The 57,479-nt window shown below is 55.8% G+C and carries 62 protein-coding genes, 1 tRNA gene and 1 other annotated feature (1 of these 64 running past the window's edge); of the genes, 57 read left to right on the top strand and 6 right to left on the bottom strand.

All coding sequences use genetic code 11. The features are described from left to right. Positions 1-266, bottom strand: the 5' end (the start) of a protein-coding gene (locus ABD796_RS13735; RefSeq protein WP_344908673.1) for an FAD-binding oxidoreductase. It extends 1,159 nt beyond the left edge of the window; only the first 266 of its 1,425 coding nucleotides appear in the window; its start codon is at positions 264-266; the stop codon falls past the left edge of the window. A 124-nt stretch (positions 267-390) separates the two neighbouring features. Here ABD796_RS13735 and ABD796_RS13730 point away from each other — a divergent pair, with 124 nt between their 5' ends. After that, positions 391-1,140: a FadR/GntR family transcriptional regulator gene (locus ABD796_RS13730; protein WP_344908672.1), complete on the top strand. Its 750-nt coding sequence runs from the start codon at positions 391-393 to the stop codon at positions 1,138-1,140. Positions 1,141-1,359: 219 nt separating this feature from the next. Here the strand turns inward: ABD796_RS13730 and murA are convergent, their stop codons facing one another. Beyond that, entirely contained in the window at positions 1,360-2,664 is a 1,305-nt protein-coding gene (gene murA, locus ABD796_RS13725) for a UDP-N-acetylglucosamine 1-carboxyvinyltransferase (RefSeq protein ID WP_344908671.1), read from the bottom strand. Positions 2,665-2,895: 231 nt separating this feature from the next. Between murA and ABD796_RS13720 the strand changes: the two genes are divergently transcribed. The 10 genes from ABD796_RS13720 (at position 2,896) to ABD796_RS13675 (ending at position 12,728) form a co-directional block, all read left to right on the top strand. Beyond that, entirely contained in the window at positions 2,896-4,074 is a 1,179-nt protein-coding gene (locus ABD796_RS13720; protein ID WP_344908670.1) for a D-alanyl-D-alanine carboxypeptidase family protein, read from the top strand. 30 nt (positions 4,075-4,104) lie between these two features. Next, positions 4,105-4,704, top strand: coding sequence for a nucleoside recognition domain-containing protein (locus ABD796_RS13715; RefSeq protein WP_344908954.1), 600 nt, complete (start codon positions 4,105-4,107; stop codon positions 4,702-4,704). A 6-nt stretch (positions 4,705-4,710) separates the two neighbouring features. Next, positions 4,711-5,253, top strand: coding sequence for a spore maturation protein (locus ABD796_RS13710; RefSeq protein WP_344908669.1), 543 nt, complete (start codon positions 4,711-4,713; stop codon positions 5,251-5,253). Positions 5,254-5,450: 197 nt separating this feature from the next. Continuing rightward, positions 5,451-5,792: a peptidoglycan recognition protein family protein gene (locus ABD796_RS13705; protein WP_344908668.1), complete on the top strand. Its 342-nt coding sequence runs from the start codon at positions 5,451-5,453 to the stop codon at positions 5,790-5,792. A gap of 18 nt (positions 5,793-5,810) precedes the next feature. After that, a complete protein-coding gene (locus tag ABD796_RS13700) occupies positions 5,811-6,560 on the top strand; it encodes a pseudouridine synthase (RefSeq protein WP_344908667.1) in 750 nt (249 codons plus the stop codon). Between the two features lie 74 nt (positions 6,561-6,634). Then, the gene (gene resA, locus ABD796_RS13695; protein ID WP_344908666.1) at positions 6,635-7,159 is read left to right on the top strand and encodes a thiol-disulfide oxidoreductase ResA; all 525 of its coding nucleotides are present in this window, start codon (positions 6,635-6,637) and stop codon (positions 7,157-7,159) included. 45 nt (positions 7,160-7,204) lie between these two features. Further along, positions 7,205-8,884 carry a cytochrome c biogenesis protein ResB gene (gene resB, locus ABD796_RS13690; RefSeq protein WP_344908665.1) on the top strand — a complete coding sequence of 560 codons (1,680 nt, stop codon included), beginning with the start codon at positions 7,205-7,207 and terminating at the stop codon, positions 8,882-8,884. Beyond that, positions 8,881-10,140, top strand: a complete 1,260-nt coding sequence (gene ccsA / locus ABD796_RS13685; RefSeq protein ID WP_344908664.1) for a cytochrome c biogenesis protein CcsA — start codon at positions 8,881-8,883, stop codon at positions 10,138-10,140. The genes resB and ccsA overlap by 4 nt, the downstream gene beginning before the upstream one ends. Positions 10,141-10,183: 43 nt before the next feature. Then, complete coding sequence (locus ABD796_RS13680) at positions 10,184-10,903, top strand: response regulator transcription factor (protein WP_344908663.1); 720 nt, start codon at positions 10,184-10,186, stop codon at positions 10,901-10,903. Position 10,904: 1 nt separating this feature from the next. Then, positions 10,905-12,728: an ATP-binding protein gene (locus tag ABD796_RS13675; RefSeq protein WP_344908662.1), complete on the top strand. Its 1,824-nt coding sequence runs from the start codon at positions 10,905-10,907 to the stop codon at positions 12,726-12,728. A 288-nt stretch (positions 12,729-13,016) separates the two neighbouring features. On the opposite strand, the gene serA is transcribed toward ABD796_RS13675, so the two are convergent. Continuing rightward, positions 13,017-14,612 (bottom strand): phosphoglycerate dehydrogenase, encoded by a 1,596-nt coding sequence (gene serA, locus ABD796_RS13670; RefSeq protein WP_344908661.1) that lies wholly within the window; start codon positions 14,610-14,612, stop codon positions 13,017-13,019. An 87-nt stretch (positions 14,613-14,699) separates the two neighbouring features. Beyond that, positions 14,700-14,942: a binding site (T-box leader), on the bottom strand. 203 nt (positions 14,943-15,145) lie between these two features. After that, positions 15,146-16,072 (bottom strand): hypothetical protein, encoded by a 927-nt coding sequence (locus ABD796_RS13665; RefSeq protein WP_344908660.1) that lies wholly within the window; start codon positions 16,070-16,072, stop codon positions 15,146-15,148. 83 nt (positions 16,073-16,155) lie between these two features. On the opposite strand from ABD796_RS13665, the gene ABD796_RS13660 reads away from it, so the two are divergent. From ABD796_RS13660 to ABD796_RS13535, 26 genes are all read left to right on the top strand, one after another. Next, the gene (locus ABD796_RS13660; protein ID WP_344908659.1) at positions 16,156-16,764 is read left to right on the top strand and encodes a CPBP family intramembrane glutamic endopeptidase; all 609 of its coding nucleotides are present in this window, start codon (positions 16,156-16,158) and stop codon (positions 16,762-16,764) included. Then, a complete protein-coding gene (locus tag ABD796_RS13655) occupies positions 16,751-16,945 on the top strand; it encodes a hypothetical protein (protein WP_344908658.1) in 195 nt (64 codons plus the stop codon). Before ABD796_RS13660 ends, ABD796_RS13655 begins: the two co-directional genes overlap by 14 nt. A gap of 23 nt (positions 16,946-16,968) precedes the next feature. Further along, positions 16,969-18,327, top strand: coding sequence for a dipeptidase (locus ABD796_RS13650; protein WP_344908657.1), 1,359 nt, complete (start codon positions 16,969-16,971; stop codon positions 18,325-18,327). Between the two features lie 117 nt (positions 18,328-18,444). After that, on the top strand, positions 18,445-18,744 hold the full coding sequence (locus ABD796_RS13645) for a hypothetical protein (protein WP_344908656.1): 300 nt from the start codon (positions 18,445-18,447) through the stop codon (positions 18,742-18,744). Between the two features lie 234 nt (positions 18,745-18,978). After that, complete coding sequence (locus ABD796_RS13640) at positions 18,979-19,581, top strand: genetic competence negative regulator (protein ID WP_344908655.1); 603 nt, start codon at positions 18,979-18,981, stop codon at positions 19,579-19,581. 116 nt (positions 19,582-19,697) lie between these two features. After that, positions 19,698-20,393 (top strand): glutamic-type intramembrane protease PrsW, encoded by a 696-nt coding sequence (gene prsW / locus ABD796_RS13635; protein ID WP_344908654.1) that lies wholly within the window; start codon positions 19,698-19,700, stop codon positions 20,391-20,393. Between the two features lie 54 nt (positions 20,394-20,447). Next, on the top strand, positions 20,448-20,603 hold the full coding sequence (locus ABD796_RS13630; protein ID WP_344908971.1) for a hypothetical protein: 156 nt from the start codon (positions 20,448-20,450) through the stop codon (positions 20,601-20,603). A 150-nt stretch (positions 20,604-20,753) separates the two neighbouring features. Further along, positions 20,754-22,106: a germination protein YpeB gene (ypeB, locus tag ABD796_RS13625; RefSeq protein WP_344908653.1), complete on the top strand. Its 1,353-nt coding sequence runs from the start codon at positions 20,754-20,756 to the stop codon at positions 22,104-22,106. 182 nt (positions 22,107-22,288) lie between these two features. Further along, the gene (locus ABD796_RS13620; RefSeq protein ID WP_344908652.1) at positions 22,289-22,942 is read left to right on the top strand and encodes a flagellar brake protein; all 654 of its coding nucleotides are present in this window, start codon (positions 22,289-22,291) and stop codon (positions 22,940-22,942) included. An 86-nt stretch (positions 22,943-23,028) separates the two neighbouring features. After that, positions 23,029-23,286, top strand: a complete 258-nt coding sequence (locus ABD796_RS13615) for a hypothetical protein (protein WP_344908651.1) — start codon at positions 23,029-23,031, stop codon at positions 23,284-23,286. Positions 23,287-23,420: 134 nt separating this feature from the next. Next, positions 23,421-24,104 (top strand): (d)CMP kinase, encoded by a 684-nt coding sequence (gene cmk / locus ABD796_RS13610; protein WP_344908650.1) that lies wholly within the window; start codon positions 23,421-23,423, stop codon positions 24,102-24,104. Position 24,105: 1 nt separating this feature from the next. Then, positions 24,106-24,681, top strand: coding sequence for a lysophospholipid acyltransferase family protein (locus tag ABD796_RS13605; protein WP_344908649.1), 576 nt, complete (start codon positions 24,106-24,108; stop codon positions 24,679-24,681). 122 nt (positions 24,682-24,803) lie between these two features. Next, a complete protein-coding gene (gene rpsA, locus ABD796_RS13600) occupies positions 24,804-26,048 on the top strand; it encodes a 30S ribosomal protein S1 (RefSeq protein WP_344908648.1) in 1,245 nt (414 codons plus the stop codon). 116 nt (positions 26,049-26,164) lie between these two features. Continuing rightward, positions 26,165-26,794 (top strand): hypothetical protein, encoded by a 630-nt coding sequence (locus tag ABD796_RS13595; protein WP_344908647.1) that lies wholly within the window; start codon positions 26,165-26,167, stop codon positions 26,792-26,794. Further along, positions 26,791-27,702 carry a YIEGIA family protein gene (locus tag ABD796_RS13590; RefSeq protein ID WP_344908646.1) on the top strand — a complete coding sequence of 304 codons (912 nt, stop codon included), beginning with the start codon at positions 26,791-26,793 and terminating at the stop codon, positions 27,700-27,702. Before ABD796_RS13595 ends, ABD796_RS13590 begins: the two co-directional genes overlap by 4 nt. Positions 27,703-27,705: 3 nt before the next feature. After that, positions 27,706-27,888 (top strand): capping complex subunit for YIEGIA, encoded by a 183-nt coding sequence (locus ABD796_RS13585; RefSeq protein ID WP_344908645.1) that lies wholly within the window; start codon positions 27,706-27,708, stop codon positions 27,886-27,888. Between the two features lie 178 nt (positions 27,889-28,066). Next, positions 28,067-29,389 carry a ribosome biogenesis GTPase Der gene (der, locus tag ABD796_RS13580; RefSeq protein WP_344908644.1) on the top strand — a complete coding sequence of 441 codons (1,323 nt, stop codon included), beginning with the start codon at positions 28,067-28,069 and terminating at the stop codon, positions 29,387-29,389. 12 nt (positions 29,390-29,401) lie between these two features. Then, positions 29,402-30,034, top strand: a complete 633-nt coding sequence (plsY, locus tag ABD796_RS13575; protein WP_344908643.1) for a glycerol-3-phosphate 1-O-acyltransferase PlsY — start codon at positions 29,402-29,404, stop codon at positions 30,032-30,034. Beyond that, on the top strand, positions 30,031-31,077 hold the full coding sequence (locus tag ABD796_RS13570; protein WP_344908642.1) for an NAD(P)H-dependent glycerol-3-phosphate dehydrogenase: 1,047 nt from the start codon (positions 30,031-30,033) through the stop codon (positions 31,075-31,077). The genes plsY and ABD796_RS13570 overlap by 4 nt, the downstream gene beginning before the upstream one ends. Before the next feature lie 74 nt (positions 31,078-31,151). After that, complete coding sequence (locus tag ABD796_RS13565; protein WP_344908641.1) at positions 31,152-31,430, top strand: stage VI sporulation protein F; 279 nt, start codon at positions 31,152-31,154, stop codon at positions 31,428-31,430. Positions 31,431-31,590: 160 nt separating this feature from the next. Beyond that, positions 31,591-32,817 (top strand): fibronectin type III domain-containing protein, encoded by a 1,227-nt coding sequence (locus ABD796_RS13560; RefSeq protein WP_344908640.1) that lies wholly within the window; start codon positions 31,591-31,593, stop codon positions 32,815-32,817. A 166-nt stretch (positions 32,818-32,983) separates the two neighbouring features. Then, positions 32,984-33,154, top strand: coding sequence for a DUF2768 family protein (locus ABD796_RS13555; RefSeq protein WP_344908953.1), 171 nt, complete (start codon positions 32,984-32,986; stop codon positions 33,152-33,154). 21 nt (positions 33,155-33,175) lie between these two features. Then, entirely contained in the window at positions 33,176-33,466 is a 291-nt protein-coding gene (locus tag ABD796_RS13550; RefSeq protein WP_344908639.1) for a 2Fe-2S iron-sulfur cluster-binding protein, read from the top strand. Beyond that, the gene (locus tag ABD796_RS13545; RefSeq protein ID WP_344908638.1) at positions 33,432-34,088 is read left to right on the top strand and encodes a nucleotidyltransferase family protein; all 657 of its coding nucleotides are present in this window, start codon (positions 33,432-33,434) and stop codon (positions 34,086-34,088) included. The genes ABD796_RS13550 and ABD796_RS13545 overlap by 35 nt, the downstream gene beginning before the upstream one ends. After that, the gene (locus ABD796_RS13540; RefSeq protein WP_344908637.1) at positions 34,078-34,422 is read left to right on the top strand and encodes a 2Fe-2S iron-sulfur cluster-binding protein; all 345 of its coding nucleotides are present in this window, start codon (positions 34,078-34,080) and stop codon (positions 34,420-34,422) included. Before ABD796_RS13545 ends, ABD796_RS13540 begins: the two co-directional genes overlap by 11 nt. 50 nt (positions 34,423-34,472) lie before the next feature. Then, on the top strand, positions 34,473-35,279 hold the full coding sequence (locus tag ABD796_RS13535) for a DUF3939 domain-containing protein (protein ID WP_344908636.1): 807 nt from the start codon (positions 34,473-34,475) through the stop codon (positions 35,277-35,279). Between the two features lie 11 nt (positions 35,280-35,290). On the opposite strand, the gene ABD796_RS13530 is transcribed toward ABD796_RS13535, so the two are convergent. Then, complete coding sequence (locus ABD796_RS13530; RefSeq protein ID WP_344908635.1) at positions 35,291-36,199, bottom strand: helix-turn-helix domain-containing protein; 909 nt, start codon at positions 36,197-36,199, stop codon at positions 35,291-35,293. Between the two features lie 266 nt (positions 36,200-36,465). Here ABD796_RS13530 and ABD796_RS13525 point away from each other — a divergent pair, with 266 nt between their 5' ends. The 3 genes from ABD796_RS13525 to ABD796_RS13515 all read left to right on the top strand — a co-directional run bounded on the left by ABD796_RS13525 (position 36,466) and on the right by ABD796_RS13515 (position 40,044). Then, positions 36,466-37,755: an ABC transporter substrate-binding protein gene (locus ABD796_RS13525; RefSeq protein ID WP_344908634.1), complete on the top strand. Its 1,290-nt coding sequence runs from the start codon at positions 36,466-36,468 to the stop codon at positions 37,753-37,755. 369 nt (positions 37,756-38,124) lie between these two features. Continuing rightward, positions 38,125-39,603: a stage IV sporulation protein A gene (gene spoIVA / locus ABD796_RS13520; protein ID WP_344908633.1), complete on the top strand. Its 1,479-nt coding sequence runs from the start codon at positions 38,125-38,127 to the stop codon at positions 39,601-39,603. Positions 39,604-39,768: 165 nt separating this feature from the next. Further along, the gene (locus tag ABD796_RS13515; protein ID WP_120747332.1) at positions 39,769-40,044 is read left to right on the top strand and encodes an HU family DNA-binding protein; all 276 of its coding nucleotides are present in this window, start codon (positions 39,769-39,771) and stop codon (positions 40,042-40,044) included. A gap of 137 nt (positions 40,045-40,181) precedes the next feature. On the opposite strand, the gene ABD796_RS13510 is transcribed toward ABD796_RS13515, so the two are convergent. Continuing rightward, on the bottom strand, positions 40,182-41,417 hold the full coding sequence (locus ABD796_RS13510; RefSeq protein ID WP_344908632.1) for an ROK family transcriptional regulator: 1,236 nt from the start codon (positions 41,415-41,417) through the stop codon (positions 40,182-40,184). A gap of 227 nt (positions 41,418-41,644) precedes the next feature. On the opposite strand from ABD796_RS13510, the gene galT reads away from it, so the two are divergent. The 17 genes from galT to ABD796_RS13425 all read left to right on the top strand — a co-directional run. Further along, complete coding sequence (gene galT, locus ABD796_RS13505; RefSeq protein ID WP_344908631.1) at positions 41,645-42,628, top strand: galactose-1-phosphate uridylyltransferase; 984 nt, start codon at positions 41,645-41,647, stop codon at positions 42,626-42,628. Continuing rightward, complete coding sequence (locus ABD796_RS13500) at positions 42,625-43,821, top strand: galactokinase (RefSeq protein ID WP_344908630.1); 1,197 nt, start codon at positions 42,625-42,627, stop codon at positions 43,819-43,821. The genes galT and ABD796_RS13500 overlap by 4 nt, the downstream gene beginning before the upstream one ends. 110 nt (positions 43,822-43,931) lie before the next feature. After that, positions 43,932-44,921 (top strand): UDP-glucose 4-epimerase GalE, encoded by a 990-nt coding sequence (galE, locus tag ABD796_RS13495; RefSeq protein WP_344908629.1) that lies wholly within the window; start codon positions 43,932-43,934, stop codon positions 44,919-44,921. Positions 44,922-45,085: 164 nt separating this feature from the next. Continuing rightward, positions 45,086-48,439, top strand: coding sequence for an S-layer homology domain-containing protein (locus ABD796_RS13490; RefSeq protein ID WP_344908628.1), 3,354 nt, complete (start codon positions 45,086-45,088; stop codon positions 48,437-48,439). Between the two features lie 250 nt (positions 48,440-48,689). Beyond that, positions 48,690-48,763: transfer RNA gene (locus ABD796_RS13485), tRNA-Pro, on the top strand. A gap of 459 nt (positions 48,764-49,222) precedes the next feature. Further along, on the top strand, positions 49,223-49,765 hold the full coding sequence (locus tag ABD796_RS13480) for a hypothetical protein (protein WP_344908627.1): 543 nt from the start codon (positions 49,223-49,225) through the stop codon (positions 49,763-49,765). Between the two features lie 37 nt (positions 49,766-49,802). Next, a complete protein-coding gene (locus tag ABD796_RS13475; protein ID WP_344908626.1) occupies positions 49,803-50,261 on the top strand; it encodes a GNAT family N-acetyltransferase in 459 nt (152 codons plus the stop codon). Between the two features lie 111 nt (positions 50,262-50,372). Beyond that, positions 50,373-50,612 (top strand): trp RNA-binding attenuation protein MtrB, encoded by a 240-nt coding sequence (mtrB, locus tag ABD796_RS13470; protein WP_344908625.1) that lies wholly within the window; start codon positions 50,373-50,375, stop codon positions 50,610-50,612. A 148-nt stretch (positions 50,613-50,760) separates the two neighbouring features. After that, positions 50,761-51,297 (top strand): hypothetical protein, encoded by a 537-nt coding sequence (locus tag ABD796_RS13465; RefSeq protein ID WP_344908624.1) that lies wholly within the window; start codon positions 50,761-50,763, stop codon positions 51,295-51,297. 164 nt (positions 51,298-51,461) lie between these two features. Then, complete coding sequence (locus tag ABD796_RS13460) at positions 51,462-52,325, top strand: heptaprenyl diphosphate synthase component 1 (RefSeq protein ID WP_344908623.1); 864 nt, start codon at positions 51,462-51,464, stop codon at positions 52,323-52,325. Positions 52,326-52,348: 23 nt separating this feature from the next. Next, positions 52,349-53,086, top strand: coding sequence for a demethylmenaquinone methyltransferase (locus ABD796_RS13455; protein ID WP_344908952.1), 738 nt, complete (start codon positions 52,349-52,351; stop codon positions 53,084-53,086). Continuing rightward, on the top strand, positions 53,076-53,951 hold the full coding sequence (locus ABD796_RS13450; protein WP_344908622.1) for a UbiA-like polyprenyltransferase: 876 nt from the start codon (positions 53,076-53,078) through the stop codon (positions 53,949-53,951). Before ABD796_RS13455 ends, ABD796_RS13450 begins: the two co-directional genes overlap by 11 nt. Continuing rightward, positions 53,945-54,553: a UbiX family flavin prenyltransferase gene (locus ABD796_RS13445; protein WP_344908621.1), complete on the top strand. Its 609-nt coding sequence runs from the start codon at positions 53,945-53,947 to the stop codon at positions 54,551-54,553. Before ABD796_RS13450 ends, ABD796_RS13445 begins: the two co-directional genes overlap by 7 nt. After that, on the top strand, positions 54,553-55,407 hold the full coding sequence (locus ABD796_RS13440) for a menaquinone biosynthetic enzyme MqnA/MqnD family protein (RefSeq protein ID WP_344908620.1): 855 nt from the start codon (positions 54,553-54,555) through the stop codon (positions 55,405-55,407). Before ABD796_RS13445 ends, ABD796_RS13440 begins: the two co-directional genes overlap by 1 nt. A 4-nt stretch (positions 55,408-55,411) precedes the next feature. Beyond that, positions 55,412-56,386 carry a heptaprenyl diphosphate synthase component II gene (gene hepT / locus ABD796_RS13435; RefSeq protein ID WP_344908619.1) on the top strand — a complete coding sequence of 325 codons (975 nt, stop codon included), beginning with the start codon at positions 55,412-55,414 and terminating at the stop codon, positions 56,384-56,386. A gap of 76 nt (positions 56,387-56,462) precedes the next feature. Further along, positions 56,463-56,906, top strand: coding sequence for a nucleoside-diphosphate kinase (gene ndk, locus ABD796_RS13430; RefSeq protein WP_344908618.1), 444 nt, complete (start codon positions 56,463-56,465; stop codon positions 56,904-56,906). Between the two features lie 174 nt (positions 56,907-57,080). Beyond that, on the top strand, positions 57,081-57,479 hold a 399-nt coding region (locus ABD796_RS13425; protein ID WP_344908617.1), incomplete at its 3' end, for a CheR family methyltransferase.

Genomic DNA, 57,479 nt, shown 5'->3' with positions numbered 1-57,479 from the left:
ATGACGAGACCGCCCTCGAGCGGAACCGTGCCGCCGCACAGATTGCTGCCGGCGCCGCGCCCGATGATCGGGATGCGGTGCTCGTTGGCTACCTTCAGAATGTCCGATACGTGCTGCGTCGTGGACGGAAAAATAACGCCGTCTGGCAGCGCTTGCTGCATCGGAGTGGCGTCATACGAATAGCTGACCAAAGCTTCCATGTCGTCCTTAAACCAAGATTCGCCGACGATGGCGATCAGCTTGGAGCGAATTGAAGGTTCCAGCATGCTCAGTCCTCCCAAAAAGTTGAAAATTAATCAGGTCATCAGATGACTTTTCTCTCATTATAGCTTACTATAGAATGGATGTACATCCTAAATCCCCACCTGAAAGTGAGGATCGATTTTATCCATGGCGTTCAATCAGGTCAAGCCTTTAAAAGGATATGAGCTTGTAATGGAGCAGCTGAAGGCGAGCATCCTGTCCGGCGCTTTCGTCCCCGGCGAAAAGCTGGCTTCCGTCGTCGACCTCGCGACGACCTTCGGGGTCGGACGTTCGACGATACGCGAAGCGTTGAGCGCGCTCAAGGCGATCGGGCTGGTTGAAATCCGGCAGGGCGGGGGCACCTATGTGAGCGCCGAGCTGCCGAACGAGCCGTCGGACGGTTCCTCGCTGTTTGCCCGGGCGCAGTCGATCCGCGAGCTGCTCGAGGTGCGCAAAATATTGGAAACCGGCTGTGCGTCGTTGGCGGCCAGAAACCGGACGGAAGCCGATTTGCAGGGGATCCGGGAAGAATTGCTGCACATGGAAACGTATTTGCACGACGAGGCCAAAGGCGAAGAGGCCGACGTACGGTTTCATCTGAAGCTGGCGGGGGCGACGCATAATTCGCTGCTGATCTCGATGATGGAGTCGTTATCCGAGCGGCTGCACGACAGCATGCGCGAATCGCGTAAGCTGTGGTTTTACGGTGAGCGGGCGGAGGCGCGGCGGCTGCTTGGGGAGCATTCCGATATATTCGAGGCGATTCGCGGTCAACGTGAGGAGCAAGCATTCGAAGCGATGCAGGCGCACCTTGGCAAAGTGGAAGCCGTGCTGCATAAGGCGATAGCTGAAGCGGACCTGGAGGAACGCTTTGACCCGGCGAAGGGCGGGGAATAGGTCCGGTGCGTTGGAGGCTGTATACGGAACGGCCGTTTGCCGGTATTGCGCGGTGTAGATGATGTCGGCCTTATTCCGCGTACCGGTCGGTCTATAGGGCAAGGCACCGCCGGGGGTCTGGGTTGATCAAGACGTTCGCATACAAAAAAGAGCTTTTTCCAATCGGAAAAGGCTCTTTTTTGTCCGCTGAATGAAACCGATCGCGCCAAACATTCCGTTCTATAGCCCGGCCCGCCCGATCCGCAGCTTCTCTTCGGCATGCGCGGCGTCCACTTGTTCGAGAGCAATCGTCACGCCGAGCGAGCGGAAGGCCGTAATCGCGTCCTCATAACCGCGCTCGATATGCTCGATGCCGGTAATGCATGTCGTGCCCTCCGCAGCGAGACCCGCCAGCAGGAGGCAAGTGCCTGCGCGGATGTCCGACGCATGCACCCAACTGCCGGTAAGCGGCAGGCCGCCGCGGATGAACGCCGAATTGCCGCGCACCTCGATATCCGCCCCCATTCGGCGCAGCTGGGCCACGTGCTGGAACCGCTTCGGGTATACCTTCTCGGTAATGATGCTTTTGCCGAGCGCTCCGGTCAGGAGCGCGGTCAGCGGCTGCTGCAGATCGGTGGCAAACCCGGGATACATCGCGGTGCGCACGCGAGTAGCTTTCAATTTGCCGGTGGAGCTTGCCGTAATGCTTTGTTCCTGAACATCGAAGTGCAAGCCGATCTCGGTCAGCTTGGCGATGCACGATCCGAGGTGATCGGGAATGACGTCGGTTACGGTAACCGATCCGCCTGCTATTCCTGCGGACATCAGGAAGGCTCCGGCGATCAACCGGTCGGGGATAACCGTATGCTGTCCGCCCCGAAGCGAATTTACGCCCTCGATGCGGATGGTATCGGTTCCGGCTCCGGTTATTTTCGCTCCGAATTCGTTCAGCATGATCGCCGTATCGACGACCTCGGGATCTTTGGCCGCTCCGCGCAGTACGGTGCGCCCGTCCGCCAATACGGCGGCGAGCATGCAGTTGATCGTGGCGCCCGACGTAATCGTATCGAAGTAAATATCCGCTCCGGTCAGCCGCTTCGCCTCGACGGTGTAGTGATCCTCATGAAAGGTGAAAGTCGCTCCCATCGCCTTCAAGCCCTTCACATGCTGATCGATCGGCCGGGAAACGAAGTTGTCCCCGCCGGGAAAGCCGATGTCGACTTTGCCGAACTTGGCCAGCAGCGCGCCTATAAAATAGTAGGAGGCCCGGTACGAGGAAGCTTTCTCCTTATCGATCGCGGCGCTGTGAATCGAGCCCGGATCGAGCGTAATGTCGCCGTTCGGATGACGCGTCGTCGCCATGCCGATATCGTCGGCTATATCGCAAATCACGCGAATGTCGTAAATGTCGGGAATGCCGGACAGCGTCACGGGGTGATCGCATAAGCAGCTGGCTGCCATCAGGGAAAGCGAGCTGTTCTTGGAGCCTTGTATTTGGACGGAGCCGTTCAGTGGTCCGGCACGTTCCAGACGTATGATGTTCAACACAGTTTCCCACTTTCCGGTAAAGTCTTCACCTTTACTATTTATTCATGTTTGCCCCGGAAAGTCAATAAGGACAAGGAACCGGAGCCACTATTTTTCGCGAGACGCTTTTTGGGCTTCTTCCATAAGTTGAGTAAAGGCGATGGACAAATCGGTTCATATCGTCATCGGTCAAGCATATACTTGTACCAATCGGGCGCTTGGCGCCAAGATCGGGGTGATATGCGGAAGATGAAGGGGTATCGCAAATTCGCGCTGCGAATCGCCGGAGCGTCGCTTATACTGCTGCTTGTGTGGCCCTGGGCCGCATTTGCCGCGCCTCCCGGCGTACAGACCAATGCCGAGAGCGCGGCGTTGATCGACGTTGCTTCCGGGCGGCTGATCGTGTCCAAGGACGGAGACAAGCAAATGCGCATTGCCAGCCTGACCAAAATCATGACCGCCATTACGGCCATCGAGCACGGCAGGCTGTCCGACCAGGTCAAGGTCAGCTCCAAAGCGGCGGGCAAGGAAGGCTCTTCGATTTATTTGAAGGCCGGAGAAGAAATGAGTCTGGAAAATATGCTGTACGGGCTTATGCTGCGTTCGGGCAATGATGCGGCGACGGCCATCGCCGAGCATGTCGGGGGTTCGCTGGAAGGGTTCGTCTATTTAATGAACGAGAAGGCCGGCCAGATCGGCATGTCCCGCTCGCAATTTAAAAATCCAAGCGGTCTCGACGAGGAAGGGCATTATTCCACCGCCAACGATATGGCCCGGTTGACCGCTTACGCCATGCGCAATCCGGTTTTTCGCGATATCGTCAAAACGAAGATGAAATCGGCTCCCAACCCGAACGAAACATGGGATTACCAGTGGATGAACAAGAACAAGATGCTGACCTTATATGAAGGCGCGGACGGGGTGAAAACCGGCTACACGAAGCTGGCCAAGCGATGCCTGGTGTCGTCGGCTACCCGCAACGGTCAGCAGCTGGCGGTCGTTACGCTCAACGATCCCGACGACTGGCTCGATCACCGCAAGCTGCTCGATTACGGCTTCAACTACTATCCGTTGGAACGTCTGGTGGAGAAAGGTGACCGGATCGAAAATATGCCCGTCGTCATCGGCCGTCCGTTCGCTTATCCGCTTGCCGACGGAGAGCGCGGGGCGATCCGCAAGGACGCGCTGCTGCTTGATCCCGCCTCCGATTCGTACCGGTTCGGCGAACGGGGCACGCTGACGTTCTCCATCGGGGATCGGCGGATCGGTTCGGTGCCGTTGTATGCGGAGAACAGTCCGCAGCTTTCGGTCAAGGAGGAGTCGGCTTTCAGTTACCGGGAAAGCGCAGGCTATGAGGTATCGCGCTTCCACCTGTGGCGTCTGGAGCTGCAGGAGGTCGTGCGCCGGTTGTTCGTGCTGCGGCAGTAGCGCGTTCCGGGCGAGAGGGGGAGAAACGTTATCGTTAACTGGATATGGTTGTTTTTTATCGTTGCCGGATTTGCCGTGGCGGCAGCCCAAGGCAACGTGGAGGTCGTGACGAAGGCCGTGTTCGACGGGGCCAAGAATGGGGTGACGATCAGCTTCGGCTTGATCAGCATTCTCGTCTTCTGGCTCGGCATGATGCGCATCGCCGAAGATTCGGGCATGCTGCGCAAAGTGGCGCGGCTGCTCCGGCCCGTCGTTCGGCTGTTGTTTCCCGACGTGCCCAAGGATCACCCGGCTGTCGGATATATCATGTCCAACATGAGCGCCAACCTGCTCGGACTTGGCAACGCCGCTACTCCGATGGGCATCAAGGCGATGCAGGAGCTGCAAACGCTCAATCCGGACAAACATACCGCGAGCCCGGCGATGTGCACGCTGCTAGCGCTCAATACCGCCAGCATTACGCTTATTCCGACGACGCTGATCGCCATCCGGATGAACTACAATTCCGCCAATCCGGCCGAGATCGTCGGGACGACGCTGATCGCCACCGCGATCGCCACTATGGCGGCGATACTGGCGGACCGTTGGTACCGACGAAGGCTAATGGCCAAAACCGTGCCGAAAGGATGATCGCGCTTGTATTCGCTCGTATCCGTGATGTCCGCCTGGGCGATTCCGGTATTGATCGTACTCATACCTCTATATGGGGTATACAAAAAAGTGCCCGTGTACGAATCGTTCGTCGAGGGGGCCAAGGACGGATTCGATACGGCGGTCAAAATCATCCCCCATCTGGTGGGTATGATGGTCGCCATCAGCGTCTTCCGCGCTTCCGGAGCGATGGATCTGCTGATCGGCTGGCTCAAGCCCGCACTGGAGCATATCGGCGTACCCGGCGAAGTGCTGCCACTCGCGATCCTTCGACCGATCACGGGGTCCGGCTCGCTTGCTTACACAGCCGATCTGATCGGCCAATACGGCCCGGATTCGCTGATCGGCCGGATCGCCTCGACGATTCAGGGGAGCACGGATACGACGCTGTACGTGCTGACCGTTTATTTCGGCGCCGTCGGCATACGCAACGGGCGCTACGCGCTGAAGGTCGGGCTGTTCTCCGACCTGGTCGGCTTTGTCGCGGCGGTGGCGGTCTGCCTGCTTGTGTTTGCCGCAGCGGGCTGACGAATTCGGCGATTGGCCGTTTACGCTACTGCTCTTCCTATGAACGAATACGAAGCGGCGCCATGAACTCTCCTGACCGACTCAAGTCCTTTTCGCCTCCGGGCAGATAGGGCTTTTTTTCTTTTAGCGGGTATCGCACTTCCGAACGCCCGCCTACATATAATGGAGCAGCCCGACTAGGCGAGGTGATTCCAGGGATGCAACCGACCGGCATTACGATCCATCAATCCGTCTGCTCGTCGATAAACGGCAAAGGCTACGATTTCTATATAACCCGGCACGGCGAAATTATACCGTCGTCCGAAACGACCGATCCGCAGACGATTCATATTTGCGTCGAGGGCGACTTCTCCCGGCCCGACGAGACGGTGTCCGGCCTGATGCAGGAACAGTTCTTCATCCTGCAAAAGCTAGTGCTGCGGCTGGCCGACAAGTTCGGTTTCGACCCCGGCGACGTGATCTCGCATCACGATGAATGCCCCGGGAAGCATTTTCCATGGGCCGAACTTGTGATTTCCCCAAAGGATGGTTATCATTAGGGTTGAGGTGACTGTCAAATGGAACGATTGCAAAAAGTTTTGGCCCAGGCCGGCGTGGCGTCGCGGCGCAAATGCGAGGAATACATCGAAGCCGGCAGGGTTCAGGTGAACGATGAGACGGTAACGACACTGGGGGTCAAGGTCGACCCCGCCGTCGATGCCATAAAAGTGGACGGGCGTCCGATCAACCGTCAACGCATGCAATATATTTTGCTCAACAAGCCGAAGGGCGTCATAACAAGCACGTCCGACCCGGAAGGCCGCGACGTGGTGAACGATTACATCAAGGACGTCAAGGAGCGGGTATACCCGGTCGGCCGGCTTGATTACGACAGCGAAGGACTGCTGCTGCTGACGAACGACGGGGCGCTGGCGAACCTGCTTACGCACCCGAGCCATCACGTGCCGAAGACGTATCACGCAACAGTAGAAGGCGTGCCGCACGGAGATTTGCTGGACAAGCTGCGGGCCGGCATTCAGTTGGAGGACGGCTTGACCGCTCCGGCCGAGCTGGAGTACGTGGATATCAATCCGGAGAAAAACGAGACGATCGTGTCCATCACGATTCACGAGGGCCGAAATCGCCAAGTGCGGCGCATGTTCGATGCGATCCGGTTTCCGGTCATCCGGCTGAAGCGCATTCAGTTCGGCTCGCTGCTGCTCGCCGGGCTCGCCCGTGGCAAGCACCGGATGCTTACGAAGGCCGAGGTCGAGGAGCTGCGCCAGAGCGCGGTGCAGTCACATAATGTTCAAAAAACTCCGCAATGACGGCGTTTTTTCTCAATCGATTTCGCTATAATGGGTGTAGCCGCATTGATACTGGAAAGTGAAGGTGATTTACGGTGCGCGAACATAAGAAATGGATTCAAGGCATCATTCTGACCTTCGTTTTGCTGATCGGAGGATACACGATAGGGAGCAGCCTGTTCGCCAAGGAAGACATTCCTCGCGAAGGGAGCACTGCTCCTGATTTTTCGTTAACGGGGCTGGACGGGAGCAAGGCTTCGCTGTCCGATTATCGCGGCAAAGCGGTGATGGTCAACTTCTGGGGTTCTTGGTGCGAACCGTGCGCCCGCGAAATGCCGGCGATTCAGCGCCAGTACGAGAAGTGGAAGGACAAGGGGCTGGTTGTGCTCGGACTGAATCTGGATGAAAGCAACGTCACCGTGCAGAGCTTCGTTCAGCAGATGAACATAACGTTTCCCGTGCTGCTGGACAAGGAGCTGCGGATGCGTGACCGTTACGCGGTCCGTTATTACCCCACGACGTTCTTCATCGATCCGTCCGGTAAAATCGTCAAGATTGCCGTCATGGAAATGGATGACGACTTCATCGAGCAAACGATCCGCCCGATGCTGAAGCTGTAAGCTGTAAGCGAATGAGTTCACCTCTGTAAAGGAGCGATACACCCCGTGATTGTGAACACGAAATGCGAATGCGGGCATCAAAATCATGTGGGAACCGTATTGTGCGAAGCGTGCGGGAAGCCTCTGCACGAGGACGACGGAGATGCCCCGCTGGAGATGCGCTACGACGGCGTCGCCCGGCGTTCCCAGAAGGATAACCCGTCCGTGCTCGACCGGGTTTGGAATTTCTTCTCGTCGGTGCGGGTAGCGATTTACCTGATACTGGCTACGCTCGTCGGAGCGATGCTCGGCTCGATTTACCCGCAGGAAAATACGTTTCTGAACGTCGATCCGGCCAAGTATTACAAAGAAACGTACGGCTGGACCGGGGATTGGTACTACAAGCTCGGTTTATCCGATACATACGGCTCCTGGTGGTTTATCGGCCTGCTCGTCTGTATCGGCACTTCGCTTGTCATCTGCAGCCTCGACCGGGTGCTGCCGTTGTACAGGGCGCTCAGCAAGCAGCAGATCCGCAAGCATCTCGCTTTTCTGCTGAGACAAAAGGTCGTGTATACCGCACCGCTCGGAACAACCGGTGCCGGCGCTCAACAGCCGGAAGCTTGGGTCCAGGATGCGGCGGCGAAGCTGCGCAAAAAAGGGTATCGGGTGCATACGGACGGGGCCGCGCTGCTCGCCGAAAAGCACCGGTTCAGCCGGTGGGGGCCTTACATTAACCATATCGGCCTGATCATCTTCCTGCTGGCCGTGCTGATGCGCGGTTTGCCGGGCTGGCAGCTGGACCAATACGCCGGATTTCTCGAAGGAGAGCCGGTTCCGCTTCCGGAAACCCATTATTATTTGGAGAACGAGCAGTTCAACGTGGAGTTTTACGAGGAATCGGAGATGAGCGAGCAGTTTCGCGAGAAAGGGCAGATCGTTCCGAAGCTGTACGAGACGAAGGCGATTCTGTACCAATGCGTAGCCGACTGCGACGACCCGAACAAGCGGCCGGAACTTAAGGAACTGACGCGTCAGACGATTACGGTCAACCACCCGTTGAACTACAAAGGGCTGCTGGCGTACCAATTCGATTACGCCCAGACGCCGCGTCTGCTGGCGGTCAGTCCGATGCTTCGCAACAAGCAGACCGGACAGGCTTACGGCCCGTTTACGATCCGGATGAAAAATCCGGAGCAGACGTATGAAGCCGGACCGTATAAGCTCGAGATGAAGGAGTTTTTTCCGGACTTCTCGCTGAACGACAAAGGCACGCCCATCACCGTGTCCAACGAACCGAACGCGCCGGCGTTCGTCTTCTCGATTACCGGCCCGGATCTGCCGAAGGAAGGCCAATCTTACCTGTACTTTCCTCGCGAGGTCGACAAAATCAAGTTCAGTCAAGACAAGATCAACGGAGCGATCGGCAGCGTGTGGGACATTTCCGTCAATTCGATGGATGACGTCAAGATCGCCAATTTTACGAGCTATTTGAACATACGCCGCGATACGGCATTGCCATACATCTTTGTCGGCGCGACGATTTTCCTGATCGGCGTCGTGATGGGACTGTATTGGCAGCACCGGCGCATCTGGTTGCGGTTTGACGACGGGGACAAGCTGACGCTTGGCGCCCATACGAACAAAAACTGGTACGGGCTGCGGAACGAAGTGGCGGTGGTGCTGAACCGGACAGGCATCGAGGTAACTCCGAAGCAGTTGGCCAAAGAGGTGAACAATTCTTGAATACGGAATCGCTTAGCGGAACGTTTTTATTGATTGCATTTATCCTGTACACGCTGTCGTTTATCGTCTTCGGCATTGCGGTTACGGGAAAAAAATGGAGCTCGCGGGACCCCGAGCGCCACTTGAAGCGATGGGGCCGGGGGGGACTCGTTCTAACGATCGTCGGCTTCGCTTCCCAGCTCGGCTATTTCTTCACGCGCTGGTACGCGGCGGGGCATATTCCCGTCAGCAACATGTTCGAGTTTTTGACTTTCCTCTCGATGATGATCGCGCTCGCATTCGTGATCGTATACGCGATATACCGCGTTGCCGTGCTCGGCATGTTCGCGATGCCGGTGTGCGTCATCATCCTGGCTTACGCGCTCGTGTTTCCGCCGGACATTCAACCGCTCATTCCGGCGCTGCAAAGTTACTGGCTGAAAATTCATGTTACGACCGCGGCGTTCTCGGAAGCGTTTTTTGCCGTAGGGTTCGCAGCCGGGCTGATGTATTTGCTGCGGGTGGTCAACTTCAAGGGAACGTCGAAGGCGGACCGCCGCGAACGGCGCGGCGTGGAAGTCGTCATTTTCGTCGTGTTTACGGTCGTGGCGTTCGTCGTGACTTCGTTTGTTTTCAAAGGAATCGGCTATGAAGCAAAGTTCAAGCAGGAAATTACGAAGATCGACCAGAACGGAAAAGAGAATGTGACGACAAGCACCGTCGATTACGTGCTGCCCCCAATCGTCAAGCCTTACAACAGCACGGTCGAAACGATGAAGCCGTTTTTGGGCATGGAGGAGCCGTTGTTTACGTCGCCTTCGTGGATGAACGGCATCAATGCGGGCCGGAAGCTGAATACGTTCCTCTGGTCGCTCATCGCCGGGTTGATCTTGTACGGACTCGTCCGGCTCATCCTGCGCAAGCAGGTGGGCGCGGCGATTCAACCCGCGATGAACGGGATGGACCCGGAAGATTTGGACGAGATCAGCTACCGAGCGATTGCGATCGGATTCCCGTTGTTTACGCTCGGCGCGCTCATCTTCGCGATGATCTGGGCGCATGAGGCGTGGGGGAGGTTCTGGGGATGGGACCCGAAGGAAGTCTGGGCGCTTATTACGTGGTTGTACTACACCGCGTACTTGCATTTCCGTCTTTCCCGCGGTTGGCAGGGCCGCAAGTCCGCCTGGATGGCGGTGATCGGCTTTGTCGTCGTCATGTTTACCAACGTCGGTGTCAATTTGATCATAGCCGGGCTTCACTCGTACGCCGGCGTGTAACGAAAAACTACAAGCGAGTTTGGCCAAGGAGGGTGAACGGCAGATGATGGATTTGAAGGCGAGCATATTGGTAGTAGACGACGAGGAGCGCATCCGTCGCTTGCTGCGGATGTACCTCGAAAAAGAAGGCTACGTGATCGACGAGGCGGAGGATGGGGAATCGGCGCTGGCCAAGGCGCTCGAAGGCGACTACGATTTGATTCTGCTGGACGTCATGCTGCCGGGCATCGATGGAACGGAAGTGTGCGCCCGTTTGCGGCAGGTGAAGGCCACCCCGGTTATTATGCTGACCGCGAAGGGTGAAGAAGCGAACCGCGTTCAAGGCTTCGAAGTCGGGGCCGACGATTACGTGGTGAAGCCGTTCAGTCCCCGGGAAGTGATCTACCGGGTCAAAGCGATCCTGCGGCGCTCCTCGGCGACCGCGTACTTGGCTAAAGATGCGATTCATGCCAGCAACAACATCGTGTTTCCGCACTTGATTATCGAGCACGACGCTCACCGGGTAACCGCCGGAGGACAAGAGGTGGCTCTGACGCCGAAAGAATATGAGCTGCTGCACTACTTGGCGACATCGCCGGACAAAGTGTTCTCGCGCGAGGATTTGCTCAAGGACGTGTGGAATTACGAATTTTTCGGCGATCTGCGCACGGTCGATACGCATGTGAAGCGGCTGCGCGAGAAGCTGAACAAAGTATCGCCGGAAGCCGCAGCCATGATTACGACGGTATGGGGCGTAGGGTATAAGCTCGAGGTGCCGAAATAACGTGAAACTGTGGAAATGGAAAAGCGTCGTCGGCAAGCTGTGGATGACCATTATCGGATTAGTCGCCGTTGTTCTTGTGATCAACGGCGTCTTTATGGGACAATTTCTCGATACGAACTTCGCCAACTCGAAGGACCAGGAGCGAAGCCTGCAGAAGCTGGCGTTGAAAGTGTCTGCAGACCTGACGCTGCATAAGGAAGAGTTCTCCTACGTAAATGCGGTCGCGGAACTGCTCGATGCCCAGGATGCGGCTTTGATCGTATTGAATGAACGGCTGGAGGAGATCATTCCCGCCGCCAAGGCAACGCAAATTCCGCGGCTGAAGGCGCGAGATTTGTTCGAGTCCGAGAAGCTGACCAAAATATTGGAAGGCGGCAAGTTCCCGGCCATTTTCTTCGATCCGCAAACAGGCAAGCGATTTTTGGCGGTAGGCGTACCTCAATACGAGGCTGGCACGAATAAAGTAAACGGTGTCGTCGTCTTGTATCAGGCGCAAATCGCTCTCGATTACACGCAAGCCTATTTTCAGAATTTATTCGTAATCGCCGGCGTTATCGGATTTTTGCTCACGACGCTGTTCGCCTTCTTCCTGTCGTCGCGCATCACGCAGCCTTTGCTGCAAATGAAAAAGGCGGCAGACTTTATTACGCTGGGCGAGTACAAAACGCGGGTGCCGGTAACGTCCTCCGACGAAATCGGCGAGCTGGCGATCGCGATCAACAAGATGACGGAGCGCCTCGACTTGACGATCCATGCCTTGAACAACGAGAAGGAGCATTTGTCGAGCGTATTGCGCAGCATGACCGACGCCGTCATTACGCTGGATGCCGATGGGAGCGTCATTTTGACGAACCCGCAGGGGGAACTGCTTGTGGAACAGTGGCAGGGCATCGGCTGGGAGGACGCTGACGGGGAGTATCCAGAGCAGACGCTCGTACCGGGACCGCTTCAATCTTTGTTTGCCGATGTGGTCAGCACGAACAAGGAAAATACGTCGACCATTCGCGTGCATAGCAGCGTCTATTCCGCGGTTATGGCTCCGCTTTATTCGTCCGAAGGACTGCGAGGCGCCGTCGCCGTGCTCCGCGACGTGACGGAGGAGCACCGACTCGACAAGCTGCGCAAAGATTTTGTCGCCAACGTCTCGCACGAACTGCGGACGCCTCTGTCGATGCTGCAGGGGTACAGCGAGGCGCTGCTTGACGATATCGCCGCCACACCGGAAGACCGGCAGGAGCTGGCTCAAGTGATCCACGACGAGTCGCTGCGGATGGGACGGCTGGTGAAAGATTTGCTGGACCTCGCCCGGATGGAAGCCGGCCACATGGAGATGAATTTTCGCGAGTTTGAGCTGGAGCCGCTCATCCAACGGGTATACCGCAAGTTCAGCGCGTTGTGCAAGGAGCGCGGCATCGCCTTCAAGCTGATGCTTCCGGACAGCGGCATCACGATGCGCCATGCCGACGAAGACCGGCTGGAGCAAGTATTAACGAATTTGCTGGATAACGCGATTCGGCATACGCCAGAAGGAGCATGGATCGATATCCGGGTAAAGAGGATCGCCGAGCAGCAGGACGAGACGGTTCAGATTGAGATTGCCGACGGCGGAAGAGGGATTCCGCAGGAGGACCTGCCTTATATTTTCGAGCGGTTTTACAAAGCCGATAAGGCCCGGACCAGAGGCACGTCCGGTGGTACGGGGCTTGGCCTCGCGATCGTCAAAAACATCGCCGACGCTCATCAAGCCGCTCTCTATGCGGAGAGCGAGCTCGGACAAGGCACCACGTTCTTTATTAAAATTCCGAACCGTACAAGAACGTCCTGAATCTGATTCGGATGGGCCTGGACAATGCAGCAATTTCCTCCGCAACGGGATTTCCCGAATCGAAGGTGGAGCAGCTTCGTCAGCAGCACAGTTGAACCAGACAACAGCTTCGTCGAACAAAAAAAGGGATACGTCGGCAGCATGCCGCGTATCCCTTTGCGTCGTGGCGAAAAGTCGTAAAAAAGCGAAATTCGTTGTTAGGTTTGTCGCGATTTTGCAGGTTCAGCAGGAATCTTGTTGAATGGGCGCGACAAATCTTGTTGTACGTGAAACAATGTCTTACGGTTTTCAGTAATCGAGACGCACTTCGCGGACCCGTTTAATCTCTGGAGATTCGGCCAACTGCTCCAACACGGCCTTAGGCGCTTGTTTGTCGATCGTCAGCACCATGATGGCCGACCCGCCGACATCGGTACGTCCGACTTGCATCGTCGCGATATTGACGTCGTTATTGCCGAGCAGCGTGCCGACGCGGCCGATAATGCCCGGTTTATCCATATGGGAGACGAGCAGCAGGTGGCCTTCCGTCGGAATGTCCACCGGGTATGGTCCGATCTGTACGATTCGTTCCCCGAAGCCGGCGAGCAGCGAGCCGGACAGCCAACGTTCCTCGTCCTTTGTCTTCAGGCTGAGCGTAATCCGGTTCGTAAACCCTTGAGTCGAGATCGATTTTTGGACCACGATGTTGATATCCCGCTGCTTGGCCAAGTGCATCGAGTTAACCGCATTGACCTGCTCGAAGCCCAGGTGGTGCGACAGGATGCCTTTAAGGACATAACGGGTTAACGGGTTCGTATCGAGATCGGCCAGCTCGCCGGAGTAGTTGATTGTAATTTCCCGCACCGGACCGTCGGTCATTTGGGCGAGAGCGTTGCCGAGCTTGTCGCACAGCTTGAAGTAAGGCTGGATTTTGCTCAGCAGCTCGGCCGGGATCGGCGGCATGTTCACCGCGTTCTTGAACGGCTCGTTGCGCAGAATATGAATCACTTGCTCGGCTACGTCGATGGCGACATTTTCTTGCGCTTCTACCGTCGAGGCGCCGAGGTGAGGGGTTACGATGATTTTCGGATGCTTCAGGAACGGATGATCTTCAGCCGGAGGCTCATGCTCGAATACGTCGAAAGCGGCCCCGTGTACAATGCCTTGATCGATCGCTTCCACCAGCGCATATTCGTCGATGATGCCGCCGCGTGCGCAGTTGACGATGCGCATGCCTTTTTTCATCACTTCGAATTGAGGACCGGCGATCATATGGTGCGTTTCGCTCGTAAGCGGCGTGTGCACCGTCATGAAATCGGCGTTGCGGATGATTTCGTCGACCGACGCCAGCTTGATGCCGACCTTCTCCGCGCGTTCCTCCGTCATGAACGGGTCATAGCCGAGCACCTTCATGCCGAAGGCGATCGCGCGCTTGGCCACTTCGCTGCCGATACGACCCAGGCCGAGTACGCCCAACGTTTTGTTGCGCAGCTCGACGCCGACGAACGATTTGCGGTCCCATTCGCCGCCGACGGTTTTTTTGTAGGCTTGGGGAATATGACGGGCCAAAGCCATCATCATGGCGAAAGTATGCTCACAGGTAGTGATCGTATTGCCGTCCGGCGCGTTGATGACGACGATGCCGAGACTGGTGGCGGCTTCCAGATCGATGTTGTCTACACCGACGCCGGCCCGGCCGATAACTTTCAAATTCGTGCCGGCTTCCATAATGCGGCGGGTTACTTTCGTTTGGGAACGAACGAGAAGAGCGTCGAACTGACCGATTATAGAAACGAGCTCGTCCTCGCTGAGCCCCGCTTGTTTGACGATTTCTACGTCGCTTGCTTCCGTCAACTGCTGCAACCCCAAATCGCTGATCGGATCGGATACCAATACTTTGTACATGATCCCACTTCCTCCTTGAGCATATGTTTGCAAAATGAGCTTTCTAAAAGCAAAAAAACTCCCGTCCCATACGGAAAAAATTCCGTATATAGGGACGAGAGTGTGGTTCGCGTTGCCACCCTAATTTGCAGCGCATTCGCACGTGCTGCCTTACTCGGTCTGCCGAACAAATAGCGGACCAGAGCGTTAACGGGCTCTACCGGTTGCGCTTAAGAGACGACTCGTTCGCGCATCGACTCGGGAGTGGATCGTATACCATAGCTACCGGTTCGCAGCAACCACCGGCTTTCTGTAAGCTTCCGGAATACTAGTCTCCGTCTTCGTCGTTAACTTGTATCATTATAACTTACTTTATCATGTCGAATGCGAAAGTGTCAATCAATTCGAGACACATTAATGACAGGGCCTGCGAAGCGAAAACGGTTACCGTCAAAAAATGGACACATTTTGACCCCTGGCGACGCCGACGCAAAAGGCGGGAATTCGTTTTGCTTGAACTCGCCGCCCATTTTCGCTATCTTCAAATAAGAGGCTCACTTGTTCTCGTAAAAAAACGGAAGCTGCGGCAGGGTATCGCCGCCGTACCACTTTTCCTTGCGCGTTACGAAATCGCCTTTGCGGGCCGAGCCTGTTTCTGCAAGCAGATCGATGATCTGCTGAATGTCGTTCAAATTCATTTTCTGGGCTTGGCCGCCTGCAAACCATTCATCGATGCGGACCGTCATGTCCTGCGGGTACAGCGGCAAATATCTGACCTCGCGCAGCAGGATAGAGGAGACGGCAGCGTTTTTCGCATTGATGCCCATTTGATCCCATTCTTTTTTGGAATATGCAGTCTGTCCCAGCAAATTGGCGCCTTTGACCTGCGGATTGATCGTTTCGTTCCATTTGACCATGGACATGTAAAACTGCTGCTCTCCTTGCAGCGCGAATTTCTTCGCTTCGCGGAAGTAGGCGTCCTTGTCCACCTCGGCAAGCACATCGCCCGGTGCTAGCGAGTTCGCTTTGGACTGAAACGATTTGGAAGATTCGGCGAACAGCTTCAAGCTTTTTAAAATATTTTGATGAGCCTCTCCGAGCAGCGGAGACGTATCGGGAGTGGCTACTTTGGACAAGGCCGTATACTTGTCATCGGCAGCTTTCGACAAATCCTTGAATACGGAAGAGGCGTCGATCGTGTGCGCTTGCAGCTCCAACTCCTTCATTTTGTCGAACCAGCGATTCGCGAATTCGCGATAGGGCGTATAAATCGTATGATAATACGAAACAAGATGCTGCTGCTCGTACGCTCCGGGTTTCTTGGCCGCGTCCTCCCGGGCGGATAGAAGGGCGGCGTGCTTCGATTCCGTACGCTGCTGGCCGAGCTGGAGGCCGAAGAAGAAAGCGCCGGCTATGCAGACGAGCAGGAAAATAAACACAAGCGAAAGCAAATAGTCCGAACGATTCAGGCGCTTATCCATATGATGACTCCTTAACCAGATTTCCTACTTTAAAAGTATAGGGTAAAATACCTAAAAAGTGAACCGTGTAACCCGGAGGAAACATGAAAAAAATAAATTTCAGAAATATCCGCATTCGCAAAGTCGATCCGGCCGAACTGGACGACGGGATGCTGCTGCTTAATTTGTATTTGACGCAGGCGATTACGTTCGTGCTTGGGCTGACGATCGTGCTGTTCCAGTCCCAGTCGCTGATCGCCCTGCTCCGCTTGCCCGACCGCTTGTCCGCATGGGGCTGGGCGGTGTTGTTCGCAATCGGGGTGCTGCTGTTCGACTGGCTCGTCGCCCGTTTCGTTCCCGAAGAGGTGACGGATGACGGCGGCGTCAACAAAAAGCTGTTTCGCTTGCGGCCTCTGTGGCATATCGCATTGCTGTCGTTCGTCGTGGCGGTATGCGAGGAGTTGCTGTTCCGCGGGGCGCTGCAGCATGCGTTCGGCCCGTACTGGACAAGTATCGTGTTTGCGGCCATCCATGTGCGTTATTTGCGGCATTGGCTGATGACCGGGATGGTATTTGCAATCAGCTACGGTTTGGGCAAAATGTACGTAATGACCGGCTCCCTGTGGACCCCGATCGCCGCCCATTTTATAATCGACTTTGTGATGGGCTGCATTATACGTTACTGGAAGGATGAAGAGGATGGGGAAGGCTGACTACACCGAGAAGGAGATGCCGGCTTTGCCGGACGAAGACGACATGCGTCTCCCGCCGAGACGGGTCATTCATTCGTCCGACAGCATCAAGGCTACCCGCATATTTCACGCCAGTCTGGTCGTGCTTCTGATTCTGCTGACGATGGGCATTATTTTCTGGTACCAGCTTTACGGAGAATGAACGTAACCGCGAGGAGGATTTTTATGGACTATGCAGCGTATTTTGCCGCCAACCGAGAAAGCCAGTTGAACGAACTCAAGGAATGGGTATCGATTCCGAGTATATCCGCGCAGTCGGAGCATAAGCAAGATGTGAACCGGGCGGCGGAGTGGCTGGCCGAGGCTCTCGCCCGTGCCGGTCTGGAGCATGTGGCGATTCATCCGACTGCCGGACATCCGATCGTGTACGCCGATCATTTGCATGCCCCTGGCAAGCCAACCGTACTCGTATACGGTCATTACGATGTTCAGCCGGTAGACCCTTTGCATTTGTGGCAAACGCCGCCCTTCGAGCCCGACATTCGCGACGGCAAGCTGTACGCTCGGGGGGCTACGGACGACAAAGGACAACTGTTTATTCATATCAAAGCCATCGAAGCGATCCTGCGGCAGGAAGGCGCGCTGCCGGTCAACATCAAGGTGTGCATCGAAGGCGAAGAGGAAATATCGAGCGCCAACCTGTATCCGTTCCTGCAAGCCAACAAGGAGCTGCTGGCGGCGGATGCGGTGCTTATTTCCGATACGGAGCTGCTGGCGCCGGGCCAGCCTGCGATCTGCACAGGACTGCGCGGACTGTGCTCCATGGATATAGCGGTCCGTACGGCAAAAACGGACTTGCATTCCGGCTCGTACGGGGGCGGAGTTCCCAACGCTCTGCATGCGCTCGTCACATTGCTCGATTCCCTGCATGAGCCGGACGGCCGTATTGCGGTAGCCGGATTTTACGAGGATGTGCCGGAGCTTTCGGCCGAAATGAAAGCGGAGCTGGCCAAAAAAGGCGTCGACGAAGAGGGCATCCGCGAACGGCTGGAGCTGGACGCGCTGTTCGGAGAAGCGGGATATACGTATGCGGAGCGGGTCGGCGCGCGGCCTACGCTGGAAATCAACGGCATGTACGGCGGCTTTCAAGGAGAGGGCACCAAAACCGTTATCCCTTGCGAAGCGCATGCCAAAATCACTTGCCGGCTCGTCGGCAGGCAAAATCCGCAGGATATTTTGGACAAAATCGAACGTCATTTGCGGCTGCATACGCCTCCGGGGGCCAAAGTAAGCCTCGTTCAGCGGGAAAAAGGAAATCCGTTTACGATCGAACCGTCCGTTCCGGTGCTGCAAAAAGCGGCTGACGCTTACGAGCATGTCTATGGGGTCAGACCGGTTTTCACCAAGGACGGCGGCTCGATTCCGATCGTCGAGGCGTTCGCCCGCGAGCTGACCGCACCTGTCGTGTTGATGGGCTTCGGCTTGCCGACGGAAAATTTACACGCTCCGAACGAGCATTTTCATCTGGAAAATTTCGATAAAGGCCTGCTCACGATCGTAACCTTTTTGAGAAGGCTTGCTTGAATCGGAAACGACGCAACGCCGAGTCTTCCCCTTCCTGTTTTTTGCACGAATGGCTGTCCCCCGAAAGGTTAAGCTAACAGAGAATTTAAACACTTTTCCTTGACAGGAGGGACAGCTATGCGAATAGGCGCATTTCTTCTCGGCGGATTGGCGGGCGCGGCGGTTGTCATGTATGTTCAGCGCAACAACCCGATGTCTTTTATGGGTATGGGCTCAAGCCGGACGCATGAGCGCAATAAAACGGCGAGGTCGGGTAAAAACTTCTCGTCCCACGCTTCGTCCGGCTCCTTTTCCGAATCCGCGTGGAACGGATCCGGGCTGGATCAGCTGGAAAAATTGATCAAGAAAGACCCTGCGGTCAAAAGTCAGGTGGACGAAATTTTGCACAAATCGCAGGAAAGCTTCATGACCCAGTAAGCTAAGCGTCCCGATTGAATCCGGGAATAGAAGTCCGCTCCTTGCAAAAGGGCGGGCTTTTCGCGCTGGGCATGATTTTGAACGGTTTTTGAACATTCGATTATAGAGAACTTTTATAGTGCAACGCCTTTAAAAACATGATAACATGGACTATACATGCCCGTGAGTTTCGGCTCACCAAATTAGCGATCGCGTCATACTCTGTTATGACAGTAGTGGGAGGGAGGTCCTGTCATGAGAATTGAACGCCTGAGTGTGGATAAGATAAGGATTTTCCTGACATTCGACGACCTGACGGAGCGTGGTATCGAGAAAGAAGACATGTGGCGCGAAATTCCTAAAGTTCACGAGCTGTTCAGCGAAATGATGGAGCAGGCGCACTCGGAGCTTGGCTTCGACGCCTCGGGACCGCTTGCCGTGGAAGTATTTGCCCTTCCGGCACAGGGTATGGTAGTGATCGTCACCCGGGGAAAGGTGCAGAGCACCAGCGATCCGGTGGACGAGGAAGAAGCGGAAGAAGTGTACGAGATGGAAGTAACGCTCGAGCAGAGCGATGTGATCTCCTACGCTTTTCATGACTTCGAATTTTTGTTGAAGGCTTCTCATGTGGCGTCGCGCATTGGCGTTACGGAAGGGGTTCTTTATTCCTATAAAGGCAAATATATTTTGCAGATCGACCCGGAGGAAATGGAAGAGCCGCAGTATCAAGCGCTCATCGCCATTTTGTCCGAATACGGGGATGCCACCTCGGTGACTACCGCCGTGTTGGACGAGTATGGCAAACGGGTCATCGGCGAATCGGCGATTCGCGTACTATGCGAGCATTTTCATAAGTAAACGGATCGCTTTGCCGGATTGGAAGGGATTACCTAAACGGGCAGCATCTCCAAAAACGGATGTTTTTGCGGATGCTTTTTTCCGTGTTTGCCGAATGAGGAAGGAGGGGACGACGGATGGCGTGGCTTTCGGTCATTACTGCGGCAGTGGCGCCGGGCATCGCGCTGCTTGCTTATTTTTATTTGAAGGACCGGTATGATTCGGAGCCGATTCATATGGTCGTGCGCGTATTCCTATTCGGCGTCCTGCTCGTGTTTCCGACCATGGTGCTCCAGCGTACCCTTCAGCTCGGGCTCGGGGACAACCCGCTCCTGTTCGCCTATGGCATTACGGCGGCCGTCGAGGAATTTCTCAAATGGTTTATCGTATACTACGCGATTTACAAACATACCGTGTTTGACGAGCCTTACGACGGAATCGTTTATTCCGTATCGGTGTCGCTCGGCTTCGCCACGCTGGAGAACGTCATCTATGCCTTGTTGAACTCGTTTTCGTTCTCGGCGCTGCTGTTCCGCGCCTTTTTGCCCGTGTCCGCCCATGCTCTATTTGCTGTGCTGATGGGCTATTACATGGGAAAAGCGAAATTCGGCGATCCGCGGCATTCCGCCCGACTGTTGTTTAAATCGCTATGGATTCCGATATTATGGCACGGTACGTTCGATTACATTTTGATGCAAACGAAAACGTACTGGCTTTGGCTGATCGTTCCTTTGATGGTATTTTTGTGGGTAAGGGGCATGGGCAGCGTCAACCGCGCCAACGCCAAATCCCCGATGCGCGCCGTAAGGGCGGAAGAAGAGATTAAAATGTGACAAAAGCGGGTATAATTCCGGTAAATGCCAATTTCGGCTAACCGGAGGTTTACGATGATCGGAATGAGAGTGAAAGTATCGATTCGATGCAAGCGCTGCGGTGAACGCTTCGTGCTGCGCGGCAAACAGGAGAAGGAGCGCGTCGAAACCGGCTTCAAGCAATGCTTGTGCGACAACCGGAGCGATTTCGATATCGAGCTCGCGGAATAATCCAAGACGGCCGAGGACAATCGGCGAAGCTGCCTGAAGGGCGGCTTCTTTTTTTTGCCCGAATCCGAATGCGAATTGTCCGACGGATGCATAAAGTTCAGCGTGGGGCGAACACTAGTCTCAAAAGTGGCAAAGGAAGGGAGCGCCCTTATGTACAAAAGGCTGAGCGCCATCTTGTTCCCGGTTATGACCGTACTGCTGGTCGGTGCGGTTCTGTGGGGATATCAAGTGAACCAAGAGAAGAATTCGATTTTGATCAAGGCGGAAAACCAGTATCAGCGCGCATTTCACGATTTATCGTTTCACGTCGACAAGCTGAACAACGAGCTTGGCAATACGCTGGCCCTCAATACGGGGTCTTACGCGTCCCAGCGCAAAGGACTTGTCAACGTATGGCGGTTGACGAGCCAGGCCCAAAACGAGATCAACCAATTGCCATTGACGCTGCTGCCGTTCAACAAAACGGAGGAGCTGCTGAGCAACATTTCCAACTTTTCGTACCGGGCCGCAGTCCGGGATTTGACAAACGAGCCGCTGAACGATGAGGAAATGAAAACGTTGACCGCCCTGTATGAGCATTCGAAGCAAATTTCCAACGATTTGCGGGACGTGCAGTCCAAAGTCATCTCCAACAGCCTGCGCTGGATGGACGTAGAAGTGGCGCTCGCCACGGAGCAAAAAACGTTGGACAATACGATCATTGACGGCTTCCAGACCGTAGACAAAAAAGTTAGCGAATACGAGGAGATCAACTGGGGCCCTTCCATGTCCGCCATGTTCGAGAAACGCACATTTTCTGCGCTTGCCGGCAACGACGTGACGGAGGAGGAAATCAGGCAAAAGGCCGCCCTTGTCATGAACGGCCGTCCGCTGTCCAACGTGCAGGTGGTCCAGAACGGCGACGGGACGGAGTACAGTTCCTTCAGTCTTTCCGGCAAAAACGAAAACGGCGGCGACGTATCGATGGATTTTACGAAAAAAGGCGGCCAATTGATCTGGTTCATGTCGCCCCGCGACGTAAACGAATCGAAGCTGGGACCGCAGCAAGCAAGCGAAGCGGCGCAATCGTATTTGGAGGCGCACGAATACAAAGGGATGACGCCGATCAGCTACGACGCCTACCAGCATGTGGCCAGTCTCACGTTTGCTGCCAAGCAGGATGACGTCATCGTGTTTCCGGACAAAGTGACGGTCAAGGTAGCCCTCGACAACGGCGAAGTGCTCGGCATCCAAGCGTCCGACTTTATTTTCGAACACCATAAACGTGATATCGGCACTCCCAAGCTGACAATGGAGGAAGCCCGGAAATCGTTGAACGGCGGCTTCCAAATCAACAACGAGTCGCTGGCGCTGATCAAAAACGACATTGATCAGGAAGTTCTCTGCTATCAGTTTACAGGACGGGTAAACGGCAGCGTATATCGGATTTACATTAACGGAGACACGGGCGGCGAGGAAAAGGTCGAGCAGCTGAAACAGGCCGAAGCCCAAGTCGCTTCCTGATAAAACGCACGCACCTGGTAAAGAAGAGAAGGCTGTCTTGACGGCCTTCTCTTTTTTGCTCTAAGATTAAGCGTGTGTTTTGCGGAATGACGTATGCTGCGGCGAAATGATCTGGTATAATGGAACCATATAGGCATATGAATAGGTCTAAAGTCTGGTTAGGTCATCGGGAGGTCCATGACGTGCTTCCAAAAGTGAATCAAATCTTATATATGCAGGTAAATTCCGTTGACCCCGAGGAAGCCCAGCAGGAGTACAAATCCCGCATTGCGGACATCAACGAAAACTACATGTCGCTGGAGGTGCCGCTTCATGTCGGAACCGGCAAGCTGAAGCGGCTGTACGCGGGCGATCAGATCAACGCGTACTACATAACCGAGGGCGGGGTTAAAAATTATTTCAATACCGTCATTCTCGGTTTCAAGGAGGAAGTGATCCGGCTCGTCCTAATCAAGCCTCCGGAGCCCGAGCAGATTACGAAAGTGCAGCGCCGCAATTTTTTGCGCGTGCCGGCGGAGCTGGAGATCGCCGTCAAAGTAACCGAACAGGTCATGTTTACCGCCATAACCGACGATGTGGGGGGCGGGGGCATCTCGTTTCTGTGCGAGGGACGGATGCCGGTCAAAAACCACGATATGATCGTCTGTTGGCTGCTCCTTCCTTTCCGCAACGGAGCGATCGATCATGCCAACTTCAAGGGGGAAGTCGTGAGGATCAAGGCGCTGGAAAACGGCAAGTTGATCGTCATGGTGCAGTTCGCGGAAATTGCCGACGTGGAACGGCAAAAAGTGATCCGCTTCTGCTTCGAGCGTCAGTTGGACTTCCGCAAAAGATAACGCGACTAACAAGTTTTCGTGACGAATGAGCGGAACGGTAATCGGGCATACTGCTACCCAAATCGACGGAAAGCGGTGCATGCCCGGTGGCGGAATGCGAGAGCGGGAAAGAGGAAAGGCCTAATACCCGGGAGGGGGCGCAGGCCAAGGAGTACGAGGCCGTGTTCATCCGTGTCTCGGACTGGGTGGAGCGGTTGCTGCGCGGAGCGATCTATGTCGGTCTGGCTTTGCTTGCGGCGGCGCAGCTGCTGCTCGCGGTACCGGCTGTGCGGACGTGGGCTGTGAAGGTGGAGAGACTGGAAGGCATACCGTTAGAGCGCAGCGGTCCCGGCATTGGGCCGTAAATTTTTTGCGCTTCTTTTGCAACCCCATCCGCAGTGTGGTATAATTTTCTACGGTATGTGCAGGCTCGGCCTGCTTTTTTTTCTCGTTTTCAGCATGAGAATGACCTGCAAGCAGCAAGGGAGGACGCTTTCCGTTGGAAAAATTCAATATTGCGATCGACGGACCGGCCGCTGCCGGCAAAAGCACGGTTGCACGCCTCGTAGCCCGGCATCTCGGCTTTGTGTACGTGGATACGGGAGCCATGTATCGCGCAGTCACCTGGAAAGCGCTTCAGGCCGGAATCGCTTCGGACAACAAGGACGAGCTGGTGAGGCTGGCAGGCTCGCTGCAGATCGAGCTGTACCCGGGAGAGCAAGCCCAGCAAGTCATCCTTGACGGCATCGATGTGACCGATCTGATCCGCTCAGTAGCCGTCAATCAGAACGTTTCGGCTGTGGCTGCCGTGCCGGAAATCCGCCGCTTGCTTGTTCTCAAACAGCAGGAGATGGCCCGTGCCAAAGGCGTAGTCATGGACGGACGGGATATCGGGACGCACGTGATGCCGGATGCGGAGCTGAAAATATTTTTGACCGCAAGCGTCAGAGAGCGGGCCGAGCGCCGCTATCTGGAAATGAAGGATAAGCAGGAAGAAGTCACGCTGGAGCAATTGGAGAAAGATATCGCCGAGCGGGACCGGATGGACGAGGAGCGCGAAGCCTCGCCGCTGGTGCGCGCCGACGATGCGGTGCTGATCGATACGAGCGGCATGTCCGTGCCACAGGTGGCGGAGCGCATTCTGGAGCTGGCAAAAACCGCGGCAGGCAAGGGGATCCGATAATATGAAGCTGTACCGGTTCGGCAGGTTAGTCTGCCGCATCTTCTTCAAAACGTTTTTCCGGGTGGAAGTATCCGGCCGGGAACATATTCCGGACAAGGGCGCGGTCATCTTGTGCTCCAACCATATCAGCACGTTGGACCCTCCGCTCGTCGGTACGCCTTTAAACAGGATGGTGCATTTTATGGCCAAGGCGGAGCTGTTCAAAATCCCCGTATTCGGGCCCATGATCTCCAATCTTGGAGCGTTTCCGGTCAAGCGCGGCGGCGTCAGCAAGGAATCGATCCGGCATGCGCTGCAAATGCTGGGCGAAGGCGGAGTGCTCGGTATTTTTCCCGAAGGCTCGCGCGGCGGCGGCATGGGCAAAAAAGGCGCGGCCAGTCTGGCTTTGCGCTCCGGAGCAACCGTCGTGCCGGTCGCAATCATCGGGACGTACAAACTGTTCGGCAAGATGAAGATCGTATACGGACAGCCGCTCGATTTGTCCCCTATGCGGGAATCGTCCAGTTCGGAATCGCTCGAACAGGCTACGGAGCATATTATGGCATCCATAAAGCAATTAAGAGAAGCGAATTCTTAACGCCCGATAACCCCGGATCCAACCGTACGTTGATTCGCGCGTATGGAAATGGTATCTTGGAATTATACTAAGCTATATGTTTGACGAAAGTTACGGTTTGTCAGTCGAGGAGGTAATCAACCATGTCAGAAGAAATTAAAGTTCAGGACAACGTCGAAGCAGCCGAAGTAACAGAAACTGCAGATCAAGATTTGTCCAATGTGGTCACGTACAAAAAAGGTGATGTCGTTAAAGGAAAAATCGTTAAAATTGAAGATAACCAGGCAATTGTCGATATCGGTTATAAATACGACGGCATCATTCCGCTGAAAGAGCTGTCCAATGTAAGCCTGGACAACGCTGCCGACGCGGTGGAAATCGGTCAGGAAATCGAGCTGAAAGTGCTCAGCCTGGACGACAACAAAGAAAAGCTGCTGCTCTCCAAGCGCGCCGTAGACAGCGAGCAATCGTGGACCGAGCTGCAAACGAAGCTGGAGCAAGGCACGGTCATCGAAGCGCAAGTGAAGGAAATCGTCAAAGGCGGTCTCGTCGTTGACGTTGGTTTGCGCGGCTTCGTGCCGGCTTCGATGGTAGAACGTCACTTCGTGGAAGATTTCTCCGATTACAAGGGCCGTACGCTTCGCCTGAAGGTGAAGGAGCTGGACCGCGAGAAGAACAAAGTCGTGCTCTCTCAGAAGGACGTGCTCGACGAGGAATTCGAAGCGAACAAGAAGCAAGTGATGGGCGAGCTGAAGGTCGGCCAGCAATTGGAAGGTACCGTACAGCGTCTGACGCAGTTCGGCGCGTTCGTCGATATCGGCGGTATCGACGGTCTCGTGCACATTTCCGAGATGGCTTGGCACCATGTGCAACAGCCTTCCGAAGTCGTGCAAGAGGGCGACAAAGTCCAAGTGCAAATTTTGAAGGTCGATCCGGAGAACGACCGCATCAGCTTGAGCATCCGCGCTACACAGCCGGGTCCTTGGCAGCAAGCGGCCGACAAGTTCCAACCGGGCGAGATCGTGACCGGTACGGTCAAACGGCTCGTCAGCTTCGGGGCGTTCGTGGAAATTGCGCCGGGAGTCGAAGGCCTTGTGCATATTTCGCAAATGGCTCACCGTCACATCGGCACTCCACATGAAGTGCTGAAGGACGGCCAAGAAGTCAATGTTAAGGTGCTTGATTTCAATCCGGCCGAGAAACGCGTTTCCTTGAGCATCAAAGAAACCGAAGAAGCGCCGGAAGCGCCGGCTAAACCGGAACGCGAGCGCAAGTCCGACCGCGGCGGTTCGCGGGGCAGCAACCACAACGAGCCGATTCCTCCTCGCGAAAGCTTGAGCATGACGCTTGGCGAACGGTTCGGCGACAAGCTGAGCAAATTCAAATAAGACGGCACTATCCCGGGACGGCTTCCTTGCGAAGCCGTCCTTTTTGCTGCTTGGTTGGAAAGTTTTCCGGTGAACGGCGCATACTATCCACATCAATAAAACGATAGGTGATGCGAATGAACCCCGGCTTCCTGTCTTTGATTCTGATCATCATTGTGCTCATTCTGCTGGCGAGCGGCTGGAAGCGTACGCTGCTCCCCGGCATTCCGGACGCCGCCGTTCTGATTTTTTTTGCAGGCTGGTTCGTCTCCGCGTTATTCCGCTTCACCCTGTACGGTCATCCGGAGACGAGCGGCACCGTCCTCTGGTTGTCCGCCACGGCGCTTGCTGCCGCTCTGTGCCGTCGGCCTCCGCTCCAAGTGCTCCATTTGGTCTCGCTTGGCCTGTTTTTGGCATCGCTTTATTACGTGCTGAAGCATCTCGGGGACTTGAATCCTTTTTTTATCCCCGGACACAGCTGGTCTTCGGGGGCCATGGTCGTTGCGATTGCGGCCTCTCTGCTGCTGCGTAGAACGACGGATCAGATAGCGGCCGTCAGCATCGCCTTGCTGCTTGGCTCGGCTTTGTACGGCAGCGCTTATCCGGATAGGTGGACGGCAGTGCTGGGAGGACTGCCTTTTCAAGACGAATGGTGGTTTACGATCGTGACCGCCCGGCTGCTGTCCGTAGCCGGCGAGTGGGTGTCCGCCGCCGTGCGGGGCGCCTCCAAAAGCTTGTCAGACCGGTGGAAAGGATTGAAGAAATGACCGATCAACTGTTCGAGCACCGCTATACGGCCGGTGTAATCGTCGGCGTGCTGTTCGGGATGTTGGCTAGGCTGACGATGCTGCGCACCGATTACCGTCAATACCCGACGTACCCGCATGGGAGGATCATCCATATCGCGCTCGGCGCAATCGCCGCGGCTTTGGGAGCGGTAGCCGTCCCGGCGCTGTTCGACAAAAATTATACGGCGGTCACCTTCTTGACCGTTGCCGCCCAGCAGTTCCGCGACGTGCGCAGCATGGAGCGAAGCACGCTGACGAAGATGGACGAGATGGAGCTAGTCCCCCGCGGCGGGACGTACATCGAAGGCATCGCTATGGTATTCGAGGGACGCAACTACCTGGTTATTTTTGCGGCTTTTGTCGGTTCGCTGTTTACGATTTTATGGAACGTGTATGCGGGAATCGGCTGCGGGATGGTGGCCGTTCTTATCGCTCAATGGTTCAAATCCGGCAAATCGATCGCCCATGCGGCTGACGTTCAGGTGGCCGACGTCGTGCTGGAGGGTCCCGATTTGTACGTGGGCGATATTTATATCATGAATGTTGGCTTGTCCGCCGACCGGGACGTGATTCGAAAGCGTGCGCTCGGCTTGATTTTGCAGCCGAAAAACCGCAACTTCCGCGTCTCCTTGGCTAATCTGGGCCAGCGCCAGGCGATGCTGCACGACCTTGCGACCATTCTCGGCGTCTACCGCGATTCCGGAGAGCCGGCGCTCGTCCCGCTGGCCAAGCTGGATATGGACGACGGGCGGCTCGCCTTATTCGTCCTGCCGCAGGAGCGGGACGCCGAGAAGGCTCGGCAGGTGCTGCTGCGCGTTCCACTGCTGGAAAGCGCGGTGCGCATGCCGTCCGAGTCCGCCGCACAAACCAAAAGGGGAGGAACGTAAACGATGGGGAAAATCGTAGCGATCGTATCGTCCAGGCCCGAGACGGTAGAGGGCGGGGCGCCGATGTTTTTTGTGGAGACGGAGCAGGAGCGGCAGGAGCTGTCGTTTTTGCTGGAAAAAATATTGGACGCCAGCGCCCATGATTTGAAAAACGGAACGATGGTGCTTGTCGATCACAAAGAATAAGGCTCGCCGAAGACGGCTGCCTCGCATACAAACGACGGAGCGGGTGCGGAGAGCACGCCGCTCCTTCACTTTGCCAGCCTAATTTGTTATGATGGTAGTTGTGAGATTTTTACGAAGGAAGGCTCCGCAGGACGTCAAAACGTCCGCGAAGCGATTATGAGGCAGGAGTTGAATCGGAATGGCACGTCCCATCGTGGCGATTGTAGGACGCCCGAACGTCGGAAAATCGACGATTTTTAATCGGATTATCGGCGACAGGCTCGCGATCGTGGAAGACAAACCCGGCGTAACGCGTGACCGTATATACGGGATCGGGGAATGGATGGGCACATCGTTTAGCGTGATCGATACCGGCGGTATAGAAATCGACGGAGCCGACGAAATGCTGAAATCGATCCGTATGCAGGCCGAGCTGGCCATCGAGGAAGCCGACGCGATCGTGTTTATGGTCGACGGCAAAGCCGGCCTGACCGGATCGGATTCGGAAGTGGCGCAAATGCTGTACCGCGCCAAGAAGCCCGTTATACTGGCCGTCAACAAGGTGGATAATCTGAAAAGGCAAGACGATATTTACGAGTTTTACACGTTGGGCTTCGGAGATCCGATCGGCATTTCCGGTTCTCACGGCATCGGCATCGGCGATCTGCTGGAAGCGGTCGTGACCAATTTGCCGGAGAAGGAAGAAGAGCAATACGGGGAAGATACGATCCGGGTCGCGCTGATCGGCAGGCCGAACGTTGGCAAGTCGTCGCTTGTAAACGCCATCCTGGGGGAAGAACGGGTTATCGTCAGCGATCAGGCTGGCACGACGCGGGATGCGATCGATACCCCGTTCGAGCGCGACGACCAGAAGTTCGTGCTCATCGATACGGCGGGTATGCGCAAGCGCGGCAAAGTATACGAGACGACCGAGAAATACAGCGTGATGAGGGCCATGCACGCGATCGAACGGGCCGATGTCGTGCTGGTCGTGATCAACGGCGAGGAAGGCATTATCGAGCAGGACAAGCACATTGCCGGTTATGCCCATGAAGCGGGCAAAGCGGCCATATTCGTCGTCAACAAATGGGATGTCGTGGAAAAGGACGACAAAACCATGCAGCAGTTTTCGCAAAAAATCCGCGATCACTTTCTGTTTATGACGTATGCGCCGATCGCCTTCGTCTCCGCGAAAACGAAGCAGCGGCTGCACAAGCTGCTGCCGATCGTCGTGGAGGTAAGCGAGCAGCACGCAATGCGGGTTCAAACCCATCTGTTGAACGACGTCGTATCCGATGCGGTGGCCATGAATCCGCCTCCTACGGATAAAGGAAAACGGCTTAAAATCAATTACGCGACCCAAGTTTCCGTCAAGCCGCCGACGATCCTTCTGTTCGTCAACGATCCGGAATTGATGCACTTCTCGTACGAGCGGTATTTGGAAAACCGTATCCGTGCGGCTTTCCGTTTCGAAGGAACGCCAATCCGCCTGTTTACGCGCAAAAAATCAGACGACGAATAGGGAGAGGTACTCGTGCATACGTTCGTTCCGGTAGTGTTGGCTTATTTGCTCGGCTCGATCAGCTTCAGCTTCTTATACGGCAAGCTGTTTAAAGGAATCGATATCCGCAAGCACGGCAGCGGCAATGCGGGCGCAACCAATACGCTTCGTGTGATCGGCGTCGGTCCGGCGATTGCCGTGCTGCTGCTCGATGCGGCCAAAGGCGTGGCGGCAGTGTGGATCGGGATGGCCATGGGAGCGGATTCCGGCGTCTCTTATATCGCCGCGCTCTCCGGTCTGGCCGCCATCGCAGGTCATAACTGGCCGATCTATTTTGGCTTCAAGGGCGGCAAAGGGATCGCTACGACGATTGGCGTCGCCGCGACCCTATGTCTCGTTCCGGCTCTGATCGCCGGCGCGGTAGCGATCGCACTGATTGCCCTGACCCGCTACGTGTCTCTCGGTTCGCTCGTATTTGCGGCACTTATCCCGATATTAGTAGGTTTTATGGATTACCCTGCCGATGTGTTCTGGGCTACTTTGCTGATCGGCGTATTCGCGATCGTTCGTCATCGGACCAACATCGTCAAGCTGGTGAAGGGCAAAGAAAATAAAATCGGGCAGCGCGCAGGCGGCGTGTCGGGCGGGAAGGAGAAGGTCGGATGAGCTTACGAAAAGCGGCGGTTATTACGGCGGGAAGCTGGGGCACGGGACTGGCCTCCGTCCTGGCGGACAACGATTTCGCCGTGACGCTGTACACGCGCACGCAAGCGCAGGCGGACGAAATCAACGACAGCCGTCGCAACGGCAAGTATACGGGCGATTTCGTCCTGTCCGAGCGTATCACGGCGACAGCTTCCATGGAGGAAGCGCTGTCCGGCGCGGGCGTCGTGCTGTTCGTCTCGCCTTCCCATGCAATGCGGCAGGTAGCCCGCCAGGCGCGGCCGTATGTGCTGGCGTCGGCGACGGTCATTCATGCGACGAAGGGGTTTGAGCCGGAGACGATGAAACGGATGACGACCGTGTTGGCCGAGGAGCTTCCGCACCTCGATCCGTCCCGGCTTGTCGTCTTGTCCGGACCGAGTCACGCCGAAGAGGTCGTGCAGCGGCGCCCGACTACGGTCGTCGTAGCCGCCGATTGTCTGGAGGCGGCCGAACAGGCGCAGGATGTACTGATCAACCCGTATTTTCGCGTTTATACGAACCCCGACGTGATCGGCGTGGAGGTTGGAGGGGCGCTGAAAAACATCATTGCGCTCGGCGCCGGATTGTCCGACGGCCTCGGCTTTGGCGACAACGCCAAGGCGGCGCTGCTGACGCGCGGGCTGGCGGAGATTGCCCGATTGGGCGCAAGCATGGGCGGACACGCGCTGACCTTCTCCGGCTTGGCCGGCGTCGGCGATCTGGTCGTAACGTGTACGAGCCAGCATAGCCGCAACTGGCGAGCCGGATATTTGCTCGGTCAGGGCCGGCCTCTGGACGAGGTGCTCGAAACGATGGGCATGGTCGTGGAAGGCGTGAAGACGACGAAAACCGCCTATGCGCTGTCCAAACAATACGAAGTGTCGATGCCGATTACGGAGCAGCTGCACGAGGTGCTGTTCGCCGGCAAAGAGCCGCAGCAGGCGGTCGGTCATTTGATGGGCCGCGGACGTACGCACGAGAACGAGGAGCTCGCCGACGCTTTCGGCGGGAAATGGATACTTTAACCGGCAAAGCCGCCTACACCTTCCGCGTGCAGACCTCATACAATACGGTAAGTCACTGTTTGAGGAGGTCACGCATGAGCGGCAAAGAGATATCGAAGGACGTACTGAATGCCGTCAAGAAAAAGGTCGGCAAAAACGTGTCCGAGAAGGACATATACAAGTTGGCGAGCGGGGTTAAGCCGTCCACCGTGCAAAGCGAGAAGCAGCTGCGGCAGCTGATCAAGCAAGTGTCCAGCATGGTGAAGGTGCCCGTGTCCGATGCGACGATGAATGAGATTGTCAGCGCCGTACAGAAGAGCGGAATGAATCCGAACAACATGGAAGCGCTGATGAAAATGATGATGAAAAAATAGGCAAGCTCCGTGCTGCGCCAACGCGAGCCCCTTTTGAAGGGGCTTGCTTTTTTTTGCCCGAATTGTCCGATTCGTCCGTTGTGACAAGTTGCCGGTATGTCCGCCCTTTTCTATAATGGGAACGTAAGTTCTTATTATAGGAATAAGGGAGAGATGCAGTTTGAGAAAAGCATGGATCGTGTGGTTGATGGTTTGGAGCTTGCTGTTGGTGGGAACGACCGCTTATGCGGCTCCGTATACGGCGCAGCCGGGGCTGCTGCGCTGGCAGCCCGGCGTGTCGGAATCGGGCGGCTACCAGTACGGAGCGACCGACGGCAATCCGCAGACGTTCATTACGGTAAGCAATGAGCCGGTCGTGTGGACGTTTCCGCGCCCGGTAGATTTGACCGGTTTTATCTTTTATGCGGATTCCCCGGATGCGCAGCTTTACTTGCTTGACGTAAACGGGACCGAGGTGGCCGCGGCCGGGGCGTACACGACGGAGCCTACGGCCCCGTTCCCGATCCAGATGTCTGCGGTCAAGTCGCTTCGGGTGAAATCGGCCAAGCCGGCCAACGCGGTGCGCGTGTATGAACTGGACGTCTACGGGAAAGTATCCGCGATCGCTCCCGGCGTTCCGACTTCGCTGCGGGCGAACGGTATGGATCGGACGGTGCAGCTCGATTGGCGGGATTCCCAATATGCGCTCGGCTACCGCGTGAAACGGTCGATGACGCCAGGAGGGCCGTATTCGGTCGTGCAAACCGTCTATGGGACAACCTATGCCGATAAGTCGGTCATGAACGGCTACGGGTATTACTACGTTGTCTCGGCTTTCAACGAATTCGGCGAAAGCGGCAATTCCGATCCCGCTTACGCCGTGCCGTACCTGCCTGTTCCGTCCACACCGGCGAGCTTGTCGGCTTACCCCGGGGACGGACAAGTGATGCTGCAATGGCCTACGGTGACGGGGGCGGTATACTACAACGTCAAACGGGCCGTATGGCCGGGCGGCGGATTTACGACGGTTGCGCAAACCGTATACGGCTACTATACGGATACGAGTGCGGCCAACGGAGTCACTTACGCCTACACCGTCTCCGCCATGAACGCTTCCGGTGAAAGCGGCCCGAGTATCGTAGCGACGGCTATGCCTGTCGCCCCGCAGCCCGACCGGGCGATGCTGGTTGTGACGCTGACCGACCGGCTTCTGAAGGAATACGATGTCTCGCTGCAGGAAGCGGAGGCGTTCGCCGCCTGGTACGCGGCAGGACCGAACGGACCGCGGGGGCCGGTATTCACGATCGACCGCTCCGCGGCCAATAAAGGCCCTTACTCGAAGCGGCTGGACTATATAGCGTATGCCAGCGTCGTTTCGTTCGAGATTAACGCTTACCGCTCCAGATAAGGTCGGCGCTCCGAAAGGGCTCCGCGCAAGCCAGAAACGTCCGGACACCCGTCCGGGCGTTTTTTAAATTGACGGCAAAACCGTGCCCCGATTTCACAAAAGCTCGCCGGAATGCTATAATCAGGGGCGATAGAACTAATGCATAGGGTGATTTCATTTGAGCAGCATGGATAAGATGTGGGCCTCCTTCATCGGAATGGGGCTGATGGTACTGGCATCCTTCCTGGTTACGTTTGCCAGAGTCAAGTTGAAGGGCGTCGTGCGAGGCGTTCTATCGGCGATCGCTTTCGTCATTTTGCTTGTTTCCGTCGTGTATATGATCCTATCGATTATTTGACAGAAGACGGAGGGAAGCCCAATGATCGAATTGACGGGACGTACCAAACGAAAGACCGTGGAAGCCGTCGCAGGGCAAACCGTCCTGCAGCTGGCGCTTAAAGCCGATGTGGACTGGGCGTTCAACTGCACGCGGGGCACCTGCTGCCGTTGTCGCTGTCATGTCGTGGAAGGCATTGCATGTTTGGACGAACCGACCAAGGCGGAGCGGATCGGTTTGGAAGAAGAGGAGCTTGAACAAGGATACCGGCTCGGGTGTCAAGCGAAGGTGATAAGCAATGGACATATCGTCGTGCAAAACAAACCGTATTGAGCCTGCCGTCCATGCGGTCCCGGCGTCCGTCGTCCGGGCGTTGGACATTATTGGGCAGCTGCTGGCGGATTGCGGTGTCGTCTGGCTGGTCGGCGGCAGCTGCGGAGCGCTGCTGCAGGGGACTCCGCTCGGTGTGGTGCCGCGCGATCTGGACGTCTATGTGGATGCCGGAGAGGCTGAGGCGGTACATGCCGCGCTGCACGCTTATTCGGTAGACGAACAGGCTTACAGCGAGACGGATCAGTATGGGTCCTTGCTGAGCCATTATGAAATTGAGGGCGTACAGGTTGAGCTTGTAGGCAGTCTCCAGGTACGTCTGGATGAAGCCGAGTACGAGGTGCGCATTCGCTCCGTGCTGGCTCCCTTTGCCGCCGAAGGAACGGTCGGCGCGGCGACGGTCCGTTTTATGCCGCTTGCCCATGAACTGCTCTTCAACGTACTGCGGGAGCGCCGCGACCGCTACGAGCCGCTCGCGGCGGGTATGCGTTCGGAGCCTGCTCGTCATGATCCGGTCCTGCGCGTTCTGCTCGAAGGCAACCGCATAGGCGACCGTTTCGCAGGGCGCATCGGCGAGCTGCTGCAAGCGCCGTCCGAAGGGGAGGAGAGCGGGGGTGAACGTTGAAGTCCGCTTTAAGCCTGACAATAAAACGATTCAAGTTAAGCCGGGGTCGACCGTGCTCCAGGCTGCCCAGAAAGCGCGCATTCTTATCCGTACCCGCTGCGGGGGCAACGCTGCCTGCCTGATGTGCAAGGTGATCGTGGAGGATGCGGCAGGCTTGACGGCGGCGGGAGACAACGAGAAGCGGAAGCTGGGCGATTTGGTCGACCAGAGCTTTCGACTGGCTTGCCAAGCTAGGATAACCGGGCCGTGCACCGTCACTGTTCCGGAAGACCCGTTGAAGGCCGCGGTACGCGCCCAACTGGCCAAGCAGCAGGAAGAGGAAGGTCTCTGGTAGTCAGGATGCCAAGGAACGATAGAAGCCGAAGGGGATAAAGGAGAGAGCCGATGTTTGCGTTTGCAAGACGCCGCGCGCTAGCGGAACGATCCGGTTCGGGAGAAGCGCGCTTGTCCGGCGTCAGCCGCCAAGCTTTTGCCGCACGACTGGCGGGGATGATCGTTTCCGTCATGCTGCTGCCGCTGCTGGCCGGATGTCTGTACCCGAAGGAGATGCGCAAGGAAAATCAGGCTTCCGTCATGGAAAGTCTGCTGCTTGTGCAGCATGCGGTCGATTTGTACAAAGAGAAAAACGGCGTGCTGCCGATCAAGAACTTCGAGGTCGACACGCCGATTTACGAGCAGTACGTGCTGGATATGAAGAAGCTGTCGCAAGGCCCGTATCTCGGGCAAGTGCCAGGAATCGCCTTCGAGAACGGCGGGAAATTCCTGTTCGTGCTCGTTCATGCCGAGCAGAAGCCGGAGGTTAAGCTGCTGGATATTGCGGCCTTCCAAAAAACCGGAGACCTGCAGCGGGCGGTCGACGATTACAAAAAAGCGAAAAACGGGGAAATTCCGAAGGGCGAGGAAGCCGGCCGCAACGTATTCCGGCTCGATTTCGCCAAGCTGGGCAAAAAAACCGAGCAGGTGCAGAGCCTGTACTCCCGTCAATATTTGACTTTCCTGATCGACGGCAGCGGTACGGTCGGCATCGACTATGCGCCGGAGGTTATGCAGGCGATGGAGCGCAAAGGGATGAAGTCGGCCGATGGAAAGACCGACTTGCGGGAATTGCTTGTAGCCGATGCGCCTTATGTACCGGTCAAATCGTTCCCCTATTACTGGTTGAATAATGAGCCGAAGCCGTCTGCTTCTTGAGACGCTTCGGCTTATTGCGTAGATGCGGCCTGAAGACGGTACTCGCTCGGGCTCAGCTTGACGATGCTGCGGAACGTGCGGCTGAAATGCGACGACGATGCGAAGCCGAGCGTATAGGCGATCTCCGTCAGCGACAAGCCCGTATCGGACAGCAGCAGCCGCTTGCTTTCGCGAATGCGCTGAAGCAGGACGTATTGATAGAAGGCGATGCCGGTTTCCCGTTTGAAGGTGCGCGTCAGATGCTCCGGGCTGACATGGAACCGCCGTGCAGCGGTTTGCAACGACAAATCTTCGTACAGGTGCGATTCGATAAACGTGCAGCAGCTCTCCGCCAGCTCGCGCGCAACATGCCGCTGAGGTAACCGGCCGATGTCGGGCGACGCCTGCTCGTCTACCAGCCGGCCGACGGAGACGATCATCGACAGCAGTTGGGCCATCAGCATTTGCTGCCAGCCCGGCTTTTGCTCCTGCTGCTCCTGGTACATCGCCACGGCGATCTGCCGGAGCGCTGCGAACGTTTTCATTTGCAGCTGGAACTGGTGGCAAGAGACGTTGTCGAACCAGCGCAGCGGGGAATGCGTATCGGGAAATTGAGCAGTCGCCTGCTTCAACATAACGTCGTTGACGCATATGACCGCTCGGCGGTAATGGTCGGAAGGCTCGACAAATACTTGATGAGGTACATCGCCGGGAAAGACGAGCAGTTGGCCGGGCGACGTTTTGTAAATGCGTTCGCCGACAACAAAGTAAGCGGTTCCAGCCAAGCTGAGATTAAATTCGATTCCCGGCTGCACGTGCAGCATATAGCGGTGATATTTTATGGACTCCTTGCGCAAATAGACGGGGAACAGACGGAAATATTTTTCGACGACCCGATTCGTCTCCGGACGATGCGTCTTCATGTTCAATTCAAAAGTCATCGGCAGTACCCCTTCCCGATCGAGGTTACGCGTAATGCGTCCCGCTATGCATTATAGACCATGACCGCAAAGACAGGCAAATCAGGAAACGGAGGAAAAAGACGCCTAATCCGCCTCGTAGCGACAAGGGAGACGGGCGAGCTGATTTTTTCGAACATCAAAATTTTTCTCCAAAAAAGTGATCAATTATAGGAAAGATTTTCCCAAAGGGGGGAGGTACAATTAAAGCGCTCACAGTAATCAGTAGCTGAATAGGGGGACGAAAGATGAAGCGATTCCAAAAAACCGTGCTTGGTCTGGGGATGTCGATGACCGTTTTGCTCGCCGGATGTGGGGACAAAGGGACCGACCCTGCCGACGGAAACGGAAAGAAACCAGAGAAGTTGGAAACGGTGACCTTGAACTTTTTGTATAATGGGTACTCCAAGGAGCTTCTCGAAGAATTGAAGGGAAAAGTGGAGAATCACTTTCCTAACATCAAGCTGAACGTCATGCTGGAGGGCAAGGGCAACATGCTTGAAGACGTGGTGGGGGCGGGCATTTCCGTCGATGCGATTGCCCGGTCGGCGGGCGGGCTGCCTGGCACCCTGCGGGATAAACTTGTTACAGACCTGACGCCGTACATGACAAAATACAAGTTCGATGTGAACCGGTTTTCACCGGGCGTGCTGGAAACCGTCAAATCGTACTCCGATAAAGGCGAATTTCTGATCATGCCGTATGAATTAAACAATTCGACGCTATATTTTAACAAAAGCCTGTTCGACAAATTTGGCGTTCCTTACCCGACCGATAACATGACTTGGGATCAAGTGTACGACATTACGAAAAAAATGACGCGCGTCGAAGGCGGGGTCAACTACAAAGGCTTTAAATTTAGCGCGCTGAATTTGGCATTCCGGAACCAGATGGGCTTGCCGTTCGCCGACCCGGCTACGGGGAAAACGACGATCAATACGGATCCGTGGAAAAAATGGGTGGAGTCGATGGTCCGGTTTTACGATATTCCGGGAAACGAGCCTTCGGCCGAGGACACCGCCAATTTCTTCACCAATCAGACTTTGGCCATGATGGCCGGTCCGAGTCCGCTTGACCTGCTGCCCGCAGCCGTTCAGAAAGGGCTGGATTGGGATGTCGTCACGTTGCCCAATTTCGAAGGCATGAAAGGCGTCGGTTCGCAGATGAACGCTCCTTTCTATTCGATTATGCCGAACAGCAAGTATAAGGACGAAACGTTCGAGGTGCTTGCCTACATCGTGTCCGACGAAATTCAAGCGGCCAACGCCCGTAAAGGACATGTTCCGGTTTTGCGCGACGATAAAGTATTGAACGATTTTGGTAAAGATCTCGATATTTTGAAAGGGAAAAACGTCAAGGCGTTTTATGCGGAGAAAATCGCCAAGCCGGTTCCGACCGTTCTGAACGACGGGAGCATCCGGGCGAAGTTAAGCCAAATTATCGATACTTACAAAACGAGCCAGCAAGATCTCAATTCCATGTTGCGCAAAGCCGAAGAAGATGCGAATAAGCAAATCGAGGAACAAAATAAAAAATAACGGCTGTCCTCATCATGCAAATTTTATGAAGAACCCCCCTGCGGTACGAAGGGGGTTTTTTTGCGCGGTTCCGCTTATTCCTTTTTTTATCGCCATGGCTTCGAATATGCGGGTCGGTATCGACATATAGTGGTGGAAGGGAAAATCAATGCGCACGGGGAGTTGGTAGATCGATAGATTCCGGAGCCGCTTCGTCCGAAACTTTTAATAGGCGCTAGTCATAATCGCAAAACCTAGTACATATATTTTTACTAGTCAAAAAACATGTACGAGTATCGTCGCTTCGCGAGTATGAATAACGGCTTCCGCCGTCAACCATCCGATTGCGACATCTGCTTCGTTCATTATCCTGCCTAGGAGGGGATCTCATTGGAGAAAGTGGATATCTTTAAGGACATCGCGGAGCGTACCGGGGGGGACATCTACCTTGGAGTCGTAGGAGCGGTCCGGACGGGGAAATCTACGTTTATTAAACGGTTCATGGAAACACTGGTGTTGCCGAACATCCAGAACGAAGCTGAACGGGTCCGGGCGACCGACGAGCTGCCGCAGAGCGCGGCCGGCAAGACGATCATGACGACCGAGCCGAAGTTCGTGCCGAATAACGCGGTGCGGCTGAACGTCGCGGAAGGTCTCAACGTCAACATCCGGCTTGTCGATTGCGTCGGTTACGCCGTTCAGGGCGCCAAAGGCTATGAGGACGAAAGCGGACCGCGGATGATTACGACACCGTGGTTCGACGAACCGATTCCGTTCCAGGAAGCGGCCGAGATCGGCACGCGCAAAGTCATTCAAGAGCATTCGACGCTCGGCGTCGTCGTGACGACCGACGGCTCCATCGCGGAAATTCCGCGCTCCTCGTATGTCGAAGCGGAAGAGCGGGTCATCAACGAGCTGAAGGAAGTCGGCAAGCCGTTCATTCTGATCGTCAACTCTGTCAAGCCGACGAGTCCGGAGACGGTCGATCTGCGCAACGAGCTGGCCGCCAAATACGACATCCCGGTTATGGCCACAAGCGTAGCGAACATGACGGAAGACGATATTTTGCAAGTCATGCGCGAGGTGCTGTACGAGTTCCCGGTTCACGAAGTGAACGTCAACCTGCCCAGCTGGGTTATGGTGCTCGGCGAAAACCATTGGCTGCGTTCGCACTTCGAGAGCTCCGTCCGCAATACGGTCAAAGATATTCGCCGTTTGCGCGACGTGGATCGGGTCGTCAGCCAGTTCGACACGTACGATTTCATCGAGCGGGCCGCGCTTGCCGGTATGGATATGGGGCAGGGCGTGGCCGAAATCGACCTGTACGCGCCCGACGAGCTGTACGATAAAATTTTGATGGAAGTCGTCGGCGTGGAAATTCGCGGCAAGGACCATCTGCTCCAGCTGATGCAGGAATTCACCCACGCGAAGCGGGAATACGACCGGTTTGCCGAGGCGCTGGAGATGGTCAAGACGACCGGCTACGGCATCGCGCCGCCGAGCCTCGAGGATATGTCGCTCGACGAGCCGGAGCTGATCCGCCAAGGCTCGCGCTTCGGGGTTCGTCTGAAGGCGACGGCGCCTTCGATCCATATGATCCGCGTCGACGTCGAGTCGGAATTCGCGCCGATTATCGGGACGGAGAAGCAGAGCGAGGAACTGGTCCGCTATCTGATGCAGGACTTCGAGGAGAATCCGTTGAAAATATGGGATTCCGATATTTTCGGCCGCTCGCTGAACTCGATCGTCCGCGAAGGCATTCAGGGCAAGCTGGCGATGATGCCGGACAACGCCCGCTACAAGCTGCAGGAAACGCTGGGCCGCATTATCAACGAAGGCTCGGGCGGTCTAATCGCCATCATTTTGTAACGGCATAACCGACAAGCAGGCAGCGCTCCCGATGACGGGAGGCTGTCTGCTTTGGCGCGTCTTGCCGTCGTTTTGTTTTATTTTTGCGAAGAGACGTATATTTTGCGCGGAAACGGTGAACACAGAGAGTAACGGCAGTAGTACGTTAAGGGGGAGGTGAATGGCATGAATAAATCGGAGCTGATCGCCAAAGTGGCGGAAACGACCGACTTGTCCAAAAAAGACATTACGAAAGCGATTGACGCCGTTTTCGAAGCAATTACCGGTGCGCTGCAAAGCGGGGATAAAGTGCAGCTCGTCGGATTCGGAAACTTTGAAGTTCGTGAACGTTCCGCTCGCAAAGGCCGCAATCCGCAGACGGGCGAAGAGATCGACATTCCGGCAAGCAAGGTGCCTGCTTTTAAACCGGGCAAGCAGCTGCGCGACGTTTGCGCGCAATAACGTCTTCTTTAAAGAATGGAACTATAGGATATCCTTACGAAGTGCCTGACGATGACGCCAGGCACTTTTTGCGTTGCGCTGCACAGGTGGGATGCCCCGTGCCCGTTCATGAGGCCGACGGCTCCAGCGAACCGGGCTTAGCGCCCGTATGGAGCTTCTGTCTGCGGCTGCCGGTCGAACAGCCGGCTCAGTACGATCGTGACGGCCCCGATGGCGGTTGCCCGGCTGCCAAGCCGCGACGTCTCGATCGTCAGCGCGCGGACTGAAGATTCGAGCGCGCGGGCGTTTACCGTTTGCAGGAGCGGCTCGGTCAGCAGCGGACCGGCCTGCGAGACGCCGCCGCCCAAGATGATCTTTTGCGGATTCAGCGTATGGATCATATTCGTCAGGCCGATGCCCAGCAGGCGGCCCGCTTTGCCGAACGCTTCGCGAGCGAGCTCGTCTCCCTCCAACGCGGCCTCGTACACCAGTTCTCCGGTAATCGCCTGAAGATTGCCGGAAGCCGCGGCCAGCATTTGGCTTGAACGTCCCAAGGCGATTTCGTTCTGGACGCTCTCTGCGATCGCCGGGCCGGAGACGAGCGTCTGCAGGCAGCCGTAGTTGCCGCATTCGCAGCGGGGGCCGTTCAGGTCGACGGTCGTATGCCCGATTTCTCCGGCCGCATAGCTGCTGCCGCGGAAAATATGCCGGTTCAGCACAATGCCGGCGCCGACCCCCACCCCGATGTTAACGCAGATGAAATGATCGACATCCTGCCCGCCTCCGAACCAAAGCTCGCCAAGCGCCATCGCCACCACGTCGTTCTCCACATAGACGGGCAGGCCGAACGCCTGCTCCAGCGATTCGCCGATCGGCACATGGCGCAGCTGCAAGTTCGGAGCGAACACGGCCATGCCCTCCTCCGGGTTGACCAGCCCGTGCATCCCGACGCCGATGCCGAGTACCGGGCGCTGCTCTCCGGCGGCGCCGATCAGCTCGGCGACCGCATGATGCAGCTCGGCCAGCAGTGTGGGGGCGTCCGGCTTTGGCGGCAGAGTACGGCGCTCCTCGCGAATGACTCCGGCGTCAAGATCGGTCAATACCGCCTTGATTGTGCTCACCCCGACGTCGATGCCTATGATAGAGAACGCCTCTGCATTGAGCTTGAGCATAATCGGCTTTCGTCCGCCGCTCGAAGCGCCGACCTCGCTCTCGACGATCATCTTTTCCTCCAGCAGCTCGTTGACGATATTCGTGACGGTCGGCGGTGTCAGGGCGATGCGTTTGGCGATTTCCGCCCGCGAGATCGGCCCTTCATTGCGAATCGTCGTCAGTACGATCGAGCGGTTCAACGATTTCATCCATTGAAAGCTGCCGACTATCGGCTTCGTCATCGGTCCCACCGTCCTTTTCCTTCTATTTTGTCCTTTCTAAGGATAACTAATTAAGTGCGCGAAGGCAATAAAAGCCGCCAATCCAATCGTAATGGAGGCCAGGGAAAACTTTGAGCAAAATAAGGTTGTGTTCGAATTCAGGAGAGAGTATGATAAGATTAACCAAACTTAATTAAATAATTTTATTAAGTAGAGAAAGCCGGTAACGGCAAGGAGGAAATGTAACGATGGCAGAACTGCGCTATAACCCGCTGCTGCGCGATTGGATCATGGTGGCGTCCAATCGGCAAAACCGCCCGCATATGCCCAAAGGCTATTGTCCGTTCTGTCCAGGCTCGGGCAAAGTTCCGGACGATTACGAGGTGCACGTGTACGAGAACGATTTTCCCGCGCTCAGTCCGAACCCGCCGGAGCCAGACCCGGTCGCCACATCGCTGTATAAGGCGGAAAAGTCGTTCGGCAAATGCGAGGTGATCCTGTATTCGCCGGATCATACGAAGACGCTGCCGGAGTTGCCGGTCGATCATATCGGCAAGCTGATCGACGTATGGACCGAACGGTTCGTCGAGCTGGCGAAAGATCCGAAGCATCAGTATGTCATGATTTTCGAAAACCGCGGGGAAGAGTGCGGGGTGACGATGCCGCATCCGCATGGGCAAGTTTACGCCTATTCGCATATGCCGCTCAAGCTGAAGACGGAGCTGGAAAGCTGCCGCCTGCACCACGAAGAGCACGGAAGCTGCCTGCTTTGCGACATGAATCGCGACGAAACCGAATTCCGGCAGCGGATTATTATCGAGAACGAGCATTTCCTGTGCTATTTGCCCTACTTTACCGATTATCCATATGGCGTGTTTATCGTCAGCAAGCGCCATCTGACCGGCTTGCCGGACTTTACCTCCGACGAGAAACGGGCTTTGGCCGAAATGCTCAAGGACACGACCGGCACGATGGATCAGCTGTTCGATAAGCTGTTCCCGTATATGATGGTCATGCATCAACGGCCGGTCAACGGCGACGACGTCGAAGCGTATTATCATTTTCATATCGAATTTTATCCGCCGCTTCGCGACAAGGACAAGATCAAATGGTACGCTTCCTCCGAGATGGGCGCCTGGGCTGCAGCCAATCCGATGGCGGTGGAGGACACGGCCCCGAAGATGAGGGAAGCGTACGAACGTTATTTGAGGAAGGAAGGGAGATTGTCATGACAGCGACAACGATCGATTTGGGGCAGCTTCGCGCCCGGTTTGCCGAACGGTTCGGCAGCGACGAAGGGGTTCGCTGCTTTTTTGCCCCGGGGCGGGTGAACCTGATCGGCGAGCATACCGATTATAACGGAGGCTACGTGTTTCCGGCGGCCTTGACCTTCGGCACCTATGCGCTAATCAAGCCTCGGACCGACGGCGTATACCGCTTTCGTTCCAGCCAGTTTGCTGCGGAAGCCGACGTGAACGTCTCCGATGTCCGTCATCTCCCCGAGCACGATTGGGCCAACTACCCGAAAGGCGTTCTTTCCGAGCTGCTTCGGCTGGAGGAGGGGGGGTACGCGGACCGGCTGCGAGGGGCGGACATTTTGTATGACGGCAACGTTCCGAACGGGGCCGGTTTATCCTCCTCGGCTTCGATCGAGCTTGTAACGGCGCTCGCCTTCGCGGAGACGGCGGGCTTGTCGCTGCCTATGCTCACGCTCGTTCAGCTGTCGCAACGGGCCGAGAACCGTTTCGTTGGCGTCAACTGCGGCATTATGGACCAGTTTGCCGTCGGCATGGGCAAGCGCGCGCATGCGGTCATGCTCAAGTGCGATACGCTCGACTATCAGTACGTGCCGTTTCGCATTGACGGCTGCAAGCTGATCATTACGAACACGAACAAGCGCCGAGGCTTGGCCGACTCGAAGTACAACGAGCGTAGACAACAGTGCGAGGATGGGTTAAAGTGGATACGGGAAAAGCTGCCCGAGCTTGGCAGCTTAGGCGAGCTGACCGCCGAGCGGTGGGAGCAGGTGCGTCATGCGATTCCCGATCCGCTGATCGCCAATCGGGTGGAGCATGTTGTCGCTGAGGATGACCGCGTGCTGAAGGCGCGCGTTTATTTGGAGCAAGGGGAGCTGGAGGCGTTCGGTTTGCTGATGAACGCTTCTCACGAATCTTTGCGCGATTTGTACGAGGTAACCGGCTTCGAGCTGGATACGTTGTATGAGGAAGCGCGAGCCGTCGAGGGCTGTATCGGCACGCGCATGACAGGTGCCGGCTTCGGCGGCTGCAATGTCAGCATCGTTCGCGACGAAGCAGTTGAGCGGTTTCAGCGGAGCGTGGCGGACAATTATACGGCGAAGACGGGGCTCGTCCCTTCCTTCTACGTATGCGATATTGGCGACGGCGCGAAAGAGCTGGAGCTGTAGCAAAAAGTATGGGCGTCAGGGCAGGCCGGCGAATGTTCCGATAGCTGTTCCGGTCGTTGGCCGCAGCCTGCCTCGGCGCCCGATTCCGATTGTCGGGGGGGAAAGTAAGCATGGCTATTCTCGTAACGGGCGGTGCCGGCTATATTGGAAGCCATACCGTCGTAGAACTGCTGTCGCACGGCGAACAGGTGGTCGTCGTCGACAGCTTGCGTACCGGACACCGCTCTGCCGTATCGGCCGACGCGCGTTTTTATGAAGGCGATATCCGCGATGCGGAGCTGCTCGACCGCGTATTCGGCGAGAATGCGATCGAGGCGGTCATTCATTTTGCCGCCAGCTCGCTTGTTGGGGAGAGCGTGCAGCAGCCGCTGGCCTATTACGACAACAACCTGTTCGGCACTTATTCGCTCGTGAACGCGATGGTGAAGCATGGGGTGAACAAAATCGTGTTCTCGTCGACGGCGGCCACCTACGGAGAGCCGGAACGGGTGCCGATCGAGGAGATCGCTCCTACGCGGCCCGAGAGCCCGTATGGCGAAACGAAGCTGGCGATGGAAAATATGTTTCGCTGGTGCGACAAGGCGTACGGCATCAAATTCGTTTCTTTGCGTTATTTCAATGCGTGCGGAGCGCATCCGGACGGCTTGATCGGCGAAGATCATAAACCGGAAAGCCATCTGATTCCGATCATATTGCAGGTGCCGCTCGGCCAGCGCGAGCATATCGGCATTTATGGCGACGATTATCCGACCGAGGACGGCACGTGTATCCGCGATTATGTTCACGTCATGGATTTGGCCAACGCCCATTGGCTCGCCCTTCAGCATATGCGCGCCGGCCATTCGAGCGATGTGTTCAACCTCGGCAGCGGTGCAGGCTTCTCGGTCCAGCAGGTGATCGAGCTGGCCCGTTCCGTGACGGAGCACCCGATTCCGGCCGTTGTCTCGCCTCGCCGGGCGGGAGACCCGGCTGTGCTCATCGCTTCCTCTTCCAAAGCAAGGTCCGTGCTGGGCTGGCAGCCCCGCTACGACGACCTAGCCACGATTATCCGTACGGCCTGGAACTGGCACAAGCAGCACCCGGACGGCTACGCCGATTAAGAGGGGGCAGCTTGCGGGCTTGCTGAACATTATGCCGATAGAACGCTCTTCCTGATAGCGGGAAGAGCGTTCTTTGTTGTTCCCGCTGCTTCTTCCTTTATGCTCAGAATCGGTTCAGAGCCGTGCTGTATACTGTTGAGCATACTGATGCGAAGGAGTTTATAATGATGCTAACACGATTCACAGACAGGCGGCGCACAAGACTGCTGCCGTTGCTCGTCGCCTTCATGCTCATTTTGGGCGTGTTTCCGGCGGGCTACAACACGGCTTTTGCCAGCATTGAGTACCCTGTATTTTCACCGAGTTATCCGACGCTAACAAGCACGTCGCTCACTACAGCAACTTTAAAGGTCAAATCTCCCCAAAACGGAACCGTTTATTATGTAGTTACCGATGAAATGATGAGCCTTATGCTTTCCAGCCTCAGTGTCAAGAACGGGATGGGTTTGGGCAACGTTCCCATTACCAATAAAGGAAGCATCCCTGTACAAGCGGGCGTAGAGGTGCAATTGCCGATTAGCGGACTAAGCTCGATGCCGGGAATGCCCATGCTCACCTCTACGATCAGCGTAGTCATTGAAGATCCGCACGGAACTTTATTGCAGGTGCCTCTAAGATTTCCGTTTCAGCCCTTAATCGATACAACTCCGCCTGTATTCGAAGGCGGGTTCCCTCAAATCGGCAGCGTAACGCCTGACTCGGTCGAGGTGAAAGTGAAGCTGGACGAGCCGGCAATCGTCTATACGAAGGTGCTCCCTCGAGGTAGCGCGCCGATCGACAGCATTACCGTTGCAAGCAATTTGCCGGGGACCCCTTTCATTACGGCAAATACGGAGCAAACGATCACGATAAGCGGGTTAACGCCGAATACGGATTACGATATTTATGTCGTAGCTAGAGACATCCCAAGCATGTACTCGCCTATTGGAAATCTGCAAACCAGCCCAGTGATGCTCCAGACATCAACAACGACGGCAGGACCTTCCGCGCCTGCGCAGGTCACTGCCGTCGGCGGTGACGCTCAAGCGGTCGTCACGTGGAGTTCGAGCGCTCAAGCGGTCAGCTACGCGGTGTACAAGTATGCGGGTACAGCCGCGCCGCTGCTGGAAAGCGATTGGACGGTCGTACAGCCGGGGACAGCGGATACGTCCTTCACAGTAACCGGCTTGACGAACGGCACGCCGTATGTGTTCGCCGTTAAAGCGAGCGACGGCGCGCAAAGCTCGGCCTTTTCATCGGCGTCCGCCAGCGTAACGCCAAGAGCCGTCCTGGCTCCGCCAGCGCAAGTGTCCGCCACGGCGGGAGATAGCTTGGCTGCCGTAACTTGGAGCGCAAGCGCGAACGCGGTAAGCTATGCGGTCTACCACTATGCGGGTGCCGCTGCGCCGCTGCTGCCATCCGATTGGGTTGTCTCGGCGCCAACCGTGACCGGTACGACCTATACCGTGCAAAATTTGGTCAACGGCACACCTTACGTGTTTGCGGTCAAAGCGATCGACGGTGACGGAACGTCCGCCTTTTCGCCGGCATCGGCCAGCGTGACGCCTGTTGCAGCCTTGACGCCGCCAACCGTGCCGCAGGAAGTTTTGGCCGTAGCGGGCAACGCTCAAGCGTCTTTGTCATGGAACGCCAGCAATCATGCAAACAGCTATGCGGTCTATCAATATGCGGGAACGGCTGCGCCGCAGCAGGAGAGTGATTGGGTGCTCGCTGCATCCAATGTTATCGGAAAAAGGTACACGGTTACCGGTTTGACGAACGGCACCTCCTATGTGTTTGCCGTAAGAGCGGTCAATGAAGCGGGATGGTCGGACTTCTCGCAGGCATCGGGCAGCGTGACGCCTGTTGCAGCCTTGACGCCGCCAACCGTACCGCAGGAAGTGGTGGCCGTAGCGGGCAACGCTCAAGTGTCTTTGTCATGGAATGCTAGCCGAAATGTCGTAAGCTATTCGGTCTATCAATATGCAGGAACGGCTGCGCCGCAGCAAACCAGCGACTGGGTGCTTGCCGCATCCAATGTAACCGGGAAGTCCTTTACGGTTACCGGCTTGACAAACGGGACGGCGTACGTGTTTGCCGTAAGAGCGAGCAATGAAGCGGGCACCTCGGATTATTCGCTGCCATCGGCCAGCGTAATTCCGCAAGGCGGATCGGACAACCCGGGAACGAATCCGGGTACGGAGCCTGAAACGAATCCGGGAACCAATTCCGGTGCGAATTCCGGCGGCGGAGCGGGCGGTAGCGCACCGACAACGGAGACGATCAAAGTGAATGTGGAGAACGGTACGAACGCTGCCGTCGTGTCTTCTCTGGATATTACTCGTACCCGCGACGCGAAGGGATCAATCAAGGATTCGCTGAAGTTCGAATCCGGCAAAGCCAAAGAAATTGTACAACAGTTGATCGATTCCGGTTCCAAGATTGCAACCATCGTCATACCGGACGCGAAGGATGAAGTATCCGAATGGAACTTTACGATCGACAAAGCGACATCCTCGCTCCTTTTTGAAAAAGGAATCGACCTTGTGCTTGTCAACAACAACGTGAAGATTACGATCCCGAGCGCCGCTCTCCAAGATCGGGCCCAAGACGTATACTTCCGATTGGTACCGCTGAAATCGCAACAAGAGCGTTCCGACGTAGAGCGTAGAGCGCAAGCAGATACAGGCATCGTCACCGTTGCCGGAGACGCGCGCATCCATATGGCCGGCCGGCCAGTCGTCATCGAGACGAACCTGCAGGACCGCCCTGTAACGCTGGTGCTTCCTTTGGAAGGGCAAGCGGCTTTGAATGCGGACCCGAGTCAATTGGGCGTTTATATCGAGCATAGCGACGGCAGCAAAGAGCTTGTTCGCGGCGAAGTAGTTGACCTTGCCGAGAAAGGCGAGAAAGGGCTTCGCATTACGGTAGATAAATTCAGCACCTTCTCGGTCGTTCTGGTAGACGCTTGGGGCGGATCGAAGGAATTGAAGGCATACATTCAAGGATACGAGGATCATACGTTCCGTCCGAACGGCTTCATTACCCGTGCGGAGACGGCAGCGATCATCGCGCGAATTGCAGGCGATAAAGCGGCTTCCGCGTCCGTATCGTACACCGACGTGTCTGCTGGTCATTGGGCAGCCACAGCGATTGCGACAGCAACCAATTTGACCATCATGACCGGCTATGAAGACAAAAGTTTCAAACCGAACCAAGCGGTAACCCGCGCGGAAATGGCTAAAGCGCTTCTGCCGCTGCTGAAAACCGATCGCGGCGCAGCTTCCGTTTCATTCTCCGACATGAAGGGACATTGGGCAGCCGACGCCGTCGCCCGTCTGAAAGCCGCGGGCGTGCTGAACGGCTATGAGGACGGCACGTTCCGTCCGGACGGACAATTGACGAGAGCAGAAGCCGTTACCATGATTAACGGTATTTTGGGTGTGGCTCCGCATAAAGATCAACAGCCGATCTGGAAGGATGTTAAGTCCGATTTTTGGGCTTACGGCGCCATCCAAGCGGCCTCTGCCGCACAGTAAAGAACGACTTGCCAGGAAGCCAAGGCCGCTCCGCTCCCCAAGAAGCGGGGCGGCTCTTGTGTTTTAATAGGGGAGCGGCGCGAGTCGCTTGCTCCGTAACCGTTCTCGGTCCCGAATTGAAGGGAAAGCCAATCGATTGTAAAGGAAAGCGCATATCCTCTTTACAAATGAAAATAAACCCATTATAATATCGTTTAGCATCAATAAACCGGACATGTCTCCGGCAGCCCCAGCACCGTTTTTTACATATCGGGGTATAGCGCAGCCTGGTAGCGCGCACCCTTGGGGTGGGTGAGGTCGCACGTTCAAATCGTGTTACTCCGATACTAAATTGCAAGTTAAGACCACTTTCTTCGGCGTATGTCAATACACTGGGGAGAGTGGTCTTTGCTATTACGCTGCTGTGAATTACACCGCACATGCTGCAAGACAGATAGCATTCGTTGACGCAATGCTATACTACGCGGTTACGAGGTGTTGCTTGGACAAAATTTCCATCATTTCGGACTGAGGCAGCTTGATGACGGAATACCTTTGGGTTGGAAATATAATGAAACTCGGGAGTTGCGAATTGGGTAATCGTTATAGGATTGAAATCGAGAACCCTTCGGTTCTTTATGAATATGGGGGCGTATCGATAGCTTTTTCAGTTGCGTCCGAGTTTAGAATTCGCATGTTGAACCAAGGGTTAGGGGGCGTGTCCATGGAAGAAGTTCCAGTAGCGCCTTATGAGGTAGATTATGACGCGGAAAAAGGACAGGGACCCGGAAACCGGAGGTTTGGATGGAAAAGCTGCTTTACCATTATTATGATGCTTCGACAGGTCCGTTCTGCAACTTGTCCGATCTGGAACTTGATGATGCAGAGGGCGTTCTGGGTAACATTCGAAGCGAAGGAAAAGGTTTTGCAAGCAAACGTTCTCCCGAATATCTCGCGTTACGAAGGGAACTGGAGACAAGTGCAAGAACGATGTTTGAACGTAAAGGCGGAAAACCAGTCAGACGATACCCGCACTACATGACGTTTGAGGCATGTCCGTGGCTGCTATCCTGGTATACGAACGGCAAAGAGCTGTGTATTCCCATTACCGAATTCGATCCTTTTACCATCAGTTTCACTTATGGTGATTTATTTCCGACTATGCGGTACCAGGACGGGAAACCGTATCGGAATCAGGTATATACCATTGATGAAATTTACGAAATGATTCGACAGTATGGACTGCCGCAGGAGTGGAATGCGGACGGAACGCTTGGGCCCGAACGATATATTGAAGTGCAAATATGGGATGATGTTCCACTGCGGACCTATAAAGAACACGGCTGATGCGTATTCGAAATAACCATGGAAGGGAGGACCGGGCATGAGAATCCGATTAGCGGCTCAAGAGGATATCGACCAACTGATCCGCATGCGCTGGGATTTTACATACGAGCATGCACCAGACATTGTGGCGTCCTATGGAGATTTCCATAACGAGTGCAGGGAATTTCTCGAGGCTGTGATCGACGGTGGAAAATGGTTCATCTGGGTGGCTGAGAAAGAGGCGCGAATCGTCTCCCACATCTACGTGGAACTGATCGATAAGGTGCCTCGTCCTGGCCGCAATACGCATCCGTTTGCGTATATGACAAACGTTTACACGGTTCCCGAGTATCGGTCGAGGGGAATAGGCAGTCAACTATTGAGAGAAATCAAGCAATGGGGAGAGGAACGGCAGCTTGAATTCATCATCGTTTGGCCTAGCGATGAAGCCGTTCCGTTCTATGCAAGGAACGGGTACAAGCATTGTACCGAACCAATGGAGCTTTCATTGGAGTGAATGCATAAAGAATCGCTTATGATTAAAAAGACCGTTTGACATCGCGGACTATTTTTCGCATCATAGATAGAGGCACAGACAAGCAAATGACAGTTGAGTCGAGGAGAGAGGATGGATCGAAAAATGGCCAGCGAGACGGTACAAGGCGATTATTTCGTGATCAAGGCGAAGGAGAACGGCGTTCACGTCATCGGATTGACGCGAGGGCATGACACGCGGTTTCATCACACGGAGAAGCTGGACAAGGGAGAAGTTATGATCGCCCAGTTTACGGAGCATACGTCCGCCGTGAAAATACGCGGCAAGGCGGTCGTCATCACCCGCTTCGGCACAGTCGACACCGACGAATAGCATACGTAAAAAGCTACGGGTGCGCGCCACATATGGCAAGCCCCCTTCCCGCAGCGGCGATAGCACGCGGCTCTTTCAAAAAGGCAGGCATAGCTTGCCTTTTTGTTATGTACAATGAAGGAGAGGAGCTAACGGGGAGGGATGGGCTTTGAAATCGACAGTCCGGATTATGGCGGCTGTACTGATCTCGATTGGATTCGCCGCAGTTCTTTCGATTGTTCCCGAGTTGGACGGTTCGGTCCAATCGAACGGAGCGGAAACACCCGTATTCCGGTCGGATTATGCCGTTACCCTGAGCGAACGCAATCTGGTCGATCTGCTGGTCAGAGCCAAGCTCCGTCTGAACGTGGCGCATGTGGAGTTTAGCGACTCCATTCTTTCCGTTGATTTGAAAACAAAGTCTGGCGGAATGTCCGCCGAAGCGATATATGAAGATTTGTACGAGTTGTCTTCTCTTGGCTTTTCGGGCACTAAAAATGTAAAGCAGCTGCTTGTCCGCGTCATGGAGCAGCCGGCCGGCAAAGATCAAACGCCGCAGCTGCTGCTGGCCATGGACGCGAAGCGAACGGATCTGGGCGGCGGGGCGACGGAGGCGGGTTTGCGCGGGAGAGGGACGAAGGAGCAATACCTAAGTTCACATTTTAGCCTTACTTATACGCGCAAGTGGCTTGACCAGTATCGCTGACCAGGATGTATACTGAATAAAGCGGCGGCGCGGCGAATGACGGCCGGCAGTCGCAATGCCTCGTCGGAACAATAGGTTGTGCGCGGTGCTTCCGGTTATGATATAATGGTTTGGATGCACGGATGAACGCAATTTGAACGCTTGTCGGCGGTACGGAGGCATGTATGAACAGTTACTCGATTGCGGATGCGACGAAACCTTACACCGAATACGATATGATCCGGGATCACACGGAATTGCCGGAGCTTCCGAATTTTCGTACGCAGCTTTTGTACGCGTTTCTAAATAAAAGCCCGGCAGCCGGTCAGCAAAGCGAGCTGTATGCCCTTGTGGCGTCATTGGCCCAGATGGGGCTGGATACGCATGATCTGGTGGCGGAAACAAACGATCGCAAAGAGAAGAAGGAAGCCCGGTCCCGGCAGCTGAAAGTGCTGGCGGGCGATTATTTCAGCAGCCGGTTTTACCAACTGCTTGCGCAGGCCGGACAGGTGGAGATGACCGGTCATATGGCGACGGCGATATGCGAAGTAAACCGGTTGAAGATGAATATGTACACGCGAATCCGCCAATGGAAAATGACGGCCGACGAGTATATGCAGCAAGCGGTGAGCATCAAGATGCAGCTGTTCTTGACGTTCTCGCGCCTGCTGGAAGGGATGAAGCCGAACAGCTGGCCGGACATGCTCCACGGGTATACGAGCTGCGAAGTGTTGCTGGACGAGCTGCGCCGTATCGAGCGGGGGAACGATCTCCGGTCCGGTTGGGCTTTTTGGCATTTGCTGCAAATCGGCACGAAGGAAGAGAAAAAGCAGTTGAAAAACGGGGAATCCGACCCCGGAAAGCTGCGGACGCTGCTTCACAAGTACAATGTGAGGGCGACCCTGCTTCAAATGCTGGACGCGCAGTTCAATCAGCTGTCGGACAAAATTCGGCAGTTCGACTCGGACAAGCTGGCCGGAGAGCTGCACCGGATCGGCGATCCGTTCGCAAGAGCGATTGCCGCTTCGCGGGCATTGGAGGAAGTGTGAGCGAGGTGAAGAAAAGGTTGGAGATGAATACGAGCAAAGAACAGTTTGTCCATTCCGTATTCGAAAGCATTGCCCATAAGTACGATTTGATGAACGACCTGATCAGCTTCCGCAGGCATAAGGCTTGGCGCAAGTTTACGATGAAGCAGATGGCGGTCAAGCCCGGATCGACGGCGCTGGACGTGTGCTGCGGAACGTGCGACTGGACGCTGCAGCTGGCGCAGGCGAGCGGAGACGGCCGCATAGTCGGGCTGGATTTTAGCCAGAACATGCTCGATTTCGGGGAGCAGAAGATAGCCCGGGTTGGCAAGAGCAAGCAGATTGAATTGACTCACGGCAATGCGATGGAGCTGCCTTTTCCGGACGATACGTTCGATTATGCCACAATCGGTTTTGCGCTGCGCAACGTGCCGGATCTGGAAAAGGTGCTGAGAGAGATGCAGAGGGTCGTCAAGCCTGGGGGGCTTGTCGTATCGCTCGAGCTGTCCAAGCCGACGTGGCAGCCGTTCAAGTCGATTTACTACTTTTATTTTCAGCGTGTCCTGCCGTTGATCGGCAAAATGATCGCCAAGCGGTACGAGCAGTACAAGTGGCTCCCGGAGTCGCTCGTCCATTTTCCAGACCACAAACAGCTTGCCGGCATTTTCCGGCACATCGGTCTTTCGGACGTCCGCGCGTATCCGTTAACAGGTGGGGTCGCCGCCTTGCACATCGGAGCTAAGGGAAAGGGAAATCAGGAGGGTGCGGGTCGTGTGGAGTAAAGTCAAAATCTTTATGGAAATGATCAAGTTCGAGCATACGCTCTTCGCTTTGCCGTTCGCCTTCATGGGGGCGGTTCTCGGCTCGGTCATCCAGTTCGGCTCGCTCCCTACATGGGGGCAGATCGGTTGGATCGTGATGGCCATGGTCGGCGCGCGCAGCGCCGCGATGGGACTGAATCGGCTAATCGACCGGGTGATCGACAAGAAAAATCCGCGCACCGCAAAGCGCGCCTTGCCGGCTGGGCTGCTGTCAGCCGGAGAAGTGCTGCTGTTCATTATCGTCTCGTTCGTTTTGCTTTTCTGGGCTACGGCCAACCTGAGTCCGCTGGCAATGAAGCTTCTGCCGCTTGCCGTCTTCATGACCGTTATTTATTCGTACACGAAGCGCTTTACTTGGACTTGTCATCTCATTCTCGGCTTGACGCTCGGACTTGCTCCGCTCGGCGCCTGGGTCGCCGTCACGGGCACGATCGACTGGACGGCTATGGTGCTGTACGTCAGCGTCGCATTATGGACTGCCGGCTTCGACATCATCTATGCTTGCCAAGATGCGGAGCATGACAAGCGCGAAGGGCTTCATTCGATACCGAGCCGCTTCGGGATCGGCCCGGCGCTTATGCTTGCCCGACTGTTCCACGTCGTAACCTCGATCGGGCTGCTGAGTCTGTTCCTGATGACGGAGCTGAGCTGGTGGTATTTGGCTGGTCTGCTAGTATCCTATGTGATCTTGTTTTATGAACATTACATCGTGAAGCCGAACGACTTATCGAAATTAAACACGGCGTTCTTCACGATGAACGGCGTTTTGAGCGTGGTTGTGTTTTGTTTCACATTCATCGATCTGGTGGTGCGCTACGTATGGTAGAAAGCGAAAATCGCCCCGGCTGGGTCGTCGGCTTGACCGGAGCGAGCGGAGCCGTCTACGGCGTCCGGCTTTGCGAGGTGCTGCTGGAGCTGGGATACCCCGTCCATCTGGTCATTACCGATGCGGGCTGGCGGGTGCTGCACGAGGAGCTGGGCTGGGATGCCGCTCATCGCCAGCAGACGATTGCAAGCCGATTCGAACGTTTCGCAAGACAGCCGCGCTACTACCCGATCGCGGATATTGGAGCAAGCATTGCGAGCGGCTCGTTTCGCACGGCGGGCATGGCCATCGTTCCATGCAGCATGGGGACGCTGTCGGGCATCGCCCACGGCGCCTCCGGCAATTTGCTTGAGCGGGCCGCCGACGTGATGCTGAAGGAAGGGCGCCGGCTTATCGTCGTGCCGCGGGAAACGCCGCTGCATGCGATTCATTTGGAAAACATGCTGAAGCTTGCGCGCATGGGCGTGAGCATCGTGCCGGCAATGCCGGCTTTTTATCACAAACCGTTATCGATGGATGAATTGGTTGATTTCCTGGTCGGCAAAGTGCTCGACAACATGGGAATCGACAACGAACTGTTTCGACGATGGGGAGATGCTTGATGATGCAGCACGGTTCGTTAATACGTATTGGAAAAATCAACTACACGAACGTTTGGCCGATTTATCACCATTTTCCGCATGAGCGGTTCGGCACGGATCTGGAATGGATCGGTCAAGTGCCGACCGGACTGAATCGGGCGATGCTGGCCGGCGAGGTGGATATGGGGGCGATATCCTCGTTCGCATACGGGGAATCGCACAGCCGCTACGAACTGTTCCCGGAGCTGTCCGTCAGCGCCAAGGGAAAAGTGAATTCGCTGCTGATTTTCCACAAGAAGCCGCTTGAGCAGCTTGACGGCTGTACGGTTATGCTGCCGACGACATCGGCTACAACCGTCAATCTGCTGAAGATCATCCTCGCCCGTTTCGTTGGCGTCACGCCCCGCTATGTGTATGCGGCTCCGTCTTTGGATACAATGATGAAACATGCCGATGCGGCGCTGTTGATCGGCGACGATGCGATCCGGGCCAGCTGGTCCGAGACTCCATACCAGGTGACGGATATGGGCGAGCTCTGGTACAAGTATACCGAGCATTGGATGACCTTTGCCGTATGGGCCGTTCGCAAAGAAACGATCGCCGCCTATCCGGGGCTTGTCGCGGCTATTCACGAAGCGTTTCTGCAAAGCAAGGCTGCCGGCGAGCGCGACCCGGAATCGATTATTCGCCGGGCTCAGATGGATATTGGCGGCACTCTCGACTATTGGCGTTATTATTTTCGCAATTTGAGTCATGATTTCGGCCCGGAGCAGCGGAAAGGGCTAAGCCTGTACTTCCGCTACGCGAACGAACTGGGGCTGCTTCCCGAACCGGCTCCGCTCCATATGTGGACCGATAATTCCGTAACCAGGTGACGCAATGAAACTATTGGATATTTATGCCCGAATGAAGAAAGACATTGCTTTCGTCGAACGGGAGCTGGAGGACAGCGTCTACACCGAGCATGCAATGCTCAAGGAAACGTCGCTCCACCTGCTCAAGGCGGGAGGGAAGCGGATACGCCCTGTGGTCGTTCTGCTTTCCTCCCAGTTCGGCCAGTACGACCTCCAGCGGATCAAGCATATCGCCGTTCCGTTGGAGCTGATCCATATGGCTACGCTCGTGCACGACGACGTGATCGACGACGCGGATACGCGCCGCGGTCAGCAGACGGTGCGGGCGAAGTGGGATAACCGGATCGCCATGTATACGGGGGATTACATTTTCGCCAAGGCGCTTATGGTGGCAACGCAGCTCAGCAACCCGCGCATCCACCAAATTTTGTCGTCCGCCATCGTAGAGCTGACCATCGGCGAGATCGAGCAAATCCGCTACTTTTTTCGCACGGATCAAACGCTTCGTCATTACTTGCTTCGCATCAAGCGCAAAACGGCGCTGCTGATCGCGATCAGCTGCCAGTTGGGCGCCGTCGCTTCGGAGGCGACCGACGACATATGTCGGAGGATGTACCAGTTCGGCTATAATGTGGGTATGGCTTATCAGATTCGCGACGACATTCTGGATTTGACCGGAACCGAGAAGGAGCTGGGCAAGCCGCCGGGCAGCGATATCCGCCAAGGCAACATAACGTTGCCGGTCCTGTATGCGCTCTCGGACACCGGCATTCGCCGCGAGCTGCTGGACGAGATCGAGCGGGTCCGGCTTGTCGATGGGCAGACGGACGTCTCGCCTTTTCTGCGTCTCATTCGCGGTGGTACTTACATCAAGCAGGCGGACAACCTGTCGTCGCGGTATATCGACAGGGCCATCGAGGCGTTGAACGGCTTGCCGGACATCCGCGCCAAGCAGGATTTGATTAAAGTGGCTCATTTCATCGGCAACCGTTCGTACTGAGCTGCCGGCAAGATTGGCGTCCGGCCGGCGATCACCACCGATCATTACGACATTTACGAGAGTGGAGGGAAACGTTATGGAAAGAACTTATTTGATGATCAAACCGGACGGCGTGCAGCGCGGATTGATCGGGGATATTGTAAGCCGCTTCGAGCGCAAAGGGTTTACGCTGATCGCCAGCAAGCTGATGGTCGTGACGCGGGAGCAAGCCGAGAAACATTATGCCGAGCATCATGGAAGGCCTTATTACGACGACTTGATGAGCTTCATTACGTCTGCCCCCGTATTTGCAATGGTATGGGAAGGGGATCAGGTCATCGCGCTGTCGCGAATCATGATGGGCAAGACGAATACGCTGGAAGCGCAGCCGGGAACGATCCGAGGCGATTATGCCGTACATACGAACCGCAATCTGATTCACGGCTCGGATTCTCCCGAGAACGCCGTACGGGAGATCGGCATTTTTTTCGAGCCGCATGAGCTTCTCGGTTATACAAAAACGATTCAAAAGTGGATTTAATGGCTGCTGCTGCATGAAATTCCCGTAACTTCGACAATTTTCGATAGAACGAGCAGGAAAATATCCCGTGTGCATGGAATAAATGGCATACGGGATTTTTTGTATGCTTGGGACTTCCGGCATGCAAACGGGGAGTTTTACCGATCGATATCGTCTCTTGGGGAGTGACAGGGGTTGGATGATCAAGATTTTTTGTTATTCGTGAAAAAAGTAAAAGACTACTCGGCCATTGACTTGTCCCAGTACAAGGAAGCGCAAATGAAACGCCGGCTCACGACTCTTTATACGAAAAAGGGCTACACCTCTTTTGTCTCGTTCTTCGACGCGATGGCCCGGGATAAAGAGCTGTATTACGAGTTTCTGGATCGGATGACGATCAACGTTTCGGAATTTTGGCGCAATCCGAACCGTTGGGAGCTGCTCGAGAGCAAGTTTATTCCGGAGATGATGCGTTCCACACGGCGGCTCAAATGTTGGAGCGCGGCTTGTTCGACGGGGGAGGAGCCGTATACGCTGGCGATGATCATGGCCGAGCTGGGCGTTTTGGAATCGTCCCAGGTATACGCGACGGAT

The sequence above is a fragment of the Paenibacillus hodogayensis genome (genome assembly GCF_039536325.1).
Classification (GTDB): domain Bacteria; phylum Bacillota; class Bacilli; order Paenibacillales; family NBRC-103111; genus Paenibacillus_AB; species Paenibacillus_AB hodogayensis.
Note: the sequence above shows the minus strand (reverse complement) of the source record. Positions and strands in the feature narration are given on the sequence as shown.

Coding starts and splice junctions, on each gene's coding strand:
- ABD796_RS13515 (WP_120747332.1), top strand. CDS start 39,769: ATGAATAAATCGGAGCTGATCGCCAAAGTGGCGGAAACGACCGACTTG.
- ABD796_RS13510 (WP_344908632.1), bottom strand. CDS start 41,417: ATGACGAAGCCGATAGTCGGCAGCTTTCAATGGATGAAATCGTTGAAC.
- ypeB (WP_344908653.1), top strand. CDS start 20,754: ATGTACAAAAGGCTGAGCGCCATCTTGTTCCCGGTTATGACCGTACTG.
- ABD796_RS13500 (WP_344908630.1), top strand. CDS start 42,625: ATGACAGCGACAACGATCGATTTGGGGCAGCTTCGCGCCCGGTTTGCC.
- ABD796_RS13550 (WP_344908639.1), top strand. CDS start 33,176: ATGATCGAATTGACGGGACGTACCAAACGAAAGACCGTGGAAGCCGTC.
- ABD796_RS13640 (WP_344908655.1), top strand. CDS start 18,979: ATGAGAATTGAACGCCTGAGTGTGGATAAGATAAGGATTTTCCTGACA.
- ABD796_RS13530 (WP_344908635.1), bottom strand. CDS start 36,199: ATGACTTTTGAATTGAACATGAAGACGCATCGTCCGGAGACGAATCGG.
- ABD796_RS13665 (WP_344908660.1), bottom strand. CDS start 16,072: ATGGATAAGCGCCTGAATCGTTCGGACTATTTGCTTTCGCTTGTGTTT.
- ABD796_RS13605 (WP_344908649.1), top strand. CDS start 24,106: ATGAAGCTGTACCGGTTCGGCAGGTTAGTCTGCCGCATCTTCTTCAAA.
- ABD796_RS13565 (WP_344908641.1), top strand. CDS start 31,152: ATGAGCGGCAAAGAGATATCGAAGGACGTACTGAATGCCGTCAAGAAA.
- rpsA (WP_344908648.1), top strand. CDS start 24,804: ATGTCAGAAGAAATTAAAGTTCAGGACAACGTCGAAGCAGCCGAAGTA.
- serA (WP_344908661.1), bottom strand. CDS start 14,612: ATGTACAAAGTATTGGTATCCGATCCGATCAGCGATTTGGGGTTGCAG.
- ABD796_RS13535 (WP_344908636.1), top strand. CDS start 34,473: ATGTTTGCGTTTGCAAGACGCCGCGCGCTAGCGGAACGATCCGGTTCG.
- prsW (WP_344908654.1), top strand. CDS start 19,698: ATGGCGTGGCTTTCGGTCATTACTGCGGCAGTGGCGCCGGGCATCGCG.
- ABD796_RS13705 (WP_344908668.1), top strand. CDS start 5,451: ATGCAACCGACCGGCATTACGATCCATCAATCCGTCTGCTCGTCGATA.
- ABD796_RS13460 (WP_344908623.1), top strand. CDS start 51,462: ATGAACAGTTACTCGATTGCGGATGCGACGAAACCTTACACCGAATAC.
- ABD796_RS13455 (WP_344908952.1), top strand. CDS start 52,349: ATGAATACGAGCAAAGAACAGTTTGTCCATTCCGTATTCGAAAGCATT.
- ABD796_RS13645 (WP_344908656.1), top strand. CDS start 18,445: ATGCGAATAGGCGCATTTCTTCTCGGCGGATTGGCGGGCGCGGCGGTT.
- ABD796_RS13680 (WP_344908663.1), top strand. CDS start 10,184: ATGATGGATTTGAAGGCGAGCATATTGGTAGTAGACGACGAGGAGCGC.
- galT (WP_344908631.1), top strand. CDS start 41,645: ATGGCAGAACTGCGCTATAACCCGCTGCTGCGCGATTGGATCATGGTG.
- ABD796_RS13525 (WP_344908634.1), top strand. CDS start 36,466: ATGAAGCGATTCCAAAAAACCGTGCTTGGTCTGGGGATGTCGATGACC.
- ABD796_RS13555 (WP_344908953.1), top strand. CDS start 32,984: ATGGATAAGATGTGGGCCTCCTTCATCGGAATGGGGCTGATGGTACTG.
- mtrB (WP_344908625.1), top strand. CDS start 50,373: ATGGATCGAAAAATGGCCAGCGAGACGGTACAAGGCGATTATTTCGTG.
- ABD796_RS13570 (WP_344908642.1), top strand. CDS start 30,031: ATGAGCTTACGAAAAGCGGCGGTTATTACGGCGGGAAGCTGGGGCACG.
- ndk (WP_344908618.1), top strand. CDS start 56,463: ATGGAAAGAACTTATTTGATGATCAAACCGGACGGCGTGCAGCGCGGA.
- ABD796_RS13595 (WP_344908647.1), top strand. CDS start 26,165: ATGAACCCCGGCTTCCTGTCTTTGATTCTGATCATCATTGTGCTCATT.
- ABD796_RS13720 (WP_344908670.1), top strand. CDS start 2,896: ATGAAGGGGTATCGCAAATTCGCGCTGCGAATCGCCGGAGCGTCGCTT.
- ABD796_RS13700 (WP_344908667.1), top strand. CDS start 5,811: ATGGAACGATTGCAAAAAGTTTTGGCCCAGGCCGGCGTGGCGTCGCGG.
- ABD796_RS13585 (WP_344908645.1), top strand. CDS start 27,706: ATGGGGAAAATCGTAGCGATCGTATCGTCCAGGCCCGAGACGGTAGAG.
- galE (WP_344908629.1), top strand. CDS start 43,932: ATGGCTATTCTCGTAACGGGCGGTGCCGGCTATATTGGAAGCCATACC.
- ABD796_RS13730 (WP_344908672.1), top strand. CDS start 391: ATGGCGTTCAATCAGGTCAAGCCTTTAAAAGGATATGAGCTTGTAATG.
- ABD796_RS13590 (WP_344908646.1), top strand. CDS start 26,791: ATGACCGATCAACTGTTCGAGCACCGCTATACGGCCGGTGTAATCGTC.
- ABD796_RS13660 (WP_344908659.1), top strand. CDS start 16,156: ATGAAAAAAATAAATTTCAGAAATATCCGCATTCGCAAAGTCGATCCG.
- der (WP_344908644.1), top strand. CDS start 28,067: ATGGCACGTCCCATCGTGGCGATTGTAGGACGCCCGAACGTCGGAAAA.
- ABD796_RS13480 (WP_344908627.1), top strand. CDS start 49,223: ATGGAAAAGCTGCTTTACCATTATTATGATGCTTCGACAGGTCCGTTC.
- ABD796_RS13490 (WP_344908628.1), top strand. CDS start 45,086: ATGATGCTAACACGATTCACAGACAGGCGGCGCACAAGACTGCTGCCG.
- ABD796_RS13545 (WP_344908638.1), top strand. CDS start 33,432: ATGGACATATCGTCGTGCAAAACAAACCGTATTGAGCCTGCCGTCCAT.
- ABD796_RS13445 (WP_344908621.1), top strand. CDS start 53,945: ATGGTAGAAAGCGAAAATCGCCCCGGCTGGGTCGTCGGCTTGACCGGA.
- ABD796_RS13475 (WP_344908626.1), top strand. CDS start 49,803: ATGAGAATCCGATTAGCGGCTCAAGAGGATATCGACCAACTGATCCGC.
- hepT (WP_344908619.1), top strand. CDS start 55,412: ATGAAACTATTGGATATTTATGCCCGAATGAAGAAAGACATTGCTTTC.
- ABD796_RS13655 (WP_344908658.1), top strand. CDS start 16,751: ATGGGGAAGGCTGACTACACCGAGAAGGAGATGCCGGCTTTGCCGGAC.
- ABD796_RS13630 (WP_344908971.1), top strand. CDS start 20,448: ATGATCGGAATGAGAGTGAAAGTATCGATTCGATGCAAGCGCTGCGGT.
- ABD796_RS13440 (WP_344908620.1), top strand. CDS start 54,553: ATGATGCAGCACGGTTCGTTAATACGTATTGGAAAAATCAACTACACG.
- ABD796_RS13650 (WP_344908657.1), top strand. CDS start 16,969: ATGGACTATGCAGCGTATTTTGCCGCCAACCGAGAAAGCCAGTTGAAC.